The following is a 56,170-nucleotide window of genomic DNA, read 5'->3' as shown; positions in this document are numbered from 1 at the left end:
CCATTCCCGGCGATCGGCCGATGCCTCCACGGCGGAGACTCGCATCGTGTCGACGGTCGGGCGGACGACCGGGATGAACCCGTCGACCGGGAGCAGCGGCTCCTCCGCCACATCCTGAACGAACATCGCGACCGTCCCGAGGCCGCAGTCGAACTCCAGGTCGGGGACCGCGGCGGCGAGGTGCGCGCCCATGGCGATGCCCACGGAAGTCTCGATCGCGCTCGAGACGACCACAGGCAGGCCGGCCTCGGCGACGATCCGCAGCGCCGCGTGGATGCCACCCAGCGGCTGTGCTTTGACGACGAGCAGGTCCGCAGCGCCCGCGCGCGCAACGGCGAGAGGGTCCTCCGCCTTGCGGACACTCTCGTCCGCTGCGATCGGGATGCCCATGTACTTCGTCCGGCGCCGGATCTCGGCGAGCTCGTCGACGCCGGCACAGGGCTGCTCCACATACTCCAGATCGAACGGCGCGAGTGCGTGGATCGCATGCTCGGCCTCGTCGACGTTCCACAGGGTGTTCGCGTCCACGCGGATACGGCCCTCCGGGCCGAGTCGATCGCGGACCGCACGCACGCGCGCCACATCGTCGGCGAGGGACTGACCGGGCTCAGCGACCTTCACCTTGGCCGTCCGGGCGCCGGGGTACCGATCGAGCACCGCGTCGACATCGTCGGCCGGCACCGCGGGGACCGTCGCATTCACTGGGATCCTGTCGCGCACGCCGGGTGGTGCGGCGCGCCACCCGAAGTCGATCGCCGCGTGCAGCCACACGGCGGCTTCGTCATCGTCGTACTCGACGAAAGGCGAGAACTCCGTCCAGCCCTCCGGTCCTTCGAAGAGCACCGCTTCTCGGGCCACGACGCCGCGGAACCGCGACGTCATCGGCACGCTGACCACGCGTGCAGTCCCTAACAGGTCGCGCAGTTCCGGCACCATTCCACAAGTTTGGCACGGCCGATCCCGGGGGAGGCGGCCGACCGTAGGCTGGGACCATGGCAGCGGCAATCTCAGAGATCTTCGATCCGACGCAGTGGGTGGATGCCCCCGGTTTCGACGAGCTCACCGACATCACGTATCACCACGACGTCAGCGGGCGGATCGCCCGCTTGGCCTTCAACCGGCCGGAGGTGCGGAACGCGTTCCGGCCGCACACCGTCGACGAGCTCTACGCCGCGCTCGAAGACGCTCGGACCAACCCCCGGATCGGCGTGGTGCTCCTCACCGGCAACGGGCCCAGCCCGAAAGACGGCGGCTGGGCCTTCTGCTCGGGCGGTGATCAGCGCATCCGCGGCCGCGACGGCTACAAGTACGCTGACGGGGAGACGGCGGTGGGCATCGATGCCGCCCGCAGTGGTCGCCTGCACATCCTCGAAGTGCAGCGACTGATCCGCTTCATGCCGAAGGTCGTGATCGCCGTGGTCCCGGGATGGGCCGCCGGAGGGGGTCACTCGCTCCACGTGGTGTGCGACCTCTCGATCGCGAGCTCTGAGCACGGTCGGTTCAAGCAGACGGACGCCGACGTCGGTTCGTTCGATGCCGGGTACGGCAGCGCCTACTTCGCCAGGCAGGTCGGGCAGAAGGTCGGGCGCGAGGTGTTCTTCCTCGCGCGGGAGTACTCGGCGCAGCGGGCGTACGAGATGGGGGCGGTCAACGCCGTCGTGCCGCATGCGGAGCTGGAGTCGACGGCCCTCGATTGGGCGCGGGAGATCCTCACGAAGTCGCCGACGGCGATCCGGATGCTGAAGTTCGCGTTCAACGCCGTCGATGACGGCCTGGTGGGTCAGCAGGTGTTCGCGGGCGAAGCGACCCGGCTCGCGTACGGTACGGACGAGGCCGTAGAGGGGCGCGACTCCTTCCTTCAGAAGAGGGAGCCCGACTGGTCGCCTTTCCCGTGGCAGTATTGAGGCCCGCCGCATGACGCGTGAAGTGCGGGCTGTCGACGCGGCAGAGCCGGAGGCGGTGTACCGGGCGCTGCGGGAGGCGCTCGCTGGAGGCGGACCGGCGGTGGTGCCACGTGAGGCCGGGGCCGCGACAGACAAGGCCGGCCATGGTCGAGGCGAGCGCGTGGCACAGAATGTGGCGCTGGTGATCGAGACCTCCGGATCGACCGGGAGGCCGAAGCGGGTGGCGTTGTCCGCGGACGCATTGCTGGCGAGCGCGGCGGCGTCCGCGGGAGCGATGGGCGGGCAGGGACAGTGGGTGCTCGCCCTGCCGGCGCACTACGTGGCGGGGGCGCAGGTGCTGGTGCGCTCGCTGGCGGCGCAGACCGAGCCGCTCTACTACGGTGCGGGGCATTTCGATGCGGAGCGTTTCGCGGCGCTCGCCGCGGAGGCGACGAACGACCTGCGCTACACCTCGCTCGTGCCTGTCCAGCTCGCGCGGCTGGTGGACGCGGCCGAGGGCGGATCGCGCGCGGTGGAGGCGGCGCTGCGGCGGTTCGACGGGATCCTCGTCGGTGGGCAGGCGCTCACGCCGGCGTTGCGTGAGAGGGCGGAGCGTGTGGGCGCGCGCATCCTGAGCACCTACGGGTCGAGCGAGACGGCGGGCGGATGCGTGTACGACGGCGTTCCGATCGGTACGACCACGGTTCGAGAGGTCGACGGGCTGCTCGAGATCGCAGGCCCGACCCTTGCGGAGGGCTACCTCGGGGACGTGGAACGCACGCACGCGGCGTTCCACGAGGCGGACGGCGTGCGGTGGTACCGCACGGGTGACCTCGGCGCCGTCGTCGACGGCCGGGTGACCGTGTTCGGCCGAGCGGACAACGTGATCATCTCGGGAGGAGAGAAGATCCTCCTCGACCGGGTCGAGCAACTGGTACGTGCAGTCGCCGGCCTCGAGCACGCGGTCGTCGTCGCTGCCGAGGACGCGGAGTGGGGGCAGGTGCCGGTGGTGGTGGCGGTGCTCGACGAAGGTGCCGTCGCGGAAGGCGAGGACCTCCTGCGGCGCGTCCGTGCCCGGGTCGCGGAGGGAGCGGGGCGAGCGGCGGCTCCCGCGCGGATCGCGGTCGTGGCGGAGCTTCCCGCCCTGAGCAGCGGCAAACCCGACCGTGTGGCCGCGGCCCGGATGGCCGCCGCGGCCGGCGACGAAGAGGCATAGCCGATGTTGTTACGATTCGCTCTGTGATGAGTCAGAACAACCCACGCATGCAGAGGATGGCGCCGCCTCAGGCCCGCGGACCGCGCGGAGGCAAGAGCGGGCGGCCGGGTGCTGCGAAGGCGACGGCGGCGCGGCCGGCGACGGCGCGGGACTGGATCGCCGGAGCGCGACTGCGGACCCTTCCGCTGGCGATCGCGCCCGTCCTCATCGGTGTCGGCGCGGCCAAGGTGGCGGAGGGCCCGGGAATCTGGCACCCCGTGCGCGCGCTCCTCTGCCTTGCGGTCGCGGTACTGCTCCAGATCGGAGTCAACTACGCGAACGACTACTCCGACGGCATCCGCGGCACGGATGAGTACCGGGTCGGCCCCGGCCGGCTGACCGGTTCCGGCAAGGCGGCGCCGAAGAAGGTCCTGACGGTCGCGCTCGTCTTCTTCGGGCTCGCCGCGGCGGCGGGCCTCGTGCTCGTCATCCTCACCCAGCACTGGTGGGTACTGCTCATCGGCGCCGCGGCGATCGCCGCCGCGTGGTTCTACACGGGAGGCAAGCGTCCGTACGGGTACTACGGCCTCGGCGAGGTCTTCGTCTTCGTCTTCTTCGGGCTGGTGGCCACCGCCGGAACGACCTTCATGCTCGCCGGGACGGTGAACCAGGAGTCCTGGTACGGAGCGGTGGCCGCCGGGCTGATCGCGTGCGCGGTGCTCATGGTCAACAACATCCGTGACATCGGACCGGACAAAGAGGCCGGCAAGCGCACACTGGCCGTGCTGATGGGGAACGTGGCGTCACGCATCATCTTCTGCGTGCTGCTGCTCGTCCCGTTCGCGATCGTGGCTCTGCTCGCCCTCTTCTACCCGATCGCCTGGTTCGGGATGTTCGCGCTCCTCGCCGCACTGCCGGCGTGCGCGATCACTCTGTTCGCGAAGACGTCGCGTGAACTGATCACGGCCCTCCAGCTGACGAGTCTCACCGGCCTGCTGATCGGGATCGTGCTCGGCGCCGCCTTCGCGTTCTGAGCGGACGCGCTCAGTCGGACCTGGGCGTCGCCTCGGGCGCGGGCTGTGCGGAGGCGGAGTCGACGGCGGCGTCCTCGACCTCGTCGTCGACCGAGGGGAGAGGCTTCTCGCGGTGCCGGACCTCGTAGAGCTCGGTCGAGACCGCATTGCGGGGCTTGCTGAGGAAGATGTACGAGAGGCAGAGGCCGATGAGGGCGGCGGCGATCACCGACGCCCACCAGACGATGCCCAGGAGGAGCAGGACGGCGAGCGGGATCGCGAACACCAGGAGCCGCAGGACGGTGTAGATCAACCAGGAGGGAATCCGCTTCACCCTCCCAGCTTAGAGACGGACTCTGAGAGTTACGATTGACGCATGGTTCGCCTCTGGATAGTCCTCGGCGTCGCAGCCGCGGTCTTCTACATCTATTCGGTGGTGGACTGTGCGCTCTTCGACCGCTCCCGGGTGCGCGGCCTTCCCAAGCCGCTCTGGCTGCTCGTCATCATCCTGTTCCCCGTCATCGGCGGCATCCTCTGGTTCCTCATCGGCCGCGGGCGCCGCCGAGCCGCCGAGCGCAGACTCGTGGCACCCGACGACGACCCCGAGTTCCTCGGCAAGCTGAAGCTCGACCGCGACCAGGAGGAGCGGATCCGTCAGCTCGAGAAGGAGCTCGCCGAACTCGACGACAACGGCCCCGACTCGGACCAGACCGGCCGCCGGGATGGCTGAAGCCGTCAGCGCGGGCCCCGAACAGGGCGCCCGCGGCACGGGCACGCCTGCCGCCGGGCACAGCGCTGCGGGCGAGGACGAACGGGCCACCGGCAACCCGGCCACCGACTACGCGACCGCCCTCCTGAGGACGTTCGTGCGCAACGGCGTCCGCGACCTGGTCGTGAGCCCGGGCTCCCGCTCGCAGGCGCTCGCGCTCGTCGCCGCCGAACTGGAGCACAGCGGACAGGTGCGGCTGCACGTCCGCATCGACGAGCGGGTGGGCGGCTTCCTCGCGCTCGGGCTCGCCCGCGAGACCGGCGCGCCCGCCGTCGTCATCACCACCAGCGGCACGGCGACCGCCAACCTCCACCCTGCCGTGCTCGAGGCGCACGAGGCCGGGATCCCGCTCATCGTGCTCACGGCGGACCGCCCGCACGAGCTGCGCGGCATCCGCTCGAACCAGACCACGCACCAGGACGGACTGTACGGTGTCGCCGTGCGCTGGTCGCAGGACGTCGACGCTCCCCGGGCGACCGACGAGGCGGCGCGCCGGACCGAATCCGGTGCGGCGGAAGCGCTGGCGCTCGCCGCCGTCCGCGCGGCTGTCGGGGCGGACACCGCCGATCCCGGTCCGGTGCACCTCAACGTCGCCTTCCGAGAGCCGCTCTCGGTCGCTGCGCCGTCTTCGACGGAACCTCTCGCGGGGCCCCTTCCGTCGACCGCCGGCCCCGCGGCGCTCAGGCGCCGCGTCATCGAGCTCGACGACCGTCCGCGTACGGTCGTCATCGCCGGCGCCGACTCCGGCGCGGCCGCCGAAGAGCTCGCGCGCGCCGCCGGCTACCCGCTCCTCGCCGAGGTGTCCAGCGGTGCGCGCTTCGGACCGAACCTGGTCGTCGCCTACCGCGAACTGCTGCGAGAGGAGACGTTCGGCGGCCGCGTCGAGCGCGCCGTCGTGTTCGGACATCCGACGCTCAGCAGAGAGGTCCCCGCGTTGCTCGCGCGCCCCGACGTCGAGGTGATCGTCGTCGCACCGACGGGAACGCAGACGTACGACCCCGGTCATCGCTCGCGCGTCCTCGGCGGCGTGCATCCGCCCGCCGGGGTCGACCTCCGCTCGCCGGAGGTGCGGGGCTGGGTCGGCAGCTGGGTCTACGCGAGCCGTCGCCTCATCGCGGAGGCCGAGCGTGCTGCGGACCCGGCGGCGCGGGCCCCGGATGTGGACAAGGCACGCTCGTACGAGCCGGCGGACGCGCTCGCGTTCGCCAAGGCGGAGCTCGCCGCCGTGCGCGCGCCGATCACCCGCCCACTGCTCGCCGAGGCGGTCTGGCGCTACACGTGGCCGCACGACCGCCTGGTCCTGGCGGCCTCCCGGCTCATCCGGGACGCGGACCGCATCGTGCCGGGCAAGAAGATCTCGGTGCACTCGAACCGCGGTCTCGCCGGTATCGACGGGACCATCGCCACGGCGACGGGCATCGCGATGGCGAGTCAGGCCGCCGCCGCCGAAGCAGGAGCTCCGGCCGGGGTGACGCGCGTGCTGCTCGGCGACCTCGCCCTCCTGCACGATGCGGGCGCGCTGCTCGGTGCAGCGGGGGAGGAGCGGCCGCACCTGCAGCTCATCGTCGGGAACGACGGGGGCGGGACGATCTTCGACGGACTGGAGGTCGCCTCCACGGCCGGCACGGCGGCGTTCGATCGCGTGCTCTACACACCGCACGAGGTCGATATCGCGGCCCTTGCCCGGGCGTACGGCTGGGCGTACCGCGCCGCGCGGACCAAGGGAGAGCTCGATCAAGCGCTCTCCGCTCCGCCCGCCGGCGTCAGCATCGTCGAGGTGCCGCTCAGCCGTTGATGATGCGCGGCACCGAGACCGCCTTCAGCCCCTCCACGCCGAACTCGAGGCCGTAACCGGAGCCCTTGACACCGCCGAACGGGATCATCGGGTGCACGCCGCCGTGGGAGTTGATCCAGACGGTTCCGGCGTGGACGCGGTTGGCCACGGCCAGCGCCTCGTCGCGGTCGGCGGCCCAGACGGAGGCACCCAGGCCGACGTCGAGGCGGTTGGCGCTGGCGACGGCGTCGTCGACGTCCGAATAGCGGATGATCGGGAGGGCGGGACCGAACTGCTCCTCGTCGACGAGGGCGACGCCATCGGCGACGTCGGCGACGAGGGTGATCGGGTAGAACAGCTCACCGAGCTCGGTCGCGGGGGACCCGCCGGTGACGATGCGGCCGCCGTTCGCTTTCGCGTCCTCGACCAGCCGGTTCACGATGTCGAACTGCTGCTTGTTCTGCAGCGGGCCGAGCACGTTGTCCTCCTCGAGACCGTTGCCCATCGGGGTGGAGCGCGCGACCTCGGCCAGGGCCTCCACGGTGGCGTCGTAGATGGAGTCGTGTACATAGAGGCGCTTGAGCGCGGCGCAGGTCTGGCCGGTGTTGATGAAGGCGCCCCAGAAGAGACCCTGTGCGATGGCCTGGGGGTCGGCGCTCGGGAGCACGATGCCGGCGTCGTTGCCGCCGAGTTCGAGGGTGAGGCGGGCGAGGTTGCCGGCCGAGCTCTCGATGATCCGGCGGCCGGTCGCGGTGGACCCGGTGAACATGATCTTGTCGACGTCCGGGTGGCTCGCCAGACGGGCGCCGACGTCGCGGCCGCCGGAGACGGCGATGAGCACGTCGGCGGGCAGCGCGGAGTTCAGCACGTCGACGAGGGCGAGAACGCTGAGCGGGGTGTACTCCGACGGCTTCAGCACGACGGTGTTGCCCATCCGCAGCGCCGGTGCCAGCTGCCAGATGCCGATCATGAGCGGCCAATTCCACGGGCCGATCGCTCCCACGACGCCGGCCGCACGGTAATGCAGCTCGGCGCGGATCTCGCCGTCGTCGATGAGCACCTCTGTCTCCATCGGGAGAGTCGCCGACGTGCGCAGCCAGGCCGAGCACGCACCGATCTCGAAGCGCGCGTTCGGGCCGTTGAGCGGCTTGCCCTGTTCACGCGAGAGCAGTCGGGCGAGTGCCTCGGCCTCGGCGTCGATCGCCTCCGCCGCTCGCAGGAGGATCTCCGTGCGGGCGTCGTGGCCCAGCGCCTCCCATGCGGGCTGCGCGGCGCGGGCGCGGACGATCGCGGCGTCGAGGTCGTCGACGGTCGCCTCCGGCGCGCGGCCGAGCTCGGCGCCCGTTGCGGGGTCGTGGATCGGGCGGCCCGATCCCTCCGGCGCGCTGACGCGGGCGAGCAGTTCGGTGTAGTCCGACATCGGGTCTCCTCCAGTGGAACGGTCCTCGACCCAGTCTCGATCGGGGGGCTGCGCCGCGCTTGACCGTGGACGCACGCCGGATGACGGGCGGTGCAGAACTGTGCCGGCCGGCGGCGGGGATGGACCCGGTCGTCTCCTGGCACGGGCCGGGGACCGGATGATACGATCCACATCACGGATCGTATACAACGTCGTCCCCGATCCGGAGTGAGGTCGACCGTGCTCATCGATCAGCAGCAGACGCGGAACAACCGCGTGACATCGAGCGCCACGCGGGATTTCAGCGCGTTCCGCACCGCCGTCTCCGAGTCGTTCGTGCCGCTGCACGTGACGAGCGAGCGGCCGGATCCGTTCTGGGGTCGCATTCGGATGGCCACCGCGGACACGGTGCACGTCTCCGAGGTCAGCGCCTCCCAGCACGTCGTGGAGCGCACCCCCGAACTGATCGCGCGCTCCGATCGCGACTACTACAAGCTCAGCATGATGCTCTCCGGGACGGGCCTGCTCATCCAGGACGACAGGGAGGCCGTCCTCCGCCCCGGCGACCTCGCCGTGTACGACACGCACCGGCCGTACTCCCTCGTCTTCGACGACGACTTCCGGACCATGGTCGTCATGTTCCCGAAGAGCCTCGTCGATCTCCCGCGTGAGCTCGTGTCGCAGCTGACCGCGGTCCGTTTCGACGGGAGGTCCGGCGTCGGCGGGATCATCGTGCCGTTCCTGGCGCAGCTGGTCGGCAACCTCGACCAGCTCTCCGGCCCCACGGGAACGCGGCTCGCCCACAGCGCCCTCGACCTGGTGACCACACTGTTCGCCGACGAGCTGGACGCGCGTACCGAGACCATCGACCCGCACCGGGCGCTGATGCAGCGCATCCGGATGTACATCGACGCCAACCTGGCCTCGACCGATCTCGGGCCGACCCAGATCGCGGCGGCCCACTTCATCTCGACCCGTCACCTGCAGGGGCTGTTCCAGGAGCAGAGCACGACCGTCTCCGCGTGGATCCGCACCCGGCGTCTCGAGCGCTGCCGCCGCGACCTGGTCGACCCGCTGCACGCCGACCAGTCGGTGGCCGCCATCGCCTCGCGCTGGGGGTTCGTCGATGCCGCCCACTTCAGCCGGGTCTTCAAGGCGGCGTACGAGGAGTCGCCGTCGGACGTGCGGGCGGCCGCGCGCGCCTGAGCCGACCGATGAGTGCGGCGGCAGACGCGCGCGGCCGGCGCGCGGGGTTCAGTCCTCCTCGACGCCCAGCTCGGGAGCGCCGGCCTCCTCGGTCCCGTGGCCGATCTGAGCGTAGACCCTGGGGTTGCGACGCTTGAGCGCCATCCCCCAGAACACCCCGACGACGCCCGGGACGATCACGATCGCGGGCAGGACGAACGTGGTCGCGGTGGGCGGCGCCGTCGGATCGCTCGTCAGCAGTGTGTTGAAGTAGACGAGGATCAGCACGAACACCACGGTCAGGGCGACGCCCGAGACGACGGGCGCGGCCACCCGCTGCCAGGAGCCGACCCCGCGGCCGTCGCGCCGGAAGAAGCCGATCACCGAGAACGAGACCACCGCCATCAACAGCACCAGGCCGAGCGCGCCGCTGTTGGTCAGCCACGAGAACAACGTGAGCACCGGGAAGAGCGCGGCCGGAGCGCCCTCCGGAGGAACCCATCCCGCGCCGGCGATCGCGAAGGCGACGATGACGACAGTGGCGAGGATGCTCTGCGCGACGGAGCCGGCCCACGGGGCGCCGCTGTGCGCACGGATGCGGGACAGCCAGCCCGGCAGCACGCCCTCCCGCCCGAGCGAGAAGAAGTAGCGTGCGACGGCGTTGTGGAAGCTGACCAGTGAGGCGAACAGGCTGGTGATGAAGAGAAGCTGCGCGATGTCGCTCACGATCGCGCCGACGTGCGAGCCGAGGAATGTGAAGATCAGGTCGGGGCCCTGCTCGGTCGAGTCCTTGATCACGCGGCTCGGGCCCGAGCCGACGGTCATCGCCCAGGACGACAGGGCGTAGAAGATCGCGATGACGCCGACCGCCGTGTAGGTGGCGCGGGCGACGGTGCGCTTCGGATCCTTCGACTCCTCGCCGTAGATCGCCGCGGACTCGAAGCCCATGAAGGCCGCGATGCCGAATGCGAAGACCGCGCCGATGCCGGGGACGAACAGATTGGACGGGCTGAGCGCATCCGCGCTGACGCCCTCCGGAGCCACGATGAAGGAGGCGATGTCGTAGACGATGACCACCGCGAACTCGAGCGCGACCAGCACGCCGAGCACTTTCGCGGAGAGGTCGACGCGGTTGACGCCGAGCGCCGCGATGATCGCGATGCACACGAGCACCGGAATCCACCACGGCACGTCCCAGCCGAACTTGCCCGACAGGAGGGACGAGACCTGGAACCCGAACATCCCGTACACGCCGATCTGCATGGCGTTGTAGGAGATGAGCGCCACGATCGAGACCCCGACTCCGCCGGGTCGGCCGAGCCCCTGGGCGACGTAGGAGTAGAACGCCCCGGCGTTGGTCACGAACCGGCTCATGGCCGCGTACCCGACCGCGAAGACGGTGAGGGTCGCGCCCAGGATGAGGAACGACAGCGGCACGCCCAGCACGCCCGTGACGGCGAACGTCGTGGTGACGCCGCCGGCCAGCACTGTGAGAGGTGCGGACGCGGCCACGATCATGAAGGTGACGGCGGGGACGCCGAGGCGCCGGTGCGCCGCGGTCCGGGTGCCGACGGCGGTGTCGGCGTGCTCTGTGGAGGTCAAGGGGTTCTCCTCGTTCGGTCCGCGCCTGGGGTGGGGGCCGCGCCGCGAGAGCACGGGGGATGCGCGATTGCTGACGATTGAAGCGGTTCGGGGCCATCGACGGCTTGGCCTGCGACGCAGACCGGTTGTCTGAATCGGAACGGTCGCCTGCGCGCGCCTTCCTGCACGCTCACGGCGTCCCGGATACTGAACGGATCAGCTCGACGTAAGGAACACGGATGTCCCACCAGCACACCTCCACCGTCACCGCGCCCACGGAAGTGCGGCATCCCCTCGACGCACTGACCGCGCAGGAGATCGCCGACGGGCGCGACATCCTGGTGGCGGCGGGGCTCGTGGGGGAGTCCACGTGTTTCCCGTCGGTGCTGCCGGTGGAGCCGTCGAAGGAGGCCGTGGCAGCGTACCGCGAGGGCGACGAGATCGACCGGCGCATCCTGTTCGTGCTCCTCGACACCGCAACCGGCGCCTCCGCCGAGGCGATCGTGTCGGTGACCACCCGGGAACTGGTCGACCATCGCCCGCTCGGGACGGCGGCGGCGCCGTACGGCCAGCCGCAGTATCTCTTCGAGGAGTACGTGCGTGCGGAGGAGATCGCCAAGGCGTCGCCCGAATGGCGGGCCGCCATGGTGCGCCGCGGGCTCGAGGACCGCATCGAGCTGGCCTTCTGCGCGCCGCTCGCGCCCGGCTTCCACAACCGTGCCGAGGAGTCCGGTCGCCGCGTCATCCGCTCGCTGACCTTCCTGCGTTCCACCCCGACCGATTCGCCGTGGTCGCATCCGGTCGAGGGCCTCATCGTGCACATCGACCTCACGACCGGCGCGGTCCTGCGCGTCGAGGACGACGGCGACATCCCGGTGCCCGACCTCGACGGCAATTACGACGCCGCCACGATCGGAGCCGCACGCACCACTCTCAAGCCGATCGAGATCACACAACCGGAGGGGCCGAGCTTCCGGGTCGACGGCCAGCACGTCGAGTGGGAGAACTGGAAGCTGCGTGTGGGCTTCAACGCCCGCGAGGGGCTCGTGCTCAACCAGGTGACCTTCCGCGACGGCGACGAGGACCGCTCGGTGCTCTACCGCGGTTCGGTGCCCGAGATGGTCGTGCCCTATGGCGACACGACATCGACCCGGTTCTGGATCAGCTACTTCGACGCGGGTGAGTACCTGCTCGGCAAGAACGCGAACACCTTGACCCTCGGCTGTGACTGCCTCGGCGTCATCCACTACTTCGACGGGATCGTGGCCGACGACCACGGCAACCCGGTGACCATCCCGCAGGTCGTGTGCATGCACGAGGAGGACTACGGCATCCTCTGGAAGCACACCGACCTCGATGGCAAGACGGAGGTGCGCCGCTCCCGCCGCCTCGTCATCTCGTACTTCTCCACCATCGGCAACTACGACTACGGGTTCTTCTGGTACCTCTACCTCGACGGCACGATCCAGGTGGAGGCGAAGGCCACCGGCATCGTCTTCGCGGGCGCCGGGATCCCCGGCTCGACCGACCCGCACGCTCCGGAGATCGCCCCCGGTCTCTTCGCACCGGTGCACCAGCACCTCTTCTGCGCGCGCTTGGACGTCGCGATCGACGGCGACCGCAACGCGCTCTCCGAGGTCGACGCGGTCGGCATCCCGATCGGCCCCGACAACCCGCACGGCAACGCCTTCACCTGGACGAACACCCCGCTGGGCCGCGAGTCGCAGGCGCAGCGGCTGGCCGACCCCTCCCGTGCACGGGTGTGGGAGGTGCGCAGCACGACGCGCAGGAACGCCGTGGGCGCACCGACGGCGTACCACCTCCTCCCGCAGCCGAGCGCGACACTGCTCGCGCAGCCGGAGTCGACGGTGTGGGGACGCGCGACGTTCGCCACCAAGCACCTGTGGGCGACGCCGTTCGACCCGGCCGAGCGCTTCCCGGCCGGCGACTACCCGAACGCGCACGCGGGCGGGGCAGGACTCCCCGCGTGGACCGCGGCCGACCGGTCGCTGGAAGACGCGGACCTCGTGCTCTGGCACGTCTTCGGTCCGACGCACATTCCGCGTCCGGAGGACTGGCCGATCATGCCCGTCGACTATTCGGGATTCGCGTTCAAGCCGTACGGGTTCCTCGACCGGAATCCGGCGATGGACCTGCCGGACGGCGCGGCCGCCGGCGCGAGCTGCTGCAGCGGCGGGGAGTGCAGCTGCGGGCACTGAGCGGACGACGTTCAGCTCGGGAGGAGCATCACGGCGGCCGTGACCGACATGGCCGCCGCCGCGAGCACGGGAAGAAATCCGTGGGCGAGGCCGACGCGGCGTGCGTGACGCAGCGCGAGCGCTGGACACACGATCGTCGCCACGGCGACAGCGAGGCTGAGAACGACGATGAGCCAGCCGAGATGCGCTCCGTGGCCGGAACCGGGAGCAGCCTCCGTCGCCGGCGCGGCATGCGTGTGGAAGAGGTCCAGCACCACCATCAAGGCCATGGCGAAGGGCTCGACGGCGAGGTGGGCGGTGCCGGCGCGGGTGGTGCGGGTGGCATCGCGGACCGGGCGGGAGGAGACCGCGCAGCCGATCGCCGACGCGATGAGTGCAGCGGCCCACGCCAGAGGCGGGAGCAGCGGGTATCCCGTGATCATCGCCGTGCTCGCCGCAAGCGAGAGGGCCGCGACGGCTGACGCTCCCGTTCCGCCGGGGCGACTCGGGCGCAGGGGAACGGAGGTCATGCCTCGACGATAGGGAGGGGGATTGGCCCCACCTGTGCCGGTCACGCAGCGTTGTTGTGCGCGGCGGCAGGGCTCGCGCTGCCTCCCCAGAGGTCTTGAACAGAACGGCCGCGGTCGGGGCCACCTCACCTTGGAGATCGCGCACAATGATTCCGCGGGATCGTTGGCTGCTGACTACTCTGGCCCGGTGCACATGATCTTCCGGACGATGCTCCATTTCTGGCTCGCGCGCTTCGGGCCACGACTCGACCACTGGGATGTGGCGCGAACGAAGTTCCGGGTGCTGCCGACCGACCTCGACATCCTCAAGCACATGAACAACGGGGTGTACCTGTCGATCGCGGACATCGGGCGGTTCGACCTGCTGTCGCGCAGCGGCATCTGGGCGATCTTCAAAAAGCGTGGCTGGTACCCGGTGGTGGCGTCGGAGACGATCTCGTTCCGCAAATCGCTCGAGCTGTGGCAGCCCTTCGTCGTGGAGTCGCGCATCCTCGGCTTCGACGAGAAGGCCGTGTACGTGGAGCAGCGGTTCACGGTCGACGGCGAGATCTACACGCAGGCGTTCATCCGGGGCCGGTTTCTGAAGCGTGGCGGGGGAATCGTCACGATCGAGGAGCTGCTGGAGGCCGTCGGCCCGTCGCCGACGGACGTCACGGTGCCCCAGTGGCTGATCGAGTGGGGAGCCGACGCTGCGCTCCCCTCGACGCGGGCCGCCGCGCCGAGCATCTGGAACGAGTGATCAGGCCGGTCCGAACGCGAACACGCGCTCCGGATCCCACGCCGCCCGCGCCGTCGACAGCCGATCGAAGATCTCCTCCGGCCACAGGCGCCGGAACGCAGCGGGGTCGCTCAGATCCGCCACCCAGTTGATGTTCGTGACGGCGGAGATCCGGTCGCCCAGCACCTCGGCGATCGCTGCGGCATGCGCGGGCGCGGCATCCCCGAAGGTCGCGGGGTCGGCCGCGATCGAACTGAGGGCGTGGGTGCTGGCGCGGCCGCCGACAGCGGTGCCGTCCGCCGTGTCGCGGTGGGTGGCCCCGCCGAGTTGACGCACCTCGACCGCGAGGAACGGCGTGGCCGCGGTCGTGCCGATCAGCGGCAGGAGGTCATCGGCCAGCGCGCGGTCGAATGAATCGAGCATATGGCCGCGGATCCAGCTCGGGCCGCCCTGCTCGGGATCGTTGTGGATGGTGGCCACAGCCGTCGTGGGCATCTCGCCGACGAAGTCGAGGTAGACAGGTGCGGCGCCGCGCATCGGCGCGAACAGCCGCTCTCCCTCCGCCGCATCGCCGGGGAACGCGAAGCGCACGCTGAACAGGGAGCGGCCGCGCAGGGGTGGCGGAGGCCCGTCGACGTCGGGGATGCGCAAGAACACGGCGGAGGTGGTCGCCTGGTCGACGAGCGAGGCCGACCAGTCGGCCCAGACGCGGAAGGCCTCGTCGGCGGCATCCTCGTCGAAGAAGACGCTGCCGCCGTAGAGGGTGGTGAGCGGGACGAGCTCCAGCACCATCTCGGTCACGACGCCGAGGCCGCCCTTGCCTCCGCGGAGCGCCCAGAAGAGATCGGAGTTCGTCACGTCGTCGGCGGCGACGAGCTCGCCGTCGGCCGTCACCACGCGGAAGCTGCGGACCCAGTCCGCGGTGAAGCCGTGGCTGCGCGCCAGCGGGCCCAGGCCACCGCCGAGGGTGTAGCCGACCGCGCCGACGCTCGTGGACGACCCCGTCACGGGAGCCAGCCCGTACGCCGCCGCCGCTTCGATGATGGGCGCCCAGCGCACCCCCGCCCCGATGCGCGCGCGTCGGGCATCCTTGTCGATCTCGAGCGCGTCGAGGTCACGGGTGATGAGGAGCAGGCCGCCGGAGACCGGGTTCTCGGCGCCGTGGCCCGTCGCCTGGATGCGGAGCGGCAGGTCGTTCTCCCGGGCGAAGCGCACAGCGGCGGCGACGTCGGCTTCGTCGCGTGCGGCCACCAGGATGTCAGGGTCGTGCCGGATGGTCGGGTCGAAGCAGGCGGCTTCGGCGGCGAGTCCCTCGTCGCCGCGGAGGAAGACGGCGCCACGGACGGACTCACGCAGCCGAGCGACGCGCGCCGCGTCGAGATCGATTCCCATGGCGCCGAATGTAGGGGATGCCGCCGACACGCGGGAAGGGGGTGATCGCTGCGCATCCGCTGTCAGGCGGCTGACGTACGATTCCGGCATGACCGCCGTGCTCCCCGCCGCCCCCGGGTCGCACGCGCTCCCCGAAGCAGAGACCGTCTACCGTCCCGACCGTCCCCTGGACCTGCCGGGCATCCTCGGGCTCCTCGGGCGCGGTCCCTTCGATCCGACGACGCAGTGGGACCTCGGCGGGATGTGGCGCACCTGGCGCACTCCGCTCGGAGCGGCGACGCTGCGCATCCACCGTCCGGCATCCGACGGCTCGATCGCGGCCGCCGCGTGGGGGCCGGGGGCGGCGTGGGCGATCGAAGCGCTGCCCGGCCTCCTCGGCCACGGGGACGATTGGTCCGGTCTGGACGTGAGCAGCCACCCGCTGCTGCGCGGCAGTCTGCATCGCAACCCCGGCCTCCGACTCTCACGCACCGGCCTGCTGCTGGAGGCGCTCCTCCCCGCGATCGTGGAGCAGCGCGTCACGAGCCTGGAGGCGTATCGCTCGTGGGCGCGGCTTCTGCGCTGGTACGGCGAGCCGGCGCCAGGTCCTGGTCCGACCGAGCTGCGTGTGGTGCCCACCATCGAGCAGTGGCGCGGTATCCCTTCCTGGGACTGGCATCGCGCCGGTGTCGACCCGCGACGTGCACGAGCTGCCCAGGCGGTCCTCGCCGTTGCGCCGTCGCTCGAGCGCGCTGTCGCGCAGGCCGGCTCACTGGACGCCGCATCGATCGCGCTGCGCACCATCCCGGGTGTCGGCCAGTGGACGACTGCCGAGACGCTGCAGCGCTCGCACGCCCACCCCGATCTGGTGAGCGTCGGCGACTATCACCTCGCCCACTACGTCGGCGAGGCTCTGATCGGCCGGCGGGTCGACGATGACGGGATGCTCGAACTCCTCGAGCCCTGGTCCGGGCACCGTCAGCGCGTAGTGCGGCTCATCCTGGCGAGCGGTTTCCGCTTCGAGCGGCGCGGGCCGCGGCTGGCCGTGCAGGACCACCGCTGGCACTGAGGAGACGGGGCTCGGTCAGCCGTCCGTTCCGTCGCGCAGCGCCGCGGCGTGCTCGGCCTTGATGTCGCGGTCGAGCTCTCGGCACAGCGTCGCGTAGTGGTCGAGGAAGTCGGGGTAGTAGTCCTCCCAGACGGGCAGCGGCTTGCCGTCGTGCGCTGCGATCATCCGGTCGAGGTAGTAGTCCCAGCCGACCCCGTAGTCCGCACCCTCGGCGACCGTGTGGAGCAGGTCACCGAAGGTGATGGTGGTGTGACCGCTGGACTCCGTCAGGTGCACGAACATCCGACGGGATCCCGGTGCCGATCCGACGTCGACGTGGAGGCGGCGCGGGGCGTCGCACAGCATGATCGCGACGTTCTCCCACTCGGCGCCGTCGCCCTCCGCGTTCATGCGGAACTTCACGGCACCCGTCGACGGAGTCCCGGTGAACTCGCCGATCCAGCGGCTGAGGTAGGCGGACCTGCTGAAGTAGGCCCACACCTCCTCGATCGGCGCGTGGACGATGCGGTCGAGGACCACGTAGACGCCGTCGTCCTTCCTGACCAGTCTTCCCGTCGGCTGCGGCGTCATGATGACCTCCTAATGAGTCCGGCCCTCCTGGACTTCACGATAGTCACGACGCGTCGGTTGTGGCAGGGGGGCGCCCTGGACGGCGCGTGGACGGTGGATGCGAGTCCTCTCAGCCCTCCAGCACGGCCATCGCCGCGTTGTGCCCGCCGAGTCCGCTCACGGCGCCGCCGCGCTGCGCGCCCGACCCGCACATCAGGATGCGCGGGTGCGGCGTGGCGACGCCCCAGCGCCGTGCCGGCGTGTCGAGCGCGTCGTCGTCCTCGGCGAACGGCCACGACAACGGCCCGTGGAAGATGTTGCCGCCGGGCATGTTGAGCGCCCGCTCGAGGTCACGGGTGGTCTTGGTCTCGATGCAGGGGTTGCCGTCGCCGTCGGTCAGCAGGAGGCTCTCGATCGGCTCGGCCAGCACCGAGTCGAGGGAGGCGAGCACGGCGTCCTGCAGGCGCTGCCGGGTGGCGTCGTTGTTCTCGTCCGTCAGCCACCGGTCGGGGGTGTGCAGGCCGAAGACGGTGATGGTCTGCGCTCCGGACTCCGCCAGCTCCGGGTCGAGGATGCTCGGGTCGGCGAGGGTGTGGCAGTAGATCTCGCACGGCAGCAGCTCGGGCATCACGCCGCGCAGCATCCCGGCGTGGGCGGCCTCCAGTTGCGTGTAGGTCTCGTTGATGTGGAAGGTGCCGCCGAACGCCGCCTGCGGATCGAGCGACTCGTCGCGCAGGCGCGGGAGGCGGCGGAGCAGGAGGTTGACCTTGACCTGCGCGCCCTCCGCGGGCGGGCGTCCGGCGGTCTCGGTGGCGTCGGAGGCGAGCAGACGATCCAGGACCTCCGGGGCGACGTTCACGAGCACATGGCCGCCCTCGACGCGGCGCTCGTGGCCGTTGCGGACGTACTCGACCGAGCCGTCGGGGCGGATGGCCGTGACCTCCGCACCGGTGACGATGCGGGCGCCGGCCTCGCGGGCCACACGGGCGAGCTCCCCGGTGACCGCGCCCATGCCGCCGATGGGGACGTCCCACTCGCCGGTGCCTTGGCCGATGACGTGATAGAGGAAGCAGCGGTTCTGATCGAGGGACGGGTCCCAGACGCTGGCGAAGGTCCCGATCAGCGCATCCGTCGCCGCGACACCGCGCACGAGGTCGTTCTGCAGTCGTGACTCGATGAACCCGCCGATCGGGTTCTCGATCAGGGCATCCCAGAGCTCGTCGTCGCCGACGAGGGTGCGCGCTTCGGAGCGCGTGAGCAGCGGCTCCGTCACCGTCGGCCAGAGCGCGCGGGCGAGCTCACCGGTCGACGCGTAGAAGGCGTCGAACGCCTCGGCGTCCTCCGCGGCCCCGATGCGCGCGAAGGACGCCGCCGTCGCCTCCTGGTCCGTGTTGTCGATGAGCAGACCGGCGCCGCTCGCGTCTCCGGGGACGGGCGTGTACGACGAGTAGCGCCGACGCGCCAGACGGATGTCGAGCCCGAGGTCGTCGATGATGCGCTGCGGCAGGAGGCTCACGAGGTACGAGTAGCGGGAGAGGCGCGCCTCGACGCCCGGGAACGCCTGCGCGCTCACCGCGGCGCCGCCGACATCGTCGAGACGCTCGAGGAGGATGACGCTCTTGCCTGCTTTCGCCAGGTACGCCGCAGCGGTGAGGCCGTTGTGACCGCCGCCGACGATCACGACGTCGTGCGTCGCGGCGGGGGAGGAGGGTGCGCTGTCCGTCATGCAACAGAGCCTAGGCGACGCATCGCACGGACAGAGGGCCCTCCACAGGGGTCCGGGACGCTGCGACTTCTCCACATGTTCGAGCGCCCTCGGCGTGCAGCAGGGTCGGGATGATTACAGTCGTGGTCATGGTGGATGACACGGACGGCACCGCGGTGCGCCCCGCTCAGCTGGCTCACGAGGCTGTCGAGCTGGTGCGCGTCTGGCTGGCCGAGAGCTCGCGGACGGGCGACGGCGCCCCCGCTCAGGACCCCGCGGCCGAGCGACTGGCGGGCGTGCTGCGCGACCCCGACGGGTTGGACTTCACCGTCGGGTTCGTCGACGGCGTCGCGCGCCCGCAGGATCTCTTCGTCGCCGGGTACAACCTGCAGCGGCTCGCCCGACGCATCCCTCGTTTCCTGCCCTGGTACATGCGCGCGGCCATCTGGCTCGGCGGCGTGTTCGGACCGGTGCTGCCCTGGGTCGTCGTTCCCATCGCCCGCCGGGTGCTGCGGAGGATGGTGGGCCACCTCGTGATCGATGCGACGCCGCAGAAGCTCGGCCCGGCGATCGCGCACCTGCGCTCCGCGTCCGACCCGCACGGGCACGGCGCTCGGCTCAATCTCAATCTGCTCGGCGAGGCGGTGCTCGGCGAGACGGAGGCGGCGCGGCGACTGGAGGGCACCCGCGCGCTGCTCGCCCGTGACGACGTCGACTATGTGTCGATCAAGGTGTCCTCGATCGCCTCGCAGCTCTCGATGTGGTCGTTCGATGAGACCGTGCAACGGGTCGTCGAACGCCTCACGCCTCTGTATGAGCTGGCCGCGTCGTCCCCCACCCCGAAGTTCATCAACCTCGACATGGAGGAGTATCGCGACCTCGATCTGACCATCGCGGTCTTCACCGGCATCCTCGGCAAGCCGAGGTTCCGGGGGCTCGAAGCCGGAATCGTGCTGCAGGCCTACCTGCCCGACGCCCTCGACGCCCTGCAGTCGCTCACCGAGTGGGCGGCCGGGCGCCGCGCGCAGGGCGGGGCGCCCGTGAAGGTGCGCGTCGTCAAGGGGGCGAATCTCGCGATGGAGCACGTGGATGCCGCGATCCACGGCTGGCCCCTCGCGACGTATGGCAGCAAGCTCGAGACCGACACCAACTACAAGCGCGTGCTCGACTGGGCGCTCACCCCCGAGCACACCGACGCGGTGAAGATCGGCGTCGCGGGCCACAACCTGTTCGATGTGGCATACGCCTGGCTGCTCGCATCGAAGCGCGACGTCACCGCGCGCGTCGACTTCGAGATGCTGCTCGGGATGGCGACGGCGCAGGCGGATGCGGTGAAGCGCACGGTGGGAGGCCTGCTCCTCTATACGCCCGTGGTCGACCCCGCGGAGTTCGACGTGGCGATCTCCTACCTCATCCGCCGGCTCGAGGAGAACGCGAGCCCGGAGAACTTCATGTCCGCGGTGTTCGAGCTCGATGCGGATCCGGCTCTGTTCGACCGCGAGAAGGAACGCTTCCTCGCCTCGGTCGCAGCGTTGGAGTCCGACCCGCTTCCTCGCGGGGCGGCGCCGGTCCCGCATCGCCAGCAGGACCGCACGCACGAATGGGAGGAGGCGACCGCGCCCTCCTTCACCCGGCCGCCCGCCGTTCCGGTGGCACCGGCGGACGAAGGGCTGACCAGCGTCGTGCTGGGATTGTCCCGCGGATCGGCGGGCGACGGGATGCTCGACGGCTCGGAGCGGGGAACAGCACTCGGATCCGAGCCGGACGGCGGGATGGAACCGCCCACCCTCGGCGACGTGGACGGGCAGGAGCACGAGCGTCACGATGGGGTACCCTCCTCTCCGGCCGTGACGCCCTGGACGGCGGCCGCGAACTTCCGAAACGCACCGGACACGGACCCGTCGATCGCGGCGAACCGCGCCTGGGGCCGGCGGATCCTCGCACGTTCCGGCACCTCCGACCTCGGCGCGGCGACCATCGAGGCGGCGGCGATTCCCGACGCCACTCGGCTGGAGACGATCCTGCGGCAGGCCACGACCGCGGGAGCGGCCTGGGGAGCGCGCACCGGCTTCGAACGAGCGGCCGTGCTCGACCGCGCGGGTCACGCGCTCGAGGCGAACCGCGACCGGCTCATCGAGGTCATGGCCTCCGAGACGGGCAAGACGATCGCCGAAGCCGACCCGGAAGTCAGCGAAGCGGTCGACTTCGCCCACTACTACGCGGCGCTCGCGCGCGACCTCGACGCCGTGCAGGGGGCTCGATTCGTGCCGTCGGCACTCACCGTCGTCACTCCTCCGTGGAACTTCCCCGTCGCCATCCCGGCGGGTTCGGTGCTGTCGGCGCTCGCCGCCGGGAGCGGGGTGATCATCAAGCCCGCGCCGCAGGCGAAGCGGTGCGCGGCCGTGCTCGTCGAGGCGCTGTGGGAGGCGGGCATCCCGCGCGAACTCCTCACTCTCGCCGACGTCCCCGAGAACGAGCTCGGCCGGGCGCTCATCGCCGACCCGCGCGTCGAGCGGGTGATCCTGACAGGGTCGTACGAGACCGCCAAGCTGTTCCGGTCATGGCGCCCCGACCTCCCCCTTCTCGCCGAGACGAGCGGCAAGAACGCGATCATCGTGACACCCAGCGCCGACTACGACCTCGCCGTCTCCGACATCGTCAAGAGCGCGTTCGGGCACGCCGGGCAGAAGTGCTCTGCGGCGAGCCTGGTGATCCTCGTCGGATCGGTCGCGCGCTCCGAGCGGTTCCGCCGCCAGCTGATCGACGCCACGCGGAGCCTGCGCGTCGGGTACCCCTCCGATCCGACGAGTCAGATGGGGCCGCTCATCGAGCCCGCCTCCGGCAAGCTGCTGCACGCCCTCACGACGCTCGGCGCCGGCGAAGAGTGGCTCGTGGAGCCGAAGCGGCTCGACGACACCGGACGTCTGTGGTCGCCCGGAATTCGCACGGGGGTCGAGCCGGGCTCCTACTTCCACCTCACCGAGTTCTTCGGACCAGTGCTCGGGATCATGACGGCGCGCTCCCTCGACGATGCCGTGCTCTACCAGAACGCGGTCGAGTACGGCCTGACCGCTGGGCTCCACTCGCTCGACACCGACGAGCTCGCGGAGTGGCTCGACACGGTCGAGGCCGGCAATCTCTACGTCAACCGGGGGATCACGGGGGCGATCGTGCGGCGACAGCCGTTCGGCGGGTGGAAGCGCTCGTCCGTCGGTGCCGGCACGAAAGCGGGAGGCCCGAACTACCTGCTCGGGCTCGGGAGCTGGGTGCCGGAGTCCGGACGGTCGAGCGCGAGCCTGCACCTGCGCGGCCTCGAGGACCGCGTCTCCGACCTGATCGAGTCGGGACAGTCATCGATGGACTACACCGCTTTCGACCTCGTCCGGCGGTCGGCGCTCAGCGATGCGATCGCGGTTGCCACCGAATACCGCCAGGTCAAAGACGTCTCCGCGCTGGGCGTCGAACGGAACCTCTTCCGCTACCGGCCGGTCCCGGTGACGATCCGGCTCTCCGAGGGAGGGACCCTCGCCGAACTGCTCCGTATCATCGCCGCCGGCACGATCGCACGCTCCCCGATCTCGGTCACCACCGCGCACAAGCTACCTCGTGCCACCCACCAGCTGCTGCGCGAGCGCGAGGTCGAGGTCGTGGTGGAGGATGACGCGACGTGGCTCGCACGGGTGCGTGCCGGCCGGGCGACGGCGCACCGCATCCGATTGATCGGAGGTGATCCGGTGGCGCTCGCCGAGGCACTCGACGGGAGCCCCGACGTCGCCGTGTACTCCGGTGCCGTCACGCCGTCCGGGCGCGTGGAGGTGCTCCCCTTCCTGCGTGAGCAGGCGATCTCGATCACGCACCATCGGTTCGGCAATCCCACCCGCTTCTCGGACGAGGTGATCCGAGCGGCGAGCGTAGGCTGAGCGCATGACGACTCCCGGACCCGTTCCGTCCACCGTCCCCGCCCTTCCATTGAACTCGGGCGGGAGCATCCCGCAGCTCGGGCTCGGCACGTGGCCGCTGGACGATGCGGCGGTCGAGGAAGCCGTGGTCGCGGCCGCCGGCCTCGGCTACCGGCACGTCGATACGGCGGTGAAGTACGGCAACGAGGTCGGAGTCGGCCGCGGACTGGCCGCCAGCGGTGTCGCGCGCGACGAGTGGTTCGTGACGACGAAGCTCGACGGCGAGTACCAGGGCCAGGATCGCGCCGTCGCCGGGCTGGAGGCCAGCCTCGACCGGCTCGGCCTCGACTACGTCGACCTGCTCCTCATCCACTGGCCGCTCCCGGCCCGCGACGAGTTCGTCTCCACTTGGGAGACCTTCGTCCGCCTCCGGGAGGCGGGCAAGGCGCGCGCCATCGGCGTCTCCAACTTCAAGCCCGCCCACCTCGACCGGCTCATCGACGCGACCGGGATCGTCCCCGCGGTCAACCAGATCCAGCTCAGCCCGGCGATCACCCGCCGGGAGCAGCGGGCCTACGACGCCGAGCGCGGCATCCTGACGGAGTCATGGAGTCCGCTGGGCGGCGGCCAGGGCGACCTCCTCGCGGCGCCCGTCCTGGCGCAGCTGGCGCAGAAGCACGGCCGCACGCCGGCCCAGATCGTGCTCCGCTGGCACATCCAGAACGGGCTCGTGGTCATCCCGAAGTCGGCGAACCCGCAGCGGATGGCTGACAACCTGGCCGCGTTCGCATTCGAGCTCGACACCGATGACCTTCGGGCGCTGGACTCCCTCGACGAAGGTCCGGGCGCGGGCGTGGACTCGGATCGCAGCGGTCACTGACGCCGACGGTCGCCGACCGCGACGGTCACTGGTCGTTCGAACGCACCAGCGGCAGCGACACCGTGACGATCAACCCCGCGGGCTCACCGTTGGCGAGAACCACCTCCCCGCCGGCTGAGCCTGCCAGTGCGGCGACGATCGCCAACCCGAGACCGCCGCTGCCGCCCGACGTCGACGTGCGCGCGCCGTCGGCACGGGTGAAGCGATCCAGTGCGACGGGGATGAAATCCTCGGGCATGCCCGGTCCGGTGTCCCGCACCGTGAGCACGACCCGTTCCGCCTCGAGCGCGATCTCGGCCGTCACGGTCGCCTCGCCGTGGTCGGGAACGGAGCGGATCGCGGTGATCGCATTGCCGAGCAGGTTGTCCAGGATACGGCCGACATCCGTCGGGCTCAGGGCGATCCGGGCATCCGTAGCGGGGCGGCGCCGGGGGTCGTATTCGAAGTCGACTGAAATGCTCCCGGCGTCGTCATCGCCGCTGGCGAGGAGCCGCGCGCGGTCGATGGCGTCGGTGAGCTCGTCCACGAGCGTGCGCCAGTCGATGCGGCCGCTCGTCGGGCCGGCCTCGATGCGGGAGAGCTCGAGCAGGTTGTTCGCGAGCTGCCCGAGGCGCAGTGCCGTCGCGTGCGACGAGCGGATGTCGACAAGCAGTGCCTCCGGGTCACCGGCATCGAGCTCGGCGAGCTCCAGCTGCCCGCGCAGCACGGCGAGCGGTGTCCGCAGCTCGTGGCTGGCGTCCGAGACCATCTGCCGTTCGCGATCCGCGGAGGCCCGGAGGCGCCGGATGAGGTCGTTGAGGGTCGTGGCGAGCTCGGACAGCTCGTCCTGCGCCGGGCCGACGGTCAGCAGTCCGATCGACGGCTCCTGATTGGAGCGCTCCTCGCCGGCGATCAGCTCGGCCTGCTCGCGCATCCGGCTCACCGGGCTCAGCGCTGCACGCGCCAGCAGCCACGACGCGCCGCCGAAGCCCAGGATGAGCACGCCGGCACCGATCAGCAGCGCGGCCGTCAGACGGTCGAGAATGAGGGCGGTCGTCTCGTCGTTGCGGGCGGCGACGATGTGCACGACGCCGTTCGTGGTGTCGACCTTCTCGGTCAGGACGAGATACTGATCGTCGCCGAGCTGGAACATCGTCGGGGTGTCGCCGATCGAGATCAGCTTGTCGATCTTCGGTTCCATCGCCGCAGGAAGCGTGGAGGCGAGGAGCTCGCCGTTCGCGTCCACGACGGCGAGTTCCTGTCCGCCTCCGGGGAGGTCGAACGGGCCGCGCGGGTTGTTCTGCACGGACTCGGCGGGAGCCGCGATGTCGTTGTTGAGGAGGGTGACGGTGGCATTGTGGAGGATGGACGCGACCCCGATGCGGATGACGACGACCGCCGCCAGGCCGAAGAGCGAGGCGACGAGGAGGCTGCCGATGGTGATACGCGCCGTGATCGACAGCCGCCGCAGCCACCTCACGACGTCGACTTCTCCGTCAGCTTCTCGTCCGCCGCGACCTCCGCGGAATCCCGCGCGTCTGCGGAACCCTTCGCGTCGAGCGCGTTCTTGGCATCGAGCCGGTATCCCCGTCCGCGTTCGGTGACGATGGAGAGGCCGGCCTCCGCCAGATCGAGCTTCTTGCGCAGGTATGAGACGTACTGGTCGATCACGTTGGTGCCGATGTTCTCGGTGGTGCCCCACACCGACTCGAGGATGTCCGCGCGGGAGAGCGTCTTGTCCGGGTTGGTGGCGAACAGGCGCAGCAGCGTGAACTCGCGACGGCTGAGCGGCATCTCGTGGCCGTCGACCAGCGCCTGGTGCTCGTGCGAGTCGACGGTGAGGCGGCCGACCGTCACCTGCGGCCGCATCCCGGTCGGCTCGCGACGGAGGAGTGCGCGCACGCGCGCGGCGAGCTCGGCGAAGGCGAACGGCTTCGTGAGGTAGTCATCCGCACCGGAGTCGAGGCCGTGCACGCGGTCCTCGATCGCGTCGCGCGCGGTGAGCAGGAGGATGGGCATCGGGTTCGCCGCCTCACGGATGTGGCGGCACAGCTCGAACCCGCTCATCCCCGGCAGCATCACGTCGATGGCCGCCGCCGAATAGGCGTCGCTGCGCAACGCGATCAGGGCGTCCACGCCGTTGGTCACGAGGGTGACGTCGTATCCTTCGGCGGCGAGACCGCGCTGGACGAGGCCTCCCATGTCCGGGTCGTCTTCCACAACGAGCAGCTTCATGCGCCCATCGTGCCACTGTTCGCCGTGGTGGCGCTCGGTTCCGGGGGCCGAGGGGATCGCGGGGGATGAGGATTCTCGCAGAGGACGTTCAGACTTCTTCGACGACCGCGCGCAGGGACTCCAGCGTCGCGGCCCAATTCGCGCTCATGCGCTCGGCTTCCCCCCGGTCGGCGCAGCCATCCTGGGTGATCGTCACGACGGTGCCGTCCCCGTCGTCCGCGAGCTGGTAGGAGACCGTCTGATAGCTCTGCGGCTCGTCGGGTTTGCCGCTCAGCGGGCTGTAGTAGCTGGTCACGAGGCGCTCGCCGGGGATGATCTCGAGGATCGTTCCCTTGTCCTCGTACGCTGCTCCCTCCCATTCGCCCTGGTAGACGATCGGTGACCCTTCGCGCCAATCCGTGGTCACGCGGGTGCCGTACATGTACCGCGCGATGGTGTCCGCGTCCGTCAGGGCATTCCAGAGGGCGTTCCGGTCGGCGGCGATATGAAGGTCGGCTCGTGCTGTTTCGCTCATGCCTGCAGTCTGGGCCGGGCCGGGCGTCGCGTCTTGAAGTTTCGCGACGCGATCGGTCAGGAGTTGCCGCGGTTGATCAGCCGCGACAGGACGATCGCGCTGCGGGTGTGATCGACGTTGGGCGCGAGCCGCACCTTCTCGAGCGCCGCCTCCAGGCTCGGGATGTCGCGGGAGCGGATGTGGACGATCGCGTCCGCGCTGCCCGTGACGGTGCCGGCGTCGACGACCTCGGGCACCGCGGAAAGGATGCGCAGGAGTTCCTCCGGCGACACGGTCCCGCGGCAGAACAGCTCGACGTAGGCCTCGGTGCTCATGCCGTCGATCGCAGGGTCGACCTGGATGGTGAACCCGCGAATCACGCCGTCGGCGACCAGGCGGTCCACGCGGCGCTTCACGGCGGAGGCGGAGAGGCCCACGACCGAGCCGATGTCGCCGTACCCCGCGCGAGCGTTCTGACGGAGGAGGTCGAGGATGCTGCGATCGAGGTTGTCCACGGGCGCAAGCATACGGTGGATCGTTGCGTGTCCGTCAGTGTTACGCGGGAATCATGCGCGGAGGGTGAGGGCGGCTCTGCTCGGAGTTGTGTGGGCGCGGGGCCATGACGCAGTCGAGCGAGCGTCACTGCTCGACCGGGTAACGATTCGGTGCGTCACGGCCTGTTTTCCAGCACGTTTCTTGTGTGGCACGATCCGATGCGAGCGCTGGGTCGATGCCGCCGACTCCGAGCTTCGCGATGGATTTGTGACGTCTCACGAGATGCATGAAATACAAGCATTGATGTTTGTATTGCATGTCGATTACGGTCGATGCATGGTAACCGTGGGGGTGGAGACTGAGTCGATCGGTGCGTGCGAAGGGCGTTTCGCGGGGTTCCCGGAGCCGCCCCCGGCCGCGCCCGTTTTCGGAGATGGTCCCGTGCGCGCCGCGGCCACGCGGGTGTCGACAGCCTGGAGAGGGGCTGACGCGGCGATCGCCGGCGACGAGATGGAGTTCGTCGCACGGGTGCGTCGCACGGTCGCTCTGTATGGCGAGGCCGACGCGGCGCTCGCGAGCCGCGGCCGCGTCGGAGGGAACTGATGGGCAGCCTGGGGGAGGTCACGGATCCGGGCGCTCTGATCGCGGGCGATCCGTCGGGGGAGCGAGAGCAGGCGGAGCTCTGGGCGGCGCACGCCCGTTCGATCGAGGTCGCCGCGGCCTCCCACCGTACGGCGGTGGTCGACTCCTGGACGGGGGCGGGGGCCGACGCCTTCGAGTCGGCCCGCGAGCGACATCTCGCCCGGGTGGAGGCGGCCGGGGCGGCCTATCACGACGCCGCATTCGTCCTGCGATCGCACGCGGAGGATGTGGAGGCGGCGCTCCGGTCCGCGTCCCGGGCGATCGAGGAGTGGTCGCGCGGTGAAGCGGCGACCGCGGCCGCTCGCCGTGAATACGACCAGGAGCAGGCACGCGCAGCGAGCACTCCGTTCGCGCTGCCCGTCGTGTCCGTCTTCGTCGATCCGGGGATCGCCATCCGCGACAACGCCGAGGCCCTCCTCGATGACGCGCGCGCGGCGATCGCGGCGAGCGACGCGGCCACGGCCCGGGTGCTCGGCGCCATCGCCGACCGCGCCGTGACCGGCTCCGTGTTCGGCACCGCTCCGGTGCCCGCCGGCCTCGCCGAGGTGATGGCGCACGCCGGAGAGAAGAAGCTCCTCCGCGACCTGCGCCGAATGAGTCCCGCCGAACTCCAGTCGTACGCGGCGGCGCACCCCGGCCTCCTGGCCCGCCTTCTCGATCTCGGGCCGGCCTCCGTCGCCGCCTGGTGGCGGGGCCTCGACGACGCCACACGGTCTCGCCTCGCCCAGAACCTCCCGCGCGTCATCGGCAACCTCGACGGCGTCGACGCCCGCACTCGCTCCGAGGTCAACGCCCGCATGCTGACGAACGACATCGCCGACGCCGAGAAGCGACGCGAGGACGCCCGGAGGCTCCTGGAGAGCTCCGACCCCGGAACACGCGCGGCGGCACGCGCCATCGTCGAACGCGAGGAGAAACTCCTCGCCGAACTCAACGCCATCCGCCGCGCGTTCGGCAGCGGCCCCGACGGAACCCCGCCGCACCAGCTCTACGCCTATCAGCCCGGCGACCGCACCAAGGTCGCCCTCAGCACCGGCCTCATCGACGACGTCGAGCACATCAGCCTGATCGTCCCGGGCATGGGCACGACGGCGGGGGATGTGGGGCGGTACGGGATCGCGTCGGCGACGATGTGGGATCTGCAGTCGAGGTTGTCTGGCCTTGACTCATCCAAGATCGCCGTGATCGCTTGGTTGGATTATGACCCGCCTGGCGGTATTGACGTCCTCGGCGTGCTTGGCAACGGGATCGCCGAAGCTGGGGCCGACCGTCTCGCCCACAAGATGCAAGGCATCCAAGCGCTCCAGGGTTGGGAAAGCCAGTCACCAGGACTTTCGGTGATTGCGCACTCCTACGGGACAAATGTGGCAGCGATCGCACTCGGGCGAGAAGGCATCGGGGCGGGCAATGTCGTCCTGCTGGGTTCCGCAGGAGTCGCCGGCGTTCAGGAGGCGGCCGACCTCAATGTCCCTGCCGGGCAGGTGTTCGCGACTCAAGCCGTTGGGGACGAGTGGGCCCCCGTCGGGCAGGTGTTCTCCGGCCGCACGGACCCCACGACTCCCGGCTACGGAGCGAACGTGTTCACCTCGGAGCGGACCACGATCGACGGCCATGACCTGCGAGGAGTAGGGAGCCATGGGCCATTCGGAACGGACGACGAGCCGAGCTATCTCGACGGACTCTCGTCTGCCCAGTATGCAACTGGGATGGCGACGATGGGTCGAGGTGGCGAACTCGACTACGCGGGGACGCCCGATGACCGATTCGGCTGGCGAACCGAGGAGCGGATGCAGCAATGGGGGCGTTAAACCGGAGCCGGTGCGCTGCCGTGGGGGTGTCGCTGATTGCGGTGTTGTTCTCGGGCTGCGCGGTACAGGCGACAGAAGCAGAAGGGAACCACGAGATGGAGCACGACCGGGCGCGCGCGGAGGTGGACACGCTCTACGAACAGACTCTCGCGGTCGTGGGCGACGGATGGAACCCAGCGTCGTCGGCCGAATGGAGGGGTTGCACGCGATTGAGCTTGGCGGACGAGCAGGAGAGCTGGGCTCGGTTCACGCAGCGTTTCGGTGAACTCGACCAGACACCGCATGCGATCGCGGTGCAGATCGCTCAGCTCTGGAATCGGCTCGGTTATCCGGCGGACATCGTCTCCGACGATCGCATGACTCCGCCACGGAAGGTTGTCTCCTACCCGGCGTACCTCACTGGGACGACTGAGGAGGGCTTCGGTGTGGTATTCACCATCGGTGACGGATACGCCGATTTCACTGGCTACAGTCGCTGCGTCCCCGTCGACGCCGACAGGGATGATCTCTCGTCATGACCGAGTTCCGTGTGGATCCGGAGGAGCTCGACGAGCTGGCCGCGGAGCTTCGGCGTCGGCGGGATCGGCTGGTCGAGGGGCGGGAGGAACTCGCGACGGCGGCGCGGACGGTGAGGGAGGGGTGGTCAGGGGAGGCGCGGGAACGGTTCGTCGAGGCGCATGTGCGGTGGGAGGGCGGCCATCGTGCCCAGGTGGAGGCACTGGCCGGCGCGGCAGACCTGGCCGCGGAGGCGGCGGTCACCTACCGGGAAGTCGATCGGGCGGTCGCGGAGATGTTCGAGTGAGCGCGGCCTCCCCTCGGTGCAGGTGCGGTGGGAGCATGTGGACATGAGCGACACCAAGGACGTGAAGGCGGTGCCGTCGCGGGGCGGTCGGGAGGGCCGGGGGTTCTTCGGGCAGCCGCGGGCGTTGGCGAACATCTTCGGCGTGGAGATGTGGGAGCGGTTCTCGTTCTACGGGATGCAGGGCATCCTGCTCATCTACCTCTACCACTCGGCCACGGAGGGCGGCCTCGGGCTCGACAAGGCGACCGCCACCGGCATCGTCGGCGCGTACGGCGGCGCCGTGTACCTCTCGACGATCCTCGGGGCGTGGCTGGCCGACCGGCTGTTCGGGTCGGAGCGCGTGCTGTTCTGGAGTGCGGTCGTCATCATGGCAGGACACGTTGCGCTGGCGCTGCTCCCCGGGTTCTCGGGCGTGATCGTCGGCCTGATCTTCGTCGCCGTCGGCAGCGGCGGGCTGAAAGCGAACGCCACCCGGATCGTCGGAACGCTCTACGCGGAGCACGACCCTCGGCGGGACGCCGGCTTCTCGCTGTTCTACCTCGGCATCAACCTCGGGGGGTTCTTCGGCCCTCTGCTCACCGGGCTGATGCAGACCACGCTCGGGTTCCACTACGGGTTCGGGCTCGCCGCGGTCGGGATGGCGATCGGGCTCATCCAGTACTCCCTCGGACGCAGACGGCTTCCCGACGAAGCGCGCGCCGTGCCGAACCCGCTGCCCGCGAAGCGCTACCCGCTCATCATCGGGATCAGCGCGGCGGGCGTCATCATCGTGCTCGCGCTGGTGCTCACCGGAGTGATCACGGCGCGCAACCTCGCACTCGTCGTCATCGTGCTCACGGTCGCGGCGGCGATCGCGTACTTCGCGGTCATCCTGTCGTCCCGCCTCCTCAGCGCCGACGAGCGCAGCCGCATCATCGCATTCATCCCGCTCTTCATCACGAACGCCGCGTTCTGGTCGCTCTACCAGCAGCAGTTCACGGTGCTGACGATCTACTCCGACGAGCGCCTCGACCGGAACCTCTTCGGGTGGGAGTTCCCGGTGTCGTGGGTGCAGTCCATCAACCCGGTCTTCATCATCATCCTCTCGGGCGTCTTCGCGGCGATCTGGACCACGTGGGGCGAGAAGCAGCCAGCCACGCCGCTCAAGTTCGCGGCGGGCACGGTGCTGATGGGGATCGCATTCTGGCTGTTCCTGTTCTGGGCGGGGGGAGGCGAGAACAGCACCCCGTTGCTGGCCATCATCGGCATCCTCTTCGTCTTCACCGTCGCCGAACTGCTGATCTCGCCAGTGGGTCTCTCGGCGTCGACGAAACTCGCGCCGCACGCGTTCCAGGCCCAGATGGTCGCCCTGTACTTCCTCTCGGTCGCCCTCGGAACGGCGATGGCGGGACAACTCGCCACGCTCTACGCGCCGTCCACAGAGGGCATCTACTTCGGGATCATCGGGGGAGTCGCCGTCGGGGTCGGCGCGCTGCTCGCCCTCCTCAGCCCGTGGGTGCTCCGGATGATGCGCGGAGTCCGCTGACCGATCGGGAGAACGGCCGGCAGGTCCAACAGCCGGCAGGAGCGACGGTCACCGGGCGCAGTGCCCGGACGGGTCAGGCGCCCCCGCATCCGCACCCGCCGAAGCGTCCTGCGCGCGCGAGCGGGCTGCGCGGTGCAGGTCGACCTGGCTGCGGGTGATGCGGCCGTGCGCGGGGAGAGCGACACGGTCGCCGTTGTGGAGGTCGGTGGGGAGCTCCAGGAGCAGCGGTCCGAGGTGGGCGAGGCAGAGCGGCGCCGGGGATGCGCGTCCGATGAGCCGTGCCTGCGCCGTCTCCGCCGCCACGGCTGCGATATCGGCGTCGAGCCGGATGTCGAGGCCGCCGCCGGGGTGCGGGGCCACCGCCGTGACCGTCGCGACGATCGCGGCGGCATCGTCGTCGGTGTGGACGCACGGTGTCGTGCACCAGTCGGCGAGCCGGGCGAGGGAGACGCCGGCGATGACGACATCGGTGGTCGTCGGGTGGGTGTGCGCGGGCCAGCGGGACGCGTCCAGAGGTTCGGGGATGCTGCGGCGGAGGGTCGGAAGGATGCGGGTGAGTGTCATGCTCCCGGTCTAGGCCGTGCGCAGGTGCCGGACGCCGATCCTGACGGAACGCATGCGGCCGCGGCCGCGATCCATGCGGTCCGCTCGCGGTGCCCCTCCCACACGCGGACGGCGTCCCGCCGGGATCACCCATTCAGATCGAGGTCCGTCGATTCAGCACTATCCTGGATGAATGGAACTGCGCCAGCTCGAGCACTTCGTCACCGTCGCCGAGGAGCGCCACTTCACCCGGGCGGCCGAACTGCTGCAGATCTCGCAGTCAGGTCTCTCGGCCTCCATCCGCTCCCTGGAACAGGAGCTCGGCACCTCCCTCTTCGTCCGCAGCACACGCCGCGTCGAGCTGACCACCGCAGGCCAGGCGCTGCTCGCCGACTCCGTGCGCACGCTCGCCAGCGCGGCCGCCGCTCGGGACGCGGTCGCCGCAGTGCGCGGCCTCCAGCGAGGCCGCCTGACGATCGGGGCCGAACCCTGCCTGGGCTCGGTCGACCTCCCGGCCGAACTCGCAGCCTTCCGCACCGCCAACCCCGGGGTGGAGGTGCGGCTGCGCCAGACCGGATCCGTCGAGCTGGTGGATGCGGTCGCGAACGGACAGGTCGACGTCGCGCTCGTCGTCGACACCGGCCACACGCCGGCGGGGGTGCGCCTGCGCCGGCTCAGCACGCAGGACCTGCTCATGCTCTGCCACCCGGATCACCGCTACTCGGGCGAGGACGCCCTTCCGATCGAGAGCCTGCGCGACGAGACGATGATCGGCTTCCAGGAAGGCTGGGGTGCGCAGGCGCTCACTCGCCGCGCGTTCGCGGCGGCCGGCATGGACTATCGCCCGGCGATGGAGGTCAACGACGTGCACCCGCTGCTCGACCTGGTCGGTTACGACCTCGGTGTGGCGATCGTGCCGATGAGCTTCGCGCGCAAGCGGCCGGAGCAACTGCGCGCCGTGCCGCTCGCGGGCGACGTGCCGAAGTGGACGGTCGCGGTCGCCGCGGCGGAGGAGCCGAGCCCCGCGGCGGCCGCGTTCCTGCGCCAGGTCAGCATCGACTGAGCCACCCATCGGGTTCTCGTCCGCTGTAACACAACTTTTACTTGTGTAGGGTGGAAGCAACTTGCATGCGTTCAGCGAAGCATGAAGGATAGTTTCACCGGGGCGAGACGCTTCGTCCGCCGACACATTCCCGGTTTCGAAGAGGAGACAGCACCATGAAGAAGCGCTACCTCTCCGTCGCCGCCGTCACCATCGCCGCGCTGGCCCTCACGGCCTGCTCGAGCGGTGGCAGCAGCGATGGAGACTCGGTCGACGCGAAGGGCCAGAAGCTCAGCGTGTGGATCATGCAGGGCACCAACCCCGACTCCACCGCCTTTTTCAAGGAGGTCGGCGACGCGTTCACGAAGGAGACCGGAGCCACGCTCGACGTTCAGTTCGTCCAGTGGGCCGACGCTCACGACCGGTTCGTCACCTCGATCGCGGGCAACACCACGCCCGACGTCGCGGAGACCGGCACCACCTGGACCGCCGAATTCGCGGACGCGGGCGCCCTCGCGCCGATCGGCGACGAGGTGAAGAAGGCCGGTCTCGAGGACGACCTGGTGAAAGGCCTCAAGGAGTCCGGCACCTATGACGGCGAGCTCTACGGCATGCCGTGGTACGCGGGCGTCCGCAGCCTCGTCTACCGCGCCGATGTCTTCCAGGAGCTCGGCATCGAGGCGCCCAAGACGTGGGACGACATCGTTGCCGCGGGCGAGAAGATCAAGGCTGCGAAGCCGGACATGATCCCGTTCGCCGTACCGGGCACCGCCGAGTTCGGTGTCTACCCGTGGGTGTGGGGTGCGGGCGGCCAGGTCGCCACCGAGAAGGGCGGCACCTGGACCTCGGGTCTCGACAGCGCCAAGTCGCGTGAGGGCATCCAGTTCTACACCGACCTCGCGACGAAGTACGGCTTCTCCACCTCCGGCGCCACCACCTGGAAGGAGACCGACGTGCTCGACAACTTCAACCAGGGCAAGGTGGCCATGGCCATCCAGGGGTCGTGGACCCCGGCCACCATCGTGCAGAAGGCCCCCGACCTCAAGGGCAAGATCGCGGCGACCCCGATTCCGGGCAAGGACGGCGGCATCAGCCCCTCGGTGCTCGGCGGGTCGCACCTCAGCGTCTTCAACACGGCGAAGAACAAGGACCTGGCCTGGAAGTTCGTCGAGCTGATGACGACCGGCAAGTTCGCGTCCGAGTGGGCGTCGCAGACCGGCTACTTCTCGGGCCTCAACTCCCTCGTCAAGAAGGCGATGGAGTCCGACGACCCGCTGGTCAAGCCGTTCGCCACGCAGATGGTCGACGGTGGAGCGTCGGTGCCGGTCACCCCGCAGTTCGGCGCCGTGCAGGCCAAGCAGACGACCAACGCGATGATCCAGTCCATCCTCTCCGGGCAGAAGACGGTCGACCAGGCGACGACCGACGCGGCCAAGGAGATGACCCAGTTGCTGAACGACAAGTAGCCCGATGGCCATCGACGTTCACCCCGAGACGCCGGCCGTGCGCACCGCGCGCGGCCGGCGCCCCGGCGCCTCCGCCCCGAAGCGCAAGCGCTCGTTCATCGCCGTGAGCCGGCCGTGGCTGCTGCTGGCGCCCGCTCTCGTCGTGCTCGCAGGCCTGCTCCTCTGGCCGCTGGTGCGTGTCGTGATCTTCTCCCTGCAGGACTATGGCCTGCGCGAGATCGTCAGCGGCAAGACGAACTTCATCGGCTTCGACAACTACGCCGAGATCTTCGGCAACTCCACGCTGTGGACGGTGGCGCTTCCGAACACGGTCGTCTTCGCCATCCTGTCGGTCGCCGGCACGGTCGCCCTCGGCACGCTCGTCGCGCTGCTGATGGCGAACCTCGGGCCCACGTGGCGCACCGTCGTCGGCAGCGCGATCATGGTCGCCTGGGCGATGCCCGCGGTGACGGGCACCTATGTCTGGATCTGGATCTTCGACGCCGACAACGGCATCGTCAACCAGGTGCTCAAGAACCTCGGCCTGATGCACGAGTCGTTCAACTGGTTCACCAACCCGATCAGCTTCTACGCGATCGTGCTGCTGAACGTGATCCATCACGGTTTCCCGTTCGTCGCGATCACCGTGCTCGCGGGCCTCCTGGGCGTCTCGAAGGAGATGCTGGAGGCGGCCGCGATGGACGGCGCCGGCGCGGTCCGCCGCTTCTTCTCGATCATCGTCCCGTCGCTCAAGCAGGTCTTCGCGGTCGTGATCATCCTGTCCACCATCTGGGACTTCAAGGTCTTCGCGCAGGTGTACCTGATGCCCGGCGGCTCCGGCTCCAACCGGCAGGTGCTCAATCTGGGCGTCTGGTCGTACGTGGAGTCGTTCGGCCAGAACCGCTACGGCTTTGGCTCCGCCATCGCGGTGCTGCTGACCATCGTCCTCCTGGTGATCACCGTGATCTACGTCCGCACCATGCTCAAGGAGGAGAAGCTGTGAAGCGCACCGTCCGCGGCAACATCGGCAAGGCCGTCGCCGTCACCGTCCTCCTGATCTTCACGCTCTTCCCGGTCTACTGGATGATCTCCAGCGCGTTCGACAAGCGCGCCTCGAGCGGCGGGCAGTCGCTCGTGCCGCAGGAGTTCACGCTCGACAACTTCACCTACGTCCTGACGCAGGCGGGCTTCGGCGTCTTCCTGCGCAACTCGCTGATCGTGGCCGTCGCGGTGGTCGTCATCTCGGCAGTGCTCGCACTGCTGGCCTCGGTCGCTGTGGCCCGGTTCAACTTCAGGTTCCGCACCGCGATGCTGTTCATGATCCTCACGGTGCAGATGGTGCCGCTCGAGGCGCTCGTGATCCCGCTCTTCGTGCAGGTGCGCGACCTCGGCCTCCTGAACCAGCTGCTCGGCCTCATCGTCGTGTACGTCGCGCTCTCCCTGCCGTTCGGCATCTGGATGCTGCGCGGGTTCGTCGCGGCCGTACCGGTCGAGCTGGAGGAGGCCGCGTACCTCGACGGCGCCAGCTGGTGGCGGATGTTCCGCTCGGTGCTGTTCCCGCTGGTGATGCCGGGCCTGGTCGCGACCAGTGTCTTCGCCTTCATCACCGCTTGGAACGAGTTCATCTTCGCCATGACCCTTCTCGGCGGCGCCACCGAGAACTACACCGTGGCGATCGGTCTCAAGCAGTTCTTCGGCGAGCACACCAACGAGTGGGGCTACGTGATGGCGGCGTCGACGCTCATCACCATCCCTGTCATGGTGTTCTTCGTGCTGGTGCAGCGCCGCCTCTCGAGCGGCCTGGTCGCCGGCGCGGTCAAGGGCTAGGAGGCACGGGATGAGCGCGAGCACCGATCCCGCCGTCCGCTCGCTCGTCGCGGGCGTGCTGTGGCCGGGATTCCTCGGCACCGCTGCACCGGACTGGCTGTTGCAGGCGTTGGACGAGGGCCTGGCCGGAGCCGTGTACTTCGGCCAGAACATCGATGCGGCGGACCCGGCGCAGCTCCCCGCCCTCTCGGCCCGGCTCCGTGAGGCGCGCCCGGGCGTGCTCCTCGGCGTGGACGAGGAGGGCGGCACGGTCACGCGGCTGGAGGCGGCGGGCGGCTCCACGCTCCCGAGCGCGTCCCAGCTGGGTCGCGTCGACGACACCGCGACCACCCGGGCGGCGGGAGTCGAGCTCGCGCGCCGCGTCCGCGCCTCCGGTGCCGACGTCGTGCTCGCGCCGGTCGCCGACGTCAACACGAACCCGCGCAACCCCGTCATCGGGACACGCTCCTTCGGGTCGACCGCGGCGCTCGTGGGGCGGCACGTCGCCGCGATGGTCTCGGGGCTGCAGGCGGGCGGGGTCGCCGCCTGCGTCAAGCACTTCCCCGGCCACGGGGACACGGCCGTCGACTCGCACCTCGGGCTCCCGCATGTGAGTCTGCCCGGCAGCGAGGTGGAGGCCGAGCACCTGCCGCCGTTCCAGGCTGCGATCGACGCGGGCGTGGCCGCCGTGATGACGTCGCACGTAGTCGTCGACGCGTTCGGCGACCTCCCCGCCACCCTGGACCCTCGCGTCCTCGGGATGCTGCGGGAGCGCGGCTTCACCGGCGCCATCATCACCGACGCCCTCGACATGGCCGCCATCCGCGCCGAGTTCGGTGCCGGCGCGGGGGCGGTCCGCGCGATCCTCGCGGGTGCCGACCTGCTCTGCATCGGCAACCCCTCCGACCTCGGACCCAAGCACGGCGCCAGCAGCGACCTGGACGACTACGCGGAGGTGCGCGATGCGCTCTTCGCCGCCGTCGACGACGGGACCCTCCCGGTCGCCGCGCTCGAGCGGGCCGCCCGTTCGGTGGCGGACCTCTCCGACTGGACAGCGGCGGCTGCGCGCGCCGGAGGCGCCTCCACAGGCGAGCTCGGTGAGTTCGACCCGGCCCGGGTCGTGCGCGAGGCGCTCGTCGTGCGCGGCGACGTCGTCGTGCCAGCGCGCGATCGCGTGGTGCTCGACCTGCGGGATCGTGCGAGCGCCGCGGTGGCCTCGACCGCGGAACCGTTCAGCGCCGCGCTCGTCGCCGCGCGGGTGGTCGTCGGTCCGCTCGGTGGCCGTGACGTGGTCGGCGTGCTGGGAGACGCGCTCGTGCACATCCCGGAGGAGTCCGCTGTCGTCGCGCTGGTCGACGCGGTCCAGCCGGGCTCGCCGCAGCGCCGTGCGCTCGGGCTGCTCGCCGCGGCCCGCCCCGCTTCTGTGATCGTGAACACCGGCCTCCCCGCGGCGGACGAGCTCCCGCTGCCGGGCCTCGACACCTTCGGCTCCAGCCGGGTGACGGCCGACGTCGTCGCCGAGACACTCGCGGGGGTGACCGCGTGAGGATCCTCTCGCTGCAGTCCGGTACGAGCGTCGACGGCATCGACGTGGCCGTGGTGGACATCGACGAGGTCGACCCGACCGACCGCCCGGCCGTGCGCCTGACATCGGTGCTCGGGCGCACCGTCCCCTGGTCGGGCCGGACGCGCGACCTCCTGCTCTCCGCCGTCGAGGGGCACGCGCTGACCCCGGCCGATTTCGTCCGGATGGACACTCTCGCCGGCCAGGAGTTCGCGGATGCCGCAGCCGGCGCCGCCGACAAGACGGGCGGAGTGGAGTTGGCGGTCTCCCACGGTCAGACGCTGCATCACTGGGTCGACGGCGGCCACGCCCGCGGCACGCTGCAAGTCGGTCAGCCCGCCTGGATCGCCGAACGGCTGGGGGTCCCCGTGCTCTCGGACGTCCGCTCCGCCGACATCGCGGCGGGTGGCGAAGGCGCCCCGCTGATGGGGCTCTTCGACCGTGCCTGGCTCGCGAGGGAGGCGGCGCGTGACGGCCGACCGGTCGCGACGGTCAACCTGGGCGGAATCGCCAACGTGCAGATCGTCGAGCCGGACGGCGGCCTGATCGCCTTCGACAGCGGCCCGGCGAACGCCCTGATCGACGCGGCAGTCGCACGTGCCACCGGAGGCCTCCAGGGTCAGGACACGGACGGCGTGCTCGCGGCGAGCGGCCGGGTCGAGGAGGCGCTCCTCGCCGAGCTGCTCGCGCATCCCTACTTCACCGCGCCCGTCCCGAAGAGCACCGGACGCGAGACGTTCGACCTCTCCGTCGTCGACGCGGCGGCGGAACGAGCGGGCGTGCAGCCCGACCTCGCCGACCTGGTCGCCACGCTCACCGCGCTGACGGCGCGCACGGTCGCCGACGCGGTGCGCTCCTCCTCCTCGCGCGTCCCGTCCCGGGCGATCGTCTCCGGCGGCGGGACCCGCAACCCCGCCCTCATGCGCGCGCTCTCCGCCGTGCTCGGCCTCCACGGCGTCGACGTCCGTCCGAGCGATGCGCTCGGCATCGACGCGGACCACAAGGAGTCGCTGCTCTTCGCGTTCATCGGCTACCTGAGCTGGCACGGCATCCCCGCCGAGCTGCCCGGCACCCCACGCGGCCGAGCGCGAGTGCTCGGGCGGCTGAGCCTCACCCCCGACGCCGTCCCCGGCCGCCGCCTGCGCGGCGTCGCCGGGCTGACACTGGCCGCCGAATCCGCCGAGGCGGTGTCCCGGTGACCGACACCACACGAAAGGACCAACCCGTGGCTGAGCCGCATCCCCTCTCCGACCTGCGCGAGACACTCGGGACGCTCGCGACCGAGGCGGTGAGCGAGTCCACCCGCGATCTCGACATCATGTCGATCGAGGAGCTGGTGGCGGCGATGAACGAGGCCAACGCGGAGGTGCCTGTCGCGGTCGCGCGCGAGAGCGCCAGCATCGTCGCGGCCGTCGAAGGCGTCTCGGAGCGCATGCGGCGCGGCGGTCGGCTGATCTACGCGGGCGCCGGCACTGCCGGGCGGATGGGCGTGCTCGACGCGAGCGAGATCCCGCCGACGTTCGGCGCCGCTCCCGAGCTCGTGGTCGGTCTGATGGCGGGCGGCCCGGAAGCGCTGCACACAGCGGTCGAGAACGCGGAGGACGACGACGAGGCCGGTCGCGCTGCCGTGCGTGCCGTCACCATCGGCCCGCTCGATGCGGTGGTCGGCATCTCAGCGTCGGGCCGCACGCCGTTCGTGCTCGGGGCGATCGACCAGGCGCGCCGGGCGGGTGCCTTCACCGTCGGGCTCTCCTGCAACCCGGATTCGCCCCTCGGGCGCGACGCCGAGGTCGGCATCGAGGTCGTCGTCGGCCCCGAGATCCTGACCGGCTCGACCCGGCTCAAAGCCGGGACGGCTCAGAAGCTCGTGCTCAACATGATCAGCACCATCTCGATGGTGCGGCTCGGCAAGGTCTACGGCAACCTGATGGTCGACCTCCGGGCCACCAACGCCAAGCTGCGCGCCCGGTCCGAGCGGACCGTTATGCTGGCGACGGGCACCGATCCGCAGCAGGCTGCGGAGGCGCTCAACGCGACCGGCGGGTGGATTAAGGCGGCGATCCTCATGAGCGAGACGACCCTCGACGCGGACGCCGCTGTGCGGGTCCTCGCCGAACACGGCGGACGGCTGCGCGACGCTCTCGCGGCGGTCGATGCACGGGAATCGGTGCGGTAGAGCATGATGGCCGACGTCCTCTCCGCGGTGCGCCAGGCGGTGCCGCGGCTGAGCGCCACCGAGAGGCGCATCGCGCAGGTGGTGATGGAGCATCCCGAGCGGGTCGTCGATCTGACCATCTCCGAGCTCGCCGCCGTCTGCGACGCGTCCCAGGCCACCATCGCGCGCTTCTGCCAGAGCATCGGCTTCAGCGGCTATCGGGAGTTCCGCCTCGCCGTGGCCGCCGCCACCAGCCGTGAGCAGGCGACACGCGAGCGGTTCGACCTGACCGAGAGCGAGGTGGACCCGGCCGACAGCGTGCAGGAGGTCGTCGCCAAGATCGCCTACCAGGATGCGCTCGCCATCGAGCAGACCGCCCGCGAGCTCGACCTCGACGCGCTCGACCGCGTGGTCTCCGCCATCGTCGCCGCCGGCCGCATCGACCTCTACGGGGCCGGTGCCAGCAGCCTCACCGCGCAGGACCTGCAGCAGAAGCTCTCCCGCATCGGGCTGACCGCCTTCTGCTCGGTCGACTCCCATCTGGCTCTCGCGTCGGCCGCACTGCAGAAGCCCGGCAACGTCGCCATCGGGGTCTCCCACTCCGGCGAGACGCTCGAGACCACTCACGCGCTCTCCGTCGCGCACGCGGCCGGAGCGACGACGGTCGCGATCACGAGCTTCCCCGACTCCAGCATCCGCGGCGTCAGCGATCACGTGCTCACCACGCAGGCGCGCGAGAGCCTCTACCGCAGCGGCGCGATGTCGAGCCGCATCGCGCAGCTCGCGCTCGTCGACTTCCTCTTCGTGCGCGTGGCGCAGCAGATGTACGACCGGATGACGGAGTCCCTGCGGCTCACCTACGAGGCGGTGCGCAGCCAGCGGCCGGTGCGGATCGAGCGCGCGGAGCGTCCCGAGCGATGACCGCCGCCCGCACTCCGGTCGCCGACCGTCTGCTCCCGCGACCTCTGCGGGCGGAGGACCGGCCTGGCGAGTTCGTGCTCGACGAGCGGACGGTGGTCGTCGCCGATGCGGCCGGCGCACCGATCGCCTCCTGGCTGCGGGCGCAGCTGGCGGCCGCGACCGGTCTGCCCGTCGCCGGTGCGCCCGAGGCCGTGGATCCCGTGACGACGGACGGAGAGGGCGTCGGTGCGATCGCCCTCGCCGTCGATGCAGCGCTCGCCGCAGAGGAGTACCGGCTCGCGGTCGAGCCCACCGGAGTACGCATCCAGGGCGGCTCGGCCGCTGCGGTGTCCCACGGCGCGCAGTCGTTCCTGCAGCTCCTCCCGCCTGCCGTCTACCGGCGCGGCGTCGTGCCGGGGACCCGCTGGGCCGCACCCGCCTGCATCGTCGAGGACAGCCCCGCGTTCGCCTGGCGCGGGCTGATGCTCGACGTCGCCCGCCACTTCTTGCCCAAACACGACGTGCTGCGCTTCGTCGACCTGCTGGCGATGCACCGGATGAGCGTGCTGCACCTCCACCTCACCGACGATCAGGGCTGGCGGATGGAGATCCGACGCTACCCGCGTCTCACCGAGATCGGCGCATGGCGACGGGAGTCCCAGGTCGGCTTCGGCCCGGACGCCCCGGCCGACGGCCGCCCGCACGGCGGCTTCTACACCCAGGACGACCTCCGCGAGATCGTCGCCTACGCGGCCGCGCGGGGCATCACGGTGATCCCGGAGATCGAGTCCCCCGGCCATGTGCAGGCCGCGATCGCGGCGTATCCGGAGCTCGGTGTCGCGGGCGGGGACGAGCCGCGCGAGGTGTGGACGCGCTACGGAATCAGCCGCAACGTGCTCAACCTCGAGGAGTCGACGGTCGCGTTCTTCCGGAACGTGCTCGACGAGGTCGTCGACGTGTTCCCCTCCGCATACATCGGCATCGGCGGTGACGAGTGCCGCAAGGACCAGTGGCGCGCCGATCCGCGGACCCAGGAGCGGCTGCGCGAGATCGGAGCGGCGACCGAGGAAGAGGGCCAGAGCTGGTTCGTCCGCCGGATCGACGAGCACCTCACGTCCCGCGGCCGCCGGTCATACGGCTGGGACGAGATCCTGGAAGGCGGCCTCGCCCCGGGTGCGACCGTCGCCAGTTGGCGCGGGGAGACCGGGGCCGTGGCCGCCGCGCGTCAGGGCCACGACGTGGTGCTGTGCCCCGACCGTGTCCTGTACTTCAACTACCGGCAGTCCGATTCGCCGGAGGAGCCCATCCCGTTGGTCACGGTGACGACCGTCCGTGACGTCTTCGAGCTCGACCCGGTGCCGGCTGAGCTCACGGACGACCAGCGTGCGCACGTGCTGGGCGCGCAGGCGAACCTGTGGACCGAGTACATCGACCAGCCGCGCGGGCTCGACTACTTCGCCTTCCCCCGCCTCGCTGCGCTGGCCGAGGCCCTGTGGTGCGCCGACCGGTCGGGCGAGCGGTCGTGGGAGGAGTTCGCGCCACGCCTCGACGCGCACCTGGCGCGCCTCGACGCGGTCGGCGTCGAGTACCGCCGTGCCGACGGGCCGCTGCCGTGGCAGCAGCGCCCCGGCATCCCCGGCGCGCCGCGCGACCGTGCGGACCGCGAGGCCGAGCTCGCCGACCTCACCGCGACCATCGTCTCCTGACCCGCGCGCCCGCGCCGCCCCGCTGCCGAGCACACGGAGAGTGCGCGCACTCGGCGGGCGGGAGGGGCGGGCGACTCGTCAGGCGGCGTTCAGGCGGCGTTCAGGCGCGCGAGCTCGTCGGGGGTGAGGATCACATCGACGGCGGTCACGGAGTCGCGGATCGTCTCGGGACGCGAGGAGCCCGGGATCGGGATGACGTGCGGCCCCTGCGCCAGGTGCCACGCGAGTGCCACGACCTGCGGGCTGATCCCGCGGGCCGCCGCGACGTCCTTGAACGGCTCGAAGCGGCTCCCGAGCTCGGCCGCGTTCGTGATGCCGCCGAGCGGGCTCCACGGCAGGAAGGCGATGCCGAGCTCCCCGGTCAGCTCCAGCTCCGGGGCGCTCGATCGGAACGCGGGCGAGAACTGATTCTGCACCGAGGCGAGCCGGCCGCCCAGGATGTCCTGAGCCAGCCGGATCTGCTCGGGGTTCGCGTTCGAGATCCCCGCGAGGCGGATCACCCCCTCGTCCAGCAGGTCGCGCACGGCGCCGACCGAGTCGGCGTAGGGCACCTCCGGGTCGGGCCGGTGGAACTGGTACAGCCCGATCGCGTCGCCGCCGAGTCGGGCGAGGGAGGCCTTGGCGGCCTTCCTGATGTACTCCGGGCGCCCGTTCAGCGTCCAGCTCCCGTCGCCCGGGCGCAAGTGGCCGCCCTTGGTCGCGACGAGGACGGTGGAAGCGTCGCCGCTCCACGTGCGCAGCGCTTCCGCGATGAGCTCCTCGTTGTGTCCGACCTCGTCGGCGTGCAGGTGGTAGGCGTCGGCGGTGTCGATGAAGGTGACCCCGGCGTCGAGCGCGGCGTGCACGGTGCGGATCGAGCGCTCGCGGTCCGGGCGGCCCTCGATCGACATCGGCATGCCGCCCAGCCCGATCGCGCTCACCTCGACGTCGGCGATCCTGCGTGTCTTCACTCTGTTCCTTTCGGTATCGTTGCGGTAGAGCGCCCGGCGCTCACCAGGCGTAGTCCTCGGGGGCCGTCTTGTGGCCCGGGAAGATCTCGTCGAGACGGGCCAGCGCGGTCTCGTCCAGCTCGACGTGGAGGGCGCGGAGCCCGGCGTTCAGCTGGTCCAGGGTGCGCGGTCCGATGATCGGGCCGGTGACGCCCGGCCGGCTGAGCAGCCAGGCGAGGGCGATGTCGCCGGGCTCGTGACCGAGCTCGGCGGCGAACGCCTCGTAGGCCTCGATCGCGTCGCGGTGCTCCTCGAGCGTCTCGGCGGCGCGACCCTCCAGGCGGCGCTTGCCCTCGTTCTGCTTGCGTACCACGCCGCCGAGGAGGCCGCCCTGCAGCGGCGACCAGGCGATGACGCCGATGCCGTTGGCCTGCGCGGCCGGCAGCACCTCCAGCTCCACCTGCCGGGTGAGGAGGTTGTAGATGGACTGCTCGCTGACGAGGCCGAGGAGGTTGCGCTTGCGGGCCTCCGCCTGCGCGGTCGCCAGGTGCCAGCCGGCGAAGTTGCTCGACCCCGCGTAGAGGATCTTGCCCTGGGCGATCGCGGTCTCGATGGCCTGCCAGATCTCGTCCCAGGGGGTGTCCCGGTCGACATGGTGGAACTGGTAGATGTCGATGTGGTCGGTCTGCAGGCGCTGCAGGCTGGCGTCGAGGGCGCGGCGGATGTTGAGGGCCGAGAGGCGGCCTTCGTTGGGCCAGTCGCCCATCTCGCCGTACAGTTTCGTCGCGAGCACGGTCTTCTCGCGGCGGCCGCCGCCGAGGGCGAACCAGTCGCCGATGATCGACTCGGTCGCGCCCTTGCCGACATGCTGGCCGTAGACGTTCGCGGTGTCGAAGTAGTTGATGCCGGCCTCGTGGGCGGCATCCATGATGGTGTGCGAATCCTCCGGCGACGTCTGCGGGCCGAAGTTCATCGTGCCGAGGACGAGGCGGGATACTTTCAGGCCGGACCGGCCGAGCTGGGTGTACTCCATGCCGTCAGCATCCGCCCACCCCGGCCGGAAGTCCAACAGGAGGAGTGGATGGGATTATGCGAGCGCGTCGATGAATGCGAACGAGGCTACGATCCCAGCATGCGCGAAGTGATCCCGTCCCTGTATCGCGTCGAGTCGGCGCGCGCCGGCAACGCCTACCTCATCGAGGCGGGCGACCGGTCCGTGCTGGTCGACTCGGGGCTTCCGTCGGGAGCGCGAAGGGTGGTCGCGGAGTTGGCGGCCGCGCGCATCCCACGCCTCACCGACATCGTCCTGACCCACTACGACCCCGACCACGTCGGGGCTGCGGCTGCGGTGCAGCGCGAGACCGGGGCGCGGGTGTGGCTCGGCGAGGCGGACGTGCGCATCCTGCGCGGCGAGGCCGAGCCGCCGACCCGCGTGCGCCGCTGGATGCGGAACGCGGGATGGCTGGGCCGCCCGGCTATCCCGGCGCTCGTCGAGCTGCCGGACGACGCGGAGACCGAGGTCGTGCCGGGACTCGTCGCGGTGCCGGCTCCCGGGCACACGCCCGGACACCATGCGTTCCTCTGGCGTGGGGTTGCGTTCATCGGCGACGCGGCGCGTGTCTCGCACGGGCGGCTCGTGCACTTCCCCGGCTTCCTGATCAGCGACCGGACGGCCGCCGACGCGACGCTGGGGGCGCTCGCCGCGCGTCGCCCGCGCCTCGTCTGCCCCGGGCACGGCGCGCCCGCCCGGCTCGCCTGAGCGGCGAGGCGGCCGATTCTCGGCCGCTTCGGCGTCCCGGGCCCCAGTTCGGGCCGCCTCGCGGGTCAGGCTCCGGGGTAGGCGCCGGCGGCGATGTCCTCGAGGAGGGTGGGACCGGTCGGCTCCCAGTCGTAGCGGGCGCGGGTGAGGGCGCTGGAGGCGGGGATGTCCGCGGCGAAGAAGCCGCCGATCCAGCCGAAGTGGGAGGCCGCATCCTCGGGGGATATGGAGGCGGTGGGGACGCCGAGCGCCGAGCCGAACGCCTCTGCGATCTCGCGCGCGGGGATGCCCTCCTCGCCCACGGCATGCACGATCGCGCCGCCCTCCGGTGCGGCCTCGAGGGCGCGCGCGATGAGGCGGCCGGCGTCGGAGTGGTGCACCGCCGGCCAGCGGTTGGAACCGTCGCCGACATAGCCGGCCACGCCCTTCTCGCGTGCAATACCCGCCAGCACGGCCGAGAAGCCGTGGTCGCCGATGCCGTGGACGGTCGGCGCGAAGCGGAGCGAGACCGGGCGGACGCCGCGCTCGGCCGACGCGAGCGCGAAGCCCTCGGCGCCGCCGCGCGGGGAGGCGGGGTCGGAGGAGCGGGGGCCGTCCTCCTCGGTCGCGACGCGGCCGGGAGCCAGCATCGCGATCCCGGATGCGAACAGGAACGGCCTGTCGGTCCCGGCCAGCTCGTCGAGCATGGTCTCGACCGCGGCGCGCTCCGTGCGCCCGGCCCCTTCGTAGTCGGAGAAGTCGTGCTTGAAGGCCAGGTGGAGCACGGCGTCGGCCTCCGCCGCTCCCGCGCGGAGGCTGGCCAGGTCGTCCAGGCTGCCGGTGCGCACATGGGCGCCGGCAGCCTGGAGGGCGGCGGCCGAGGCGTCCGATCGGGCGAGCCCGACGACCTCGTGTCCGGCGGCGAGCAGCTCGGGGACGGCGGCCGAGCCGATCCAGCCCGAGGCTCCGGTGACGAAAACGCGCATGGGAGGTTCCCTTCCAGTCATGTCAGTGGCTGACATCGACAGTAGCACCGATGTCAGCAGCTGTCATCACTAGACTGTGCTCATGGGACGCTGGGAGCCGGACGCGCAGGGGCGCATGCGTCTGGCCGCGCTCGAGCTCTATCTCGATCCGGGGTTCGAGCAGACCACCGTCTCCGACATCGCGGCACGCGCGGGCGTGACGGAGCGCACCTTCTTCCGCTACTTCACCGACAAACGCGAGGTGCTCTTCGACGCGACCGGGCAGATGGAGCACGACGTGCTCGCCGTGCTCGCCGGCCTCCCCGCGGAGATCCCCGCGCTGGAGGCGGCGGAGGAGGCGCTCGCCGAGGGCACGACGCTGCTGGAGGAGCGTCGGCCGTATGCGCGGCAGCGGGCTGCGGCGATCGCAGCCAACGCCAGCCTCCAGGAGCGGGAGCTGCTCAAGCTCGCCCAGCTCGGCGAGGCGGTCACGGCCGCGCTGCGCGCGCGCGGCACCGCGCATCAGGAGGCTGCGATCGCCGCCGAAGCGGCCGTCGCGGCCTTCAAGGTCGCCTTCGCCGCGTGGGTCGCCGACGACGCGCCCGGCTCACTGGCCGAGCGCGTGCGTCAGGTGATGGGAGAGCTGCGCGCGCTCTCCGCCGTCGTCGCAGAATGACGACGGCGCGCGCCCGCCGAGGCGCGCCCGCGTACAGCCGCCGGCCGGCGCCTACTGCGCCAGCGCGGCCTCGAGCTCGGGGTCCGTCGGCTCGACGAAGTGACGGCCGTCGGGAAACACGACGACGGGGATGTTGGTCCGCCCGCTGATCGCCTGCGCCCGCTCGGCCTCCTCGGGCCGCGCGACGAGGTCGATGTACTCGTAGTCGGCGCCCAGCCGGTCGAGCAGCGCCTTCGAGCGGATGCAGTCGCGGCACCAGTCCGCGCCGAACATGGTCAGCTTGTCGAACGATTCGGTCATCACGCCAGCCTAGGCCGCCACGCCTGGGAGCCGACCGTCCACGACCAGCGTCGCCCGCTCGCGCGTCGCCTCGATGAGGGCGGCGTTGACGCCGTCGACCTCCCGCGCCCACGCGAGGGCGGCCTCCGGGGTGCGGCCGTGACGGGTGTGCCGATCCACGAGCCGGGCCTCGCGTTCAGCTTCCGGCGTCGCCACGAACCAGCTCTCCGCCAGGAGTGGAGGGATGCGCGACCACGGGTCCGCATCCACCAGCAGGTAGTTGCCCTCGACCACCACCAGCCGTGTCTCGGGCAGCACGCGGATCGACCCCGCGACCGGCTCGTCCACCCGCCGGTCGAACGCCGGAGCGTAGACCGGGTCGAGCCGATCGGTCGCCAGGCGCTGCACGAGCGCCGCGAACCCCCAGGCGTCGAAGGTGTCGATCGCCCCCTTCCGGTCGCGCCGACCGAGCTGGTCGAGGGTGCCGTTCGCCAGATGGAAGCCGTCCATCGGCACGTGCTGGGCGGTCCCGGGCGTCCCGCTCAGCGCGTCGACGCGCTCCGCGACCGCGCGCGCCAGCGACGTCTTGCCCGACCCGGGGCTGCCCGCGACGCCGAGCACGGCCCGCGAACCGGCCGGTGCGAGTGCGGAAGCGCGCCGGGCGAGGGCGTCGAGATCCAGATCGGCGGGTGGGATGTCGAGAGGCACGTCCCCATCATCGCGGTTCGCCGGACCTCCCACAGCACTACGGAACTCCTGCAGGCATTCATGCCCGATCCCGGCCCTCCCGCCGCGCGGCGCTACGGAGGATCACGACGTCCGTCACGGGACTCCTCAGAAAACCCCGGCACCTGCCCGCACCCCTGCGATTGGCTGAACCCCGGCCGGCACACGCGTCGGCCGGGGAGATGGGCGAGCGCCGCGACGCCGATGCGCGAATCGGCGGAGCTGAACCGGGGGGATCATCCGGAGGTGGATGATCGCGGCTGCGGCGCTCCCCGTCGAACCCGGCCTACGGCGTCCTCCGCCCTCCTACCGCCCCGCCGGCTCGTACCGCACCGGTGCGTAGTGCCGGCCCACCAGCGCGCGCAGCGTCTCCAGGTCGCCGTCGAGCAGCCCCGCGGCGCGGGCCTGGATGAGGGCGTTGCCGAGGGCCGTCGCCTCGACCGGGCCGGCGAGCACGGGCACGCTGGCCCGGTCCGCCGTCGCCTGGCAGAGGAGGGCGTTGCGTGCACCTCCGCCGACGACGTGGATGGTGTCGACGGGGACGCCGGAGAGTTCGGAGGCGCTCCGCACGGAGCGGGCGAAGGCGTCGGCGAGGCTCTCGACGATGACGCGGACCATGCCGGCCGGGCTGGCGGGCGCGCGGCAGTCGTGCTCGGCGAACCAGTCGGCGATGCGGCTCGGGAGGTCGCCGGGCGCGAGGAAGCGGGGGTCGTCGGCGTCGAAGAGATCCGTCGGCCGGGGGAGGCCCGCGGCCTCGGCGAGCAGCGTCTCCAGCGTGACGTGGAGGCCGCGGCGCCGCCACTCGCGCAGGGACTCGCTCAGCAGCCACAACCCCATCACGTTGTGGAGGTAGCGGACCCGGCCGTCGACGCCCCCCTCGTTGGTGAAGTTGGCCGCGCGCCCCTCCGGGCTGACGACGCGGTGCTCCAGCTCGACGCCGACGAGGCCCCAGGTGCCGCAGGAGATGTAGGCGGCGCGGGAGGCGTCCATCGGCACGGCCACGACGGCGGACGCGGTGTCGTGCGAGCCGACGGCGGTCACGGTCGGCCCGGCGCCGCCGAAAGGCAGGTCGGCGGCGAGGGACGGCAGCAGCGGGCCGACGGCGGAGCCCGCGTCGACGAGCGGTGCGAACACGCCGCGAGGCAGGCCGAGGCGCTCGATGAGATCGTCGTTCCAGCGGCCCTCGGCGGTGAGCAGGCCGGTGGTGGAGGCGTTGGTCCGCTCCGCCTGCTCGATGCCCGTCAGCCAATAGGTGACCAGGTCGGGCACGAGGAGAAAGCGATCCGCACCCTCCAGTGCGCCGACGTCGTGGTCGGCGGCGAGCTGATAGAGGGAGTTGAACGGCAGGAACTGCAGGCCGCCCTCCCGGTACAGCTCGTCGGGTGCGACGGCCGCGTGCACGAGCTCCACGCCGCGCTCGGAGCGCTCGTCGCGGTAGTGGTAGGGCTCGCCGAGCAGCCGGCCCCCGCGCAGGAGGCCGTAGTCGACGGCCCACGAGTCCACGCCGACGGCGACGAGGCCGGGCTCGGTGCGGGCGACGGAGCCGAGCCCCTCCAGGATGCTGGTGAACAGCCCGGCGAGGTTCCAGTGCAGGGCCGGACGGTCCCCCTCCCACAGCCGCACGGGCGTGTTGAGGAATCGGGCCGCCTCCGTCAGCTCGAGCGTGTCGGCGCCGACGCGGGCGTGCATGACGCGCCCGCTGGTCGCCCCGAGATCGACGGCCGCGACGGCGCCCGTGCGCGACGCGGCGGTCATCGCAGGAAGGCGGCGGCGACGCCGGCGTCTACGGGGATGTGCAGCCCCGTAGTGTGGTCGAGGTCGCTGGTGCAGAGCACGAACACGGCGTTGGCGACGTGCTCCGGCAGGACCTCGCGCTTCAGCAGGGTGCGCTGGGCGTAGTACTGGCCCAGCTCCTCCTCGGGCACCCCGTAGACGGCGGCGCGCTTGGCGCCCCAGCCGCCGGCGAAGATCCCGGAGCCGCGGACCACGCCGTCGGGGTTGATGCCGTTGACCCGGATGCCGTGGTCGCCGAGTTCCGCGGCGAGGAGGCGCACCTGGTGGGCCTGGTCGGCCTTCGTGGCGGAGTAGGCGATGTTGTTCGGGCCGGCGAAGAGGGAGTTCTTCGACGAGATGTAGACGATGTCACCGCCGAGCTTCTGGTCGATCAGCACCTTGGCGGCGGCGCGCGAGACGAGGAACGATCCCTTCGCCATGACGTCGTGCTGGAGGTCCCAGTCGGCCGTGGTGGTCTCCAGCAGTGGCTTGGAGATGGAGAGGCCGGCGTTGTTGACGACGAGGTCGAGGCCGCCGAAGGCGAGCAGGGCGGCGTCGACGGAGGCCTGGACGGCCTCCTCGTCGGTCACGTTCGCGACCACGCCGATGGCGACGTCGGCGCCGCCGATCTCGGCGGCGGCCGCCCGGGCCTTCTTGAGGTCGAGGTCGGCGATGACGACGCACGCGCCCTCGGCGGCGAGGCGGGTGGCGATGGCCTTGCCGATGCCGGAGGCGGCGCCGGTGACCAGTGCGATCCGGCCCGCGAGCGGCTTCGGCTTCGGGAGGCGGGCCAGCTTCGCCTCCTCCAGTGCCCAGTACTCGATGCGGAACTTCTCCGCCTCGTCGATCGGTGCGTAGGTGGAGAGCGCCTCGGCGCCGCGCATCACATTGATGGCGTTGACGTAGAACTCGCCGGCGACGCGGGCGGTCTGCTTGTTCGCTCCGTAGGAGAACATCCCGACGCCCGGGATGAGTACGATCGCCGGATCCGCGCCGCGGATCGCCGGGGAGTCGGGGGTGGCGTTGCGGTCGTAGTACGCCTGGTAGTCGGCGCGGTACTGCTCGTGCAGCTCGTCGAGCCGGGCGACCGACTCCTCGACCGAGGCGGTGGCCGGCAGGTCGAGGACGAGCGGCTTGACCTTGGTGCGGAGGAAATGGTCGGGGCAGGACGTGCCGAGCGCGGCGAGGCGCGGGTGCTCGCTCGACGCGAGGAAGTCGAGGACGACGTCGGAGTCGGTGAAGTGGCCCACCTGGACCCGGTCGGTGGAGGCGAGTGCGCGCAGATGGGGAGCCAGTGCGGCGGCCTTCGCCCGGCGCTCCGCCGCGGGGAGCGCCTCGTAACCGGCCAATGGGGTTCCGAACGGGTTCGGCCGGCCGTTCGCGGCGATGTACTCGGCGGCGGTGTCGATGATCCAGAGCGAGTTGGCCTCCGCCTCCTCGCTGGTCGCGCCCCACGCGGTGATGCCGTGGCCGCCGAGGATCGTGCCGATCGCCTCCGGGTTCGCGGCCTTGATCGCTGCGATGTCCAGGCCGAGCTGGAAGCCGGGGCGCCGCCAGGGCAACCAGACGACCCTGCCGCCGAAGATCGCCTTCGTCAGCTCCTCGCCGTCGGCGGCCGTCGCGATCGCGATGCCGGAGTCGGGGTGGAGGTGGTCGACGTGGGCCGCATCCACCAGGCCGTGCATGGCGGTGTCGATCGACGGAGCAGCGCCGCCCTTGCCGTGGAGCGTGTAATCGAACGCGGCGACCATCTCGTCCTCGCGTTCGACGCCCGGGTACACGTTCCGCAGCGCGCGCAGCCGGTCCAGACGCAGCACCGCGAGGCCGGACTCCGTCAGTGTGCCGAGGTCGCCTCCGGAGCCCTTGACCCAGAGGAGCTCGACCGGCTCGCCGGTCACCGGATCGGTCTCGACGCCCTTGGCGGAGGTGTTGCCGCCGGCGTAGTTCGTGTTTTTCGGGTCGGCGCCGAGGCGGTTCGAGCGGGCGATGAGCGCCGCGACGGTCTCGTTCGTCATGATGCGTGGGTTCCTTATCGGGGAGGGACGGTCGTGGTCAGGGGAGCGCGGGGGTGGAGAGCCACGCGGTGATGCGGTCGATGCTGCGGCGTGCCGCCGCCTCGTCGGGCCGATTGAGGTGGCCGTGGCGGCTGCCGGGCTCGAACAGCGAGAGCACGGTGACGCCGTGACGGGCGAGCGAGGCGGCGAAGGCCTCGCCCGATGCGCGGAGGGTGTCGACCTCCGAATTGAGGACGAAGACCGGCGGCAGCCCTGTCGGGTCGGCGAGGCCGGGGAAGGCGTACGGGTCCGACATCGTGGCCTCGTCGCCCGCGAAGTTCAGGTTCATCTCGCGGACGGCGTCCGGCTCGAAGCGCGGGTCGTCTGGCTCGTGCAGCGCGACGGCGGCCTCCAGCTCCGCCGAGAACGACGGCAGCTCGGGATGCACGGTCGGGTACGCGAGCAGGGCGCGCGCCGGGAGCGGGCCGCCCCCGTCGCGGAGCCGCAGCAGTGCTCCTGCCGCGAGGTCGCCGCCCGCGGACGCGCCGCCGATCGCCAGCCGGGCCGGGTCGATGCCCAGCTCGGCCGTGTGGGCGGCGACCCAGCGGAACGCGGCGACGACGTCGTCCGACGGTACGGGGAAGTGAACGCCCTCCACCGCGAGCCGGTAGTCGACCGACACCACGACGAAGCCGCGTTCGGCGAGCGACCGGGACACCCAGTCGGCCTCGGGCATGTCGAGGTCGCCGCCGGCGAAGGCGCCCCCGTGGTTCCACACCAGGCCGGGGTGCACGGCGTCGCCGGCGGGCGCGTACACGCGCACCGGGATGCTGCCGTGGGGACCCTCGGCCGCGAGCTGCCGGACGACGATGGCGGGCACGTCGGTCAGGCTCCCCAGCCGGCCTGGGTGCCGCCGACGCGCTCGGACTCGATTTTCTCCTGGTAGCCCGACGCCTTGTAGGCGGCCATCGGGTCGGCCGGGAGACCGCGGCTCTCGCGCCAGGCGGCGAGGTCGGCACGCACGTCGGTATTGAAGGCGTCCATGAACACCGTGTTGGCGGCGAGCACGTCGTTGGCGTGCTGCGCGGCGGCCAGCGCCTCCGTGTCGACGAGGAGGGCCTTCGCCGTCGCCTCCTGCACGTTGAGCACCGAGCGGATCTGGCCCGGGATCTTGGCCTCGAGGTTGTGGCACTGGTCGAGCATGAACGCCACGTCCGGGTTGCCGTATCCGCCGCCCTGGATGACCTCAAACACGATCCGGAACAGCTGGAACGGGTCGGCCGCGCCCACGATCAGGTCGTCGTCGGCGTAGAAGCGGCTGTTGAAGTCGAACGAGCCGAGCTTGCCGAGGCGCAGGAGCTGCATGACGATGAACTCGATGTTGGTGCCCGGCGCATGGTGGCCGGTGTCGAGGCAGACGAGGGCGCGCTCGCCGAGGGCCGAGGTCTGCGCGAAGCTGGTGCCCCAATCCGGAACATCGGTGTGGTAGAACGCCGGCTCGAAGAACTTGTACTCGAGCACGAGACGCTGGTCGTCGCCGATGCGCTCATAGATCTTCTGAAGGCTGTCGGCGAGGCGGTCCTGGCGGGCGCGCAGCGAGTCCTGACCCGGGTAGTTGGTGCCGTCGGCCAGCCAGATCTTCAGATCGCGCGAGCCGGTCTCGTTCATGACGTCGATGCACGCGAAGTGGTGGTCGATCGCCTTCTGACGGATGCGGTCGTCGTGGTGGGTCACCGAGCCGAACTTGTAGTCGTCGTCCTGGAACGTGTTCGAGTTGACCGTGCCGAGCTCGACGCCGTTGTCCTCGGCGTGCTTGCGCAGGTCCGCGTACGAGTCGACCGTGTCCCACGGGATGTGCAGGGCCACCGTCGGGGCGAGGCCGGTGTGCTTGTGCACTTGCGCGGCGTCGGAGACCTTCTCGAAAGGATCGCGGGCCGTGCCGGCGGTGCCGAACACCTTGAAGCGGGTGCCCGAGTTGCCGAACGCCCAGCTCGGCAGCTCGATCGCCTGCAGGGCGAGCTGCGAGCGGATGTCGTCGGTGAGTGTCATGGATGTCGCTTTCTCTGGGGACGGGTGCGTGACGTTCGGGGCGGATCAGCCGGGCCGGGACGCCCGCGGGCTCAGTCGAGGTGGAAGTACTCGGCCAGCCGGTTCATCGTGCTGTCGGGTGCGGCCTCCTCGGCGAAGTACTCCGCCATCCCGGCCTGCCAGCGGTCGTTGACCTCGCGGGAGCTCATCCCGGCGACCGCGGCGTCGAAGTCGTCGGTCTCGAGGTAGCCGACGACCAGCCCGTTCGCGCGGTCGACGAAGAGCGAGTAGTCGTGCCAGCCGGTCTCGCGCAGTGCGTCGAGCATCTCGGGCCAGACTGTCGCGTGGGCGGCGAGGTAGTCCTCGACGCGCTCGGGCTTCAGCCGCATGGTGAAGCACACCCGGCGGGATGCGGACACGGTGACTCCTTCGTCGTGGTCGGGTCGGAGGCCGAACCGAAGCGCTCCTCTGAAACGATTCAAGACTAGCGTGGGGACCGCGGCGGCACAAGACGGCCCGGTGCCGGACGCAGCGGGGTCGCGAATCGCCGCTCCGCCGGCTGCAGAGCGGCGGGATGCGACCCCTCTGCGGGGAAGGGGGGGTCAGGCGGTGGGGGAGGAGGAGCGGCGCACGACGAGCTCGGGGACGAACCGCACGTGCTGATGCACGTGCGGGGCGCCGACCTCCAGGTCCTCGATCTCGCGGAAGAGCAGCTCCCCGGCGGCGTAGCCGATCTCGCGGCGCGGCTGTCGCACGGCGGACAGGGGCACCGCGGCCGTCGCGGCGAAGTCGATGTCGTCGTAGCCGATCAGGGCGATGTCCTCCGGCACTCGGAGCCCCGCGGTGACGAAGCCCTGCAGCAGGCCGAGCGCGAGGAGGTCGTTGGCGGCGAAGACCGCGGTCGGACGCTCATCCGCGGGCCGGGCGACGATGCGCTCCGCCGCGTCGCGGCCGTCCCCGGCACTGAGGCGCTCGACGGGCAGGATGTCGAGCTGGACCTCTCCGGCGCCGGAGGCGGCGGCCTCGGCGATCGCGAGACGGGCGCCCTCCACGCGGTCGCGGATCTGCTGCAGATCGGCCGGGCCCCCGACGAAGGCGATACGGCGGTGGCGCTCCGCGATGAGGTGGCCGACGGCGAGCCTCCCGCCTTCGACGTCGTCCACGGCGACCGAGCAGGCCTCGAGATCCGAGGCCACCCGGTCGACCAGCACGGTGGGGATGCCGTGCTCGCGCAGCCGCTCGACGACCGCCCCCGCCCCGGCGAGCGGTGCGAGGAGCACCCCGCGCACCCGCTGCTGCTCGAACGCGGCGAGCTGCCGCTGCTCCCGGTCGCCGCTGTTGCCGCTGTTGCCGAGCTGGATGGAGTAGCCGCGCTCGAGGGCGAAGCCCTCCGCGCCCACGTAGAGGTCGGTGAAGAACGGGTTGCCGACGTCCATCACGACCATGGCGATGCTGCGGCTCGCACCGGCACGCAGCTGCCGGGCCGACTCGTTACGGGTGAAGCCGAGGGCCGCGATGGCGTCTTCGACGGCGCGGCGCGTGGGCTCGGCGACGATGTCGGGACGGTTGAGCACATTGGACACGGTGCCGACGGCCACACCGGCCAGCGCGGCCACGTCTTTCACGCTCGGGCGCTTGGCGGCGGCCATCCGTGCTCCCTCCCTGCATCCCGTGGACCGATCAGCCATCGTATCGTTTCACCCCACGCCGCCGACGGGCCGAGCTCCCGGGTCCGGGATTCACGACGTTGCGCTCGGATCTGCCGCCGCAGGGATCCGGAGACGAGGGCTGCACAGCGCCGAATCTCCGGAGTTCCGGAGCTATTCGCGGCGCGTCAGCGCGGAAGTCCGGAGTTCCGGAGTCGTGTCGGGCGCGGGCGTCCGTGCCCGGCAATGACGGAGTCTTCCGCCGCCACTCCGCTCAGTTCTCCGTCGGAACGGAGGATCGGGCAGCTTCGGCCTTCTTCTCCGGAATAGGTTGGGGCCGGGCGCGGCGCTCGGCAGGGTCAGGAGGTGCGGGTGGCGGTGGCCTCCGTGTCCGCGAGCTCCTCGCGGAGCTGCTCGCGGGGGTTGAGTACGACGCGGGGGCGCACGCCGGTGAAGCGCACGCGGAGGCCGCGATACCTGACGAGGTAGAAGACGCCGACGAGGGCGGCGGCGAATCCGCTCGCCGCGCCGACGCCCATCGCCCATCGTGGGCCGAAC

At 70.9% G+C, this 56,170-nt stretch carries 52 protein-coding genes (2 of these 52 only partly in view); 27 read left to right on the top strand and 25 right to left on the bottom strand.

Translation table 11 applies throughout. From position 1 onward, the window contains the following. Positions 1–936: the 5' portion of an o-succinylbenzoate synthase gene (locus LLS1_RS15425; RefSeq protein WP_226656886.1), read on the bottom strand. It extends 57 nt beyond the left edge of the window; only the first 936 of its 993 coding nucleotides appear in the window; it begins with the start codon at positions 934–936; the stop codon falls past the left edge of the window. Positions 937–992: 56 nt separating this feature from the next. On the opposite strand from LLS1_RS15425, the gene LLS1_RS15420 reads away from it, so the two are divergent. The 3 genes from LLS1_RS15420 to LLS1_RS15410 are packed head-to-tail and all read left to right on the top strand — an operon-like array spanning position 993 to position 4,112. Then, positions 993–1,904, top strand: a complete 912-nt coding sequence (locus LLS1_RS15420) for a 1,4-dihydroxy-2-naphthoyl-CoA synthase (protein ID WP_226656884.1) — start codon at positions 993–995, stop codon at positions 1,902–1,904. A 10-nt stretch (positions 1,905–1,914) separates the two neighbouring features. Then, a complete protein-coding gene (locus LLS1_RS15415) occupies positions 1,915–3,099 on the top strand; it encodes an AMP-binding protein (protein ID WP_226656882.1) in 1,185 nt (394 codons plus the stop codon). Between the two features lie 26 nt (positions 3,100–3,125). Beyond that, positions 3,126–4,112, top strand: coding sequence for a 1,4-dihydroxy-2-naphthoate polyprenyltransferase (locus tag LLS1_RS15410; RefSeq protein WP_226656881.1), 987 nt, complete (start codon positions 3,126–3,128; stop codon positions 4,110–4,112). Between the two features lie 10 nt (positions 4,113–4,122). On the opposite strand, the gene LLS1_RS15405 is transcribed toward LLS1_RS15410, so the two are convergent. After that, the gene (locus LLS1_RS15405; protein ID WP_226656879.1) at positions 4,123–4,425 is read right to left on the bottom strand and encodes a DUF4229 domain-containing protein; all 303 of its coding nucleotides are present in this window, start codon (positions 4,423–4,425) and stop codon (positions 4,123–4,125) included. A 42-nt stretch (positions 4,426–4,467) separates the two neighbouring features. On the opposite strand from LLS1_RS15405, the gene LLS1_RS15400 reads away from it, so the two are divergent. Continuing rightward, positions 4,468–4,821, top strand: coding sequence for a PLD nuclease N-terminal domain-containing protein (locus tag LLS1_RS15400; RefSeq protein ID WP_223358939.1), 354 nt, complete (start codon positions 4,468–4,470; stop codon positions 4,819–4,821). Next, a complete protein-coding gene (gene menD / locus LLS1_RS15395) occupies positions 4,814–6,655 on the top strand; it encodes a 2-succinyl-5-enolpyruvyl-6-hydroxy-3-cyclohexene-1-carboxylic-acid synthase (RefSeq protein ID WP_226656877.1) in 1,842 nt (613 codons plus the stop codon). Before LLS1_RS15400 ends, menD begins: the two co-directional genes overlap by 8 nt. Here menD and LLS1_RS15390 read toward each other — a convergent pair. Next, on the bottom strand, positions 6,645–8,054 hold the full coding sequence (locus LLS1_RS15390; RefSeq protein WP_226656876.1) for an aldehyde dehydrogenase family protein: 1,410 nt from the start codon (positions 8,052–8,054) through the stop codon (positions 6,645–6,647). The genes menD and LLS1_RS15390 overlap by 11 nt on opposite strands. 225 nt (positions 8,055–8,279) lie before the next feature. On the opposite strand from LLS1_RS15390, the gene LLS1_RS15385 reads away from it, so the two are divergent. Next, entirely contained in the window at positions 8,280–9,239 is a 960-nt protein-coding gene (locus LLS1_RS15385; RefSeq protein ID WP_374758279.1) for a helix-turn-helix domain-containing protein, read from the top strand. Between the two features lie 48 nt (positions 9,240–9,287). On the opposite strand, the gene LLS1_RS15380 is transcribed toward LLS1_RS15385, so the two are convergent. Further along, on the bottom strand, positions 9,288–10,820 hold the full coding sequence (locus LLS1_RS15380; protein WP_226656872.1) for an APC family permease: 1,533 nt from the start codon (positions 10,818–10,820) through the stop codon (positions 9,288–9,290). Positions 10,821–11,038: 218 nt separating this feature from the next. On the opposite strand from LLS1_RS15380, the gene LLS1_RS15375 reads away from it, so the two are divergent. Continuing rightward, the gene (locus LLS1_RS15375; protein WP_226656870.1) at positions 11,039–13,018 is read left to right on the top strand and encodes a primary-amine oxidase; all 1,980 of its coding nucleotides are present in this window, start codon (positions 11,039–11,041) and stop codon (positions 13,016–13,018) included. Between the two features lie 11 nt (positions 13,019–13,029). Here LLS1_RS15375 and LLS1_RS15370 read toward each other — a convergent pair whose 3' ends face one another. Next, positions 13,030–13,527, bottom strand: a complete 498-nt coding sequence (locus LLS1_RS15370) for a hypothetical protein (protein WP_226656868.1) — start codon at positions 13,525–13,527, stop codon at positions 13,030–13,032. Between the two features lie 193 nt (positions 13,528–13,720). On the opposite strand from LLS1_RS15370, the gene LLS1_RS15365 reads away from it, so the two are divergent. Then, positions 13,721–14,266 (top strand): thioesterase family protein, encoded by a 546-nt coding sequence (locus tag LLS1_RS15365; protein ID WP_226656902.1) that lies wholly within the window; start codon positions 13,721–13,723, stop codon positions 14,264–14,266. On the opposite strand, the gene LLS1_RS15360 is transcribed toward LLS1_RS15365, so the two are convergent. Then, positions 14,267–15,637 carry an FAD-binding oxidoreductase gene (locus LLS1_RS15360; protein WP_226656866.1) on the bottom strand — a complete coding sequence of 457 codons (1,371 nt, stop codon included), beginning with the start codon at positions 15,635–15,637 and terminating at the stop codon, positions 14,267–14,269. Positions 15,638–15,725: 88 nt separating this feature from the next. Between LLS1_RS15360 and LLS1_RS15355 the strand changes: the two genes are divergently transcribed. Then, on the top strand, positions 15,726–16,685 hold the full coding sequence (locus LLS1_RS15355; protein ID WP_226656864.1) for a DNA-3-methyladenine glycosylase: 960 nt from the start codon (positions 15,726–15,728) through the stop codon (positions 16,683–16,685). A gap of 15 nt (positions 16,686–16,700) precedes the next feature. Here LLS1_RS15355 and LLS1_RS15350 read toward each other — a convergent pair whose 3' ends face one another. Together LLS1_RS15350 and LLS1_RS15345 are read right to left on the bottom strand one after the other, a co-directional pair. Then, positions 16,701–17,255 carry an SRPBCC domain-containing protein gene (locus LLS1_RS15350; RefSeq protein ID WP_226656862.1) on the bottom strand — a complete coding sequence of 185 codons (555 nt, stop codon included), beginning with the start codon at positions 17,253–17,255 and terminating at the stop codon, positions 16,701–16,703. 109 nt (positions 17,256–17,364) lie between these two features. Then, positions 17,365–18,960 carry an NAD(P)/FAD-dependent oxidoreductase gene (locus LLS1_RS15345; RefSeq protein ID WP_226656860.1) on the bottom strand — a complete coding sequence of 532 codons (1,596 nt, stop codon included), beginning with the start codon at positions 18,958–18,960 and terminating at the stop codon, positions 17,365–17,367. A 128-nt stretch (positions 18,961–19,088) separates the two neighbouring features. Here LLS1_RS15345 and LLS1_RS15340 point away from each other — a divergent pair, with 128 nt between their 5' ends. Beyond that, positions 19,089–22,859, top strand: coding sequence for a proline dehydrogenase family protein (locus tag LLS1_RS15340; protein ID WP_226656858.1), 3,771 nt, complete (start codon positions 19,089–19,091; stop codon positions 22,857–22,859). A gap of 4 nt (positions 22,860–22,863) precedes the next feature. Further along, a complete protein-coding gene (locus LLS1_RS15335; protein WP_226656857.1) occupies positions 22,864–23,718 on the top strand; it encodes an aldo/keto reductase in 855 nt (284 codons plus the stop codon). Positions 23,719–23,743: 25 nt separating this feature from the next. Here the strand turns inward: LLS1_RS15335 and LLS1_RS15330 are convergent, their stop codons facing one another. The 4 genes from LLS1_RS15330 to LLS1_RS15315 form a co-directional block, all read right to left on the bottom strand. After that, a complete protein-coding gene (locus tag LLS1_RS15330; protein ID WP_226656856.1) occupies positions 23,744–25,177 on the bottom strand; it encodes a cell wall metabolism sensor histidine kinase WalK in 1,434 nt (477 codons plus the stop codon). Next, complete coding sequence (locus LLS1_RS15325) at positions 25,174–25,932, bottom strand: response regulator transcription factor (protein WP_223358955.1); 759 nt, start codon at positions 25,930–25,932, stop codon at positions 25,174–25,176. Before LLS1_RS15325 ends, LLS1_RS15330 begins: the two co-directional genes overlap by 4 nt. 88 nt (positions 25,933–26,020) lie before the next feature. After that, positions 26,021–26,446, bottom strand: coding sequence for an SRPBCC family protein (locus LLS1_RS15320; protein WP_226656854.1), 426 nt, complete (start codon positions 26,444–26,446; stop codon positions 26,021–26,023). Between the two features lie 56 nt (positions 26,447–26,502). Continuing rightward, positions 26,503–26,940: an Lrp/AsnC family transcriptional regulator gene (locus LLS1_RS15315; protein ID WP_021763688.1), complete on the bottom strand. Its 438-nt coding sequence runs from the start codon at positions 26,938–26,940 to the stop codon at positions 26,503–26,505. A gap of 316 nt (positions 26,941–27,256) precedes the next feature. Here LLS1_RS15315 and LLS1_RS15310 point away from each other — a divergent pair, with 316 nt between their 5' ends. The 5 genes from LLS1_RS15310 to LLS1_RS15290 all read left to right on the top strand — a co-directional run bounded on the left by LLS1_RS15310 (position 27,257) and on the right by LLS1_RS15290 (position 31,697). Then, positions 27,257–27,523, top strand: a complete 267-nt coding sequence (locus LLS1_RS15310; RefSeq protein WP_226656852.1) for a hypothetical protein — start codon at positions 27,257–27,259, stop codon at positions 27,521–27,523. Beyond that, on the top strand, positions 27,523–29,370 hold the full coding sequence (locus tag LLS1_RS15305; RefSeq protein WP_226656850.1) for an alpha/beta hydrolase: 1,848 nt from the start codon (positions 27,523–27,525) through the stop codon (positions 29,368–29,370). Before LLS1_RS15310 ends, LLS1_RS15305 begins: the two co-directional genes overlap by 1 nt. 95 nt (positions 29,371–29,465) lie before the next feature. Next, positions 29,466–29,888: a hypothetical protein gene (locus LLS1_RS15300; RefSeq protein ID WP_226656826.1), complete on the top strand. Its 423-nt coding sequence runs from the start codon at positions 29,466–29,468 to the stop codon at positions 29,886–29,888. Further along, complete coding sequence (locus tag LLS1_RS15295) at positions 29,885–30,172, top strand: WXG100 family type VII secretion target (protein ID WP_226656824.1); 288 nt, start codon at positions 29,885–29,887, stop codon at positions 30,170–30,172. The genes LLS1_RS15300 and LLS1_RS15295 overlap by 4 nt, the downstream gene beginning before the upstream one ends. A gap of 43 nt (positions 30,173–30,215) precedes the next feature. Beyond that, complete coding sequence (locus tag LLS1_RS15290) at positions 30,216–31,697, top strand: peptide MFS transporter (protein ID WP_226656822.1); 1,482 nt, start codon at positions 30,216–30,218, stop codon at positions 31,695–31,697. A gap of 48 nt (positions 31,698–31,745) precedes the next feature. Here LLS1_RS15290 and LLS1_RS15285 read toward each other — a convergent pair whose 3' ends face one another. Continuing rightward, positions 31,746–32,261 carry a hypothetical protein gene (locus LLS1_RS15285; RefSeq protein ID WP_226656820.1) on the bottom strand — a complete coding sequence of 172 codons (516 nt, stop codon included), beginning with the start codon at positions 32,259–32,261 and terminating at the stop codon, positions 31,746–31,748. Positions 32,262–32,433: 172 nt separating this feature from the next. On the opposite strand from LLS1_RS15285, the gene LLS1_RS15280 reads away from it, so the two are divergent. The 9 genes from LLS1_RS15280 to LLS1_RS15240 all read left to right on the top strand — a co-directional run bounded on the left by LLS1_RS15280 (position 32,434) and on the right by LLS1_RS15240 (position 42,858). Then, on the top strand, positions 32,434–33,303 hold the full coding sequence (locus tag LLS1_RS15280; RefSeq protein ID WP_223358964.1) for a LysR family transcriptional regulator: 870 nt from the start codon (positions 32,434–32,436) through the stop codon (positions 33,301–33,303). Between the two features lie 155 nt (positions 33,304–33,458). Next, positions 33,459–34,748 carry a sugar ABC transporter substrate-binding protein gene (locus LLS1_RS15275; protein ID WP_226656818.1) on the top strand — a complete coding sequence of 430 codons (1,290 nt, stop codon included), beginning with the start codon at positions 33,459–33,461 and terminating at the stop codon, positions 34,746–34,748. A gap of 4 nt (positions 34,749–34,752) precedes the next feature. Next, the gene (locus LLS1_RS15270) at positions 34,753–35,730 is read left to right on the top strand and encodes a carbohydrate ABC transporter permease (protein WP_223358966.1); all 978 of its coding nucleotides are present in this window, start codon (positions 34,753–34,755) and stop codon (positions 35,728–35,730) included. Then, entirely contained in the window at positions 35,727–36,554 is an 828-nt protein-coding gene (locus LLS1_RS15265; protein WP_223358967.1) for a carbohydrate ABC transporter permease, read from the top strand. Before LLS1_RS15270 ends, LLS1_RS15265 begins: the two co-directional genes overlap by 4 nt. A 10-nt stretch (positions 36,555–36,564) precedes the next feature. Next, entirely contained in the window at positions 36,565–38,079 is a 1,515-nt protein-coding gene (locus tag LLS1_RS15260) for a glycoside hydrolase family 3 protein (RefSeq protein ID WP_226656816.1), read from the top strand. Continuing rightward, positions 38,076–39,296 carry an anhydro-N-acetylmuramic acid kinase gene (locus LLS1_RS15255; RefSeq protein WP_226656814.1) on the top strand — a complete coding sequence of 407 codons (1,221 nt, stop codon included), beginning with the start codon at positions 38,076–38,078 and terminating at the stop codon, positions 39,294–39,296. The genes LLS1_RS15260 and LLS1_RS15255 overlap by 4 nt, the downstream gene beginning before the upstream one ends. Positions 39,297–39,322: 26 nt before the next feature. Further along, a complete protein-coding gene (gene murQ, locus LLS1_RS15250) occupies positions 39,323–40,273 on the top strand; it encodes an N-acetylmuramic acid 6-phosphate etherase (protein WP_226656812.1) in 951 nt (316 codons plus the stop codon). A gap of 3 nt (positions 40,274–40,276) precedes the next feature. Continuing rightward, on the top strand, positions 40,277–41,173 hold the full coding sequence (locus LLS1_RS15245) for a MurR/RpiR family transcriptional regulator (protein WP_223358971.1): 897 nt from the start codon (positions 40,277–40,279) through the stop codon (positions 41,171–41,173). Next, positions 41,170–42,858 (top strand): beta-N-acetylhexosaminidase, encoded by a 1,689-nt coding sequence (locus LLS1_RS15240; RefSeq protein ID WP_226656810.1) that lies wholly within the window; start codon positions 41,170–41,172, stop codon positions 42,856–42,858. The genes LLS1_RS15245 and LLS1_RS15240 overlap by 4 nt, the downstream gene beginning before the upstream one ends. 89 nt (positions 42,859–42,947) lie before the next feature. On the opposite strand, the gene LLS1_RS15235 is transcribed toward LLS1_RS15240, so the two are convergent. Both LLS1_RS15235 and LLS1_RS15230 read right to left on the bottom strand, forming a co-directional pair. Beyond that, the gene (locus LLS1_RS15235) at positions 42,948–43,808 is read right to left on the bottom strand and encodes an aldo/keto reductase (RefSeq protein ID WP_226656808.1); all 861 of its coding nucleotides are present in this window, start codon (positions 43,806–43,808) and stop codon (positions 42,948–42,950) included. Positions 43,809–43,848: 40 nt separating this feature from the next. After that, on the bottom strand, positions 43,849–44,820 hold the full coding sequence (locus LLS1_RS15230) for an aldo/keto reductase (RefSeq protein WP_223358974.1): 972 nt from the start codon (positions 44,818–44,820) through the stop codon (positions 43,849–43,851). A gap of 99 nt (positions 44,821–44,919) precedes the next feature. Here LLS1_RS15230 and LLS1_RS15225 point away from each other — a divergent pair, with 99 nt between their 5' ends. Continuing rightward, positions 44,920–45,546 carry an MBL fold metallo-hydrolase gene (locus LLS1_RS15225; protein WP_226656806.1) on the top strand — a complete coding sequence of 209 codons (627 nt, stop codon included), beginning with the start codon at positions 44,920–44,922 and terminating at the stop codon, positions 45,544–45,546. Between the two features lie 65 nt (positions 45,547–45,611). Here LLS1_RS15225 and LLS1_RS15220 read toward each other — a convergent pair whose 3' ends face one another. Beyond that, positions 45,612–46,511 (bottom strand): SDR family oxidoreductase, encoded by a 900-nt coding sequence (locus LLS1_RS15220; RefSeq protein ID WP_226656805.1) that lies wholly within the window; start codon positions 46,509–46,511, stop codon positions 45,612–45,614. Positions 46,512–46,593: 82 nt separating this feature from the next. Here LLS1_RS15220 and LLS1_RS15215 point away from each other — a divergent pair, with 82 nt between their 5' ends. After that, on the top strand, positions 46,594–47,166 hold the full coding sequence (locus LLS1_RS15215) for a TetR family transcriptional regulator (RefSeq protein ID WP_226656803.1): 573 nt from the start codon (positions 46,594–46,596) through the stop codon (positions 47,164–47,166). A gap of 51 nt (positions 47,167–47,217) precedes the next feature. Here the strand turns inward: LLS1_RS15215 and LLS1_RS15210 are convergent, their stop codons facing one another. The 9 genes from LLS1_RS15210 to LLS1_RS15170 all read right to left on the bottom strand — a co-directional run. After that, positions 47,218–47,466: a glutaredoxin family protein gene (locus LLS1_RS15210; RefSeq protein ID WP_223358978.1), complete on the bottom strand. Its 249-nt coding sequence runs from the start codon at positions 47,464–47,466 to the stop codon at positions 47,218–47,220. 9 nt (positions 47,467–47,475) lie between these two features. Continuing rightward, entirely contained in the window at positions 47,476–48,153 is a 678-nt protein-coding gene (locus tag LLS1_RS15205; RefSeq protein ID WP_226656801.1) for a nucleoside/nucleotide kinase family protein, read from the bottom strand. A gap of 324 nt (positions 48,154–48,477) precedes the next feature. Further along, positions 48,478–49,926 carry a rhamnulokinase family protein gene (locus LLS1_RS15200; RefSeq protein ID WP_226656800.1) on the bottom strand — a complete coding sequence of 483 codons (1,449 nt, stop codon included), beginning with the start codon at positions 49,924–49,926 and terminating at the stop codon, positions 48,478–48,480. Further along, positions 49,923–51,959, bottom strand: coding sequence for a bifunctional aldolase/short-chain dehydrogenase (locus LLS1_RS15195; protein WP_226656798.1), 2,037 nt, complete (start codon positions 51,957–51,959; stop codon positions 49,923–49,925). Before LLS1_RS15195 ends, LLS1_RS15200 begins: the two co-directional genes overlap by 4 nt. A 37-nt stretch (positions 51,960–51,996) precedes the next feature. Continuing rightward, positions 51,997–52,818, bottom strand: coding sequence for an alpha/beta hydrolase (locus LLS1_RS15190; protein WP_226656796.1), 822 nt, complete (start codon positions 52,816–52,818; stop codon positions 51,997–51,999). 5 nt (positions 52,819–52,823) lie between these two features. Next, entirely contained in the window at positions 52,824–53,987 is a 1,164-nt protein-coding gene (gene rhaI, locus LLS1_RS15185; RefSeq protein WP_226656794.1) for an L-rhamnose isomerase, read from the bottom strand. A gap of 71 nt (positions 53,988–54,058) precedes the next feature. Then, positions 54,059–54,385, bottom strand: a complete 327-nt coding sequence (locus tag LLS1_RS15180) for an L-rhamnose mutarotase (protein WP_226656792.1) — start codon at positions 54,383–54,385, stop codon at positions 54,059–54,061. A gap of 183 nt (positions 54,386–54,568) precedes the next feature. Further along, entirely contained in the window at positions 54,569–55,615 is a 1,047-nt protein-coding gene (locus tag LLS1_RS15175) for a LacI family DNA-binding transcriptional regulator (protein WP_223358985.1), read from the bottom strand. A gap of 356 nt (positions 55,616–55,971) precedes the next feature. Then, positions 55,972–56,170 carry the final stretch of an MFS transporter gene (locus LLS1_RS15170; protein ID WP_223360880.1) on the bottom strand. Its footprint extends 1,100 nt past the window's final position, so the window shows 199 of its 1,299 coding nt (coding positions 1,101–1,299); the start codon falls outside the window, past its right edge — the gene reads right to left on this strand; the stop codon is at positions 55,972–55,974.

Source organism: Leifsonia sp. LS1, from assembly GCF_020521355.1.
GTDB lineage: Bacteria > Actinomycetota > Actinomycetes > Actinomycetales > Microbacteriaceae > Leifsonia.
The sequence above is the reverse complement of the archived record's forward strand: the minus strand, read 5'-3'. Positions and strand labels throughout refer to the sequence as shown.

What these genes read in the sequence shown, in the direction of transcription:
- LLS1_RS15245 (WP_223358971.1), top strand. Translation starts at nt 40,277, where the DNA reads ATGATGGCCGACGTCCTCTCCGCGGTGCGCCAGGCGGTGCCGCGGCTG.
- LLS1_RS15295 (WP_226656824.1), top strand. Translation starts at nt 29,885, where the DNA reads ATGACCGAGTTCCGTGTGGATCCGGAGGAGCTCGACGAGCTGGCCGCG.
- LLS1_RS15390 (WP_226656876.1), bottom strand. Translation starts at nt 8,054, where the DNA reads ATGTCGGACTACACCGAACTGCTCGCCCGCGTCAGCGCGCCGGAGGGA.
- LLS1_RS15230 (WP_223358974.1), bottom strand. Translation starts at nt 44,820, where the DNA reads ATGGAGTACACCCAGCTCGGCCGGTCCGGCCTGAAAGTATCCCGCCTC.
- LLS1_RS15400 (WP_223358939.1), top strand. Translation starts at nt 4,468, where the DNA reads ATGGTTCGCCTCTGGATAGTCCTCGGCGTCGCAGCCGCGGTCTTCTAC.
- LLS1_RS15325 (WP_223358955.1), bottom strand. Translation starts at nt 25,932, where the DNA reads ATGAAGCTGCTCGTTGTGGAAGACGACCCGGACATGGGAGGCCTCGTC.
- LLS1_RS15175 (WP_223358985.1), bottom strand. Translation starts at nt 55,615, where the DNA reads ATGGCCGCCGCCAAGCGCCCGAGCGTGAAAGACGTGGCCGCGCTGGCC.
- LLS1_RS15340 (WP_226656858.1), top strand. Translation starts at nt 19,089, where the DNA reads ATGGTGGATGACACGGACGGCACCGCGGTGCGCCCCGCTCAGCTGGCT.
- LLS1_RS15225 (WP_226656806.1), top strand. Translation starts at nt 44,920, where the DNA reads ATGCGCGAAGTGATCCCGTCCCTGTATCGCGTCGAGTCGGCGCGCGCC.
- LLS1_RS15415 (WP_226656882.1), top strand. Translation starts at nt 1,915, where the DNA reads ATGACGCGTGAAGTGCGGGCTGTCGACGCGGCAGAGCCGGAGGCGGTG.
- LLS1_RS15200 (WP_226656800.1), bottom strand. Translation starts at nt 49,926, where the DNA reads ATGACCGCCGCGTCGCGCACGGGCGCCGTCGCGGCCGTCGATCTCGGG.
- LLS1_RS15355 (WP_226656864.1), top strand. Translation starts at nt 15,726, where the DNA reads ATGACCGCCGTGCTCCCCGCCGCCCCCGGGTCGCACGCGCTCCCCGAA.
- LLS1_RS15345 (WP_226656860.1), bottom strand. Translation starts at nt 18,960, where the DNA reads ATGACGGACAGCGCACCCTCCTCCCCCGCCGCGACGCACGACGTCGTG.
- LLS1_RS15275 (WP_226656818.1), top strand. Translation starts at nt 33,459, where the DNA reads ATGAAGAAGCGCTACCTCTCCGTCGCCGCCGTCACCATCGCCGCGCTG.
- menD (WP_226656877.1), top strand. Translation starts at nt 4,814, where the DNA reads ATGGCTGAAGCCGTCAGCGCGGGCCCCGAACAGGGCGCCCGCGGCACG.
- LLS1_RS15210 (WP_223358978.1), bottom strand. Translation starts at nt 47,466, where the DNA reads ATGACCGAATCGTTCGACAAGCTGACCATGTTCGGCGCGGACTGGTGC.
- LLS1_RS15290 (WP_226656822.1), top strand. Translation starts at nt 30,216, where the DNA reads ATGAGCGACACCAAGGACGTGAAGGCGGTGCCGTCGCGGGGCGGTCGG.
- LLS1_RS15375 (WP_226656870.1), top strand. Translation starts at nt 11,039, where the DNA reads ATGTCCCACCAGCACACCTCCACCGTCACCGCGCCCACGGAAGTGCGG.
- LLS1_RS15215 (WP_226656803.1), top strand. Translation starts at nt 46,594, where the DNA reads ATGGGACGCTGGGAGCCGGACGCGCAGGGGCGCATGCGTCTGGCCGCG.
- LLS1_RS15240 (WP_226656810.1), top strand. Translation starts at nt 41,170, where the DNA reads ATGACCGCCGCCCGCACTCCGGTCGCCGACCGTCTGCTCCCGCGACCT.
- LLS1_RS15335 (WP_226656857.1), top strand. Translation starts at nt 22,864, where the DNA reads ATGACGACTCCCGGACCCGTTCCGTCCACCGTCCCCGCCCTTCCATTG.
- LLS1_RS15360 (WP_226656866.1), bottom strand. Translation starts at nt 15,637, where the DNA reads ATGGGAATCGATCTCGACGCGGCGCGCGTCGCTCGGCTGCGTGAGTCC.
- LLS1_RS15420 (WP_226656884.1), top strand. Translation starts at nt 993, where the DNA reads ATGGCAGCGGCAATCTCAGAGATCTTCGATCCGACGCAGTGGGTGGAT.
- LLS1_RS15410 (WP_226656881.1), top strand. Translation starts at nt 3,126, where the DNA reads ATGAGTCAGAACAACCCACGCATGCAGAGGATGGCGCCGCCTCAGGCC.
- LLS1_RS15350 (WP_226656862.1), bottom strand. Translation starts at nt 17,255, where the DNA reads ATGACGCCGCAGCCGACGGGAAGACTGGTCAGGAAGGACGACGGCGTC.
- LLS1_RS15195 (WP_226656798.1), bottom strand. Translation starts at nt 51,959, where the DNA reads ATGACGAACGAGACCGTCGCGGCGCTCATCGCCCGCTCGAACCGCCTC.
- LLS1_RS15260 (WP_226656816.1), top strand. Translation starts at nt 36,565, where the DNA reads ATGAGCGCGAGCACCGATCCCGCCGTCCGCTCGCTCGTCGCGGGCGTG.
- LLS1_RS15285 (WP_226656820.1), bottom strand. Translation starts at nt 32,261, where the DNA reads ATGACACTCACCCGCATCCTTCCGACCCTCCGCCGCAGCATCCCCGAA.
- LLS1_RS15300 (WP_226656826.1), top strand. Translation starts at nt 29,466, where the DNA reads ATGGAGCACGACCGGGCGCGCGCGGAGGTGGACACGCTCTACGAACAG.
- LLS1_RS15370 (WP_226656868.1), bottom strand. Translation starts at nt 13,527, where the DNA reads ATGACCTCCGTTCCCCTGCGCCCGAGTCGCCCCGGCGGAACGGGAGCG.
- LLS1_RS15305 (WP_226656850.1), top strand. Translation starts at nt 27,523, where the DNA reads ATGGGCAGCCTGGGGGAGGTCACGGATCCGGGCGCTCTGATCGCGGGC.
- rhaI (WP_226656794.1), bottom strand. Translation starts at nt 53,987, where the DNA reads ATGACACTCACCGACGACATCCGCTCGCAGCTCGCCCTGCAGGCGATC.
- LLS1_RS15320 (WP_226656854.1), bottom strand. Translation starts at nt 26,446, where the DNA reads ATGAGCGAAACAGCACGAGCCGACCTTCATATCGCCGCCGACCGGAAC.
- LLS1_RS15280 (WP_223358964.1), top strand. Translation starts at nt 32,434, where the DNA reads ATGGAACTGCGCCAGCTCGAGCACTTCGTCACCGTCGCCGAGGAGCGC.
- LLS1_RS15365 (WP_226656902.1), top strand. Translation starts at nt 13,721, where the DNA reads ATGATCTTCCGGACGATGCTCCATTTCTGGCTCGCGCGCTTCGGGCCA.
- LLS1_RS15220 (WP_226656805.1), bottom strand. Translation starts at nt 46,511, where the DNA reads ATGCGCGTTTTCGTCACCGGAGCCTCGGGCTGGATCGGCTCGGCCGCC.
- LLS1_RS15310 (WP_226656852.1), top strand. Translation starts at nt 27,257, where the DNA reads ATGGTAACCGTGGGGGTGGAGACTGAGTCGATCGGTGCGTGCGAAGGG.
- LLS1_RS15270 (WP_223358966.1), top strand. Translation starts at nt 34,753, where the DNA reads ATGGCCATCGACGTTCACCCCGAGACGCCGGCCGTGCGCACCGCGCGC.